We start from the raw sequence: 56,782 nt of genomic DNA, 5'->3' as shown, positions 1-56,782 counted from the left end.
CGGTCGTCGCATACTGGTTACGGTTGGGGCCGGTGATGCCCTGATAGTGGTTGGAGCCACCCCAGGTGTTGTAGGAGGTCCAGGAGCCCGTCGCGGCGACCTGCAGCACGCGTCCCGGCTTCCGGCCGGCAACTGGCCTGACGATGAAGAGATGATGGCAATGGATCGGCACGCCGTCCCTGCCCTCAGCTTTCAGCGTGATGCGATAAGCGCCGGACGGCCAGTTTTCCTCAACCTTGAACTCGAAGCTCGTTTCCCAGCCGCAGCCGAGGACCGAGCATTGGTCCGGCGTTTCCTGCCAGTGCGCGGAAAGCCCGTCGCGCTTGAAGACCGTCGCCTCCGTTGCTCCATCACGCACGACTTCGAGCGCGAAGCGAGAAGCCGTCGAGCTGACCTGCAGCCGCACGGTGGCACCAGGGGGATAGGCATAGGCGTCCGTATAGCACCAGATCTCGCCACGCTCGCCGTCCATGCCGGGATATTCGTAGTAGTGGCCAAGCACCGCCTCGCGGCGCTCATCCGGCGTCAGGCCGAAATCGGGGTACTGATTGCTTCTTTCCATCGGGCCCCCCATCACGCTGCCAGGTACTTCTTGAGGAAGGCTCGCGTGCGCTCCTGTGTCGGCTGGCGGAAGATCTCGCTCGGCGCTCCCTGCTCGACAACCACGCCGCCATCCATGAAGAGCACCCGATCGGCAACCTCGCCCGCAAAGCGCATCTCGTGGGTGACGATGAGCATCGTCATGTGCTCGGCGGCAAGCTGTTTCATCACCGCGTTCACCTCATCGACCAGCTCCGGGTCGAGCGCCGAGGTCGCCTCATCGAAGAGCATCACCTTCGGCTGCATCGCCAGTGCGCGCGCGATCGCGACGCGTTGCTTCTGACCGCCGGAGAGCCGTGACGGAAAGGCATCGACCTTTTCCTTGAGCCCCACCTTCGACAGCAGCTCGATCGCGATCTCGCGGGCCGCAGCCTTGCCCATGCCCTTCAAAATGATCGGGCCCATGGTGATATTCTCAAGTACCGTTAGATGCGGAAACAGATTGAAGTGCTGGAAAACCATGCCCATTTGCTGGCGCACGGCATTAATATGCCGCTCGAAGGCATGCCCCTTGAGGCTCTGGTTTACCTGGATACCATCAAGCCAGACCTCGCCGCCATTCAGCGTCTCCAAATGGTTGATCGACCGCAGCAGCGTGCTCTTGCCCGAGCCACTCGGGCCGATGATCGCGACGATCTGGCCACGGGCAACGGAGAGGTCAATGCCTCTCAGGACTTCCAGCGCGCCGTAGTTCTTGCGGGCGCCCTTGACTTCGACCATGGGCTTTTGAGCGGTCATCGGGAGACCTCCACGTTCTTTTCGACCTGGCGCAGACCCGCTTCAAGGACGAGATTGAGGATGTAATAGAGAGCAGCGACCGTGATGTAGAACTCAAACGGCCGGAAGGTCTCGCTGATTGCGAGTTGGGCTGCGTGCACCAGCTCGGCGATGCCGATGATCGAGACCAACGAAGACTCCTTCAGGAGCACGATCAGATTGTTGCCCATAGCCGGAACGGTGTTGCGGATCGCCTGCGGCACGATGAAGTGACGCAGCGTCTGGAAGCGGCCAAAGCCGAGGCTGCGGGCACCTTCCGTCTGCCCGGGATCGACGGCAACGATCCCGGCGCGCAGGATGTCGGCATTGTAGACGGCAAAGTGCAGGCCGAGGCCGATGATGCCGGCGATCAGCGCCGGAATCTTGAAGCCCAGTTGCCCGAGCCCGTAGTAGATCAGGAACAGTTGCAGAAGCAGCGGCGTACCCATGAACAGCCACATGAAGCCGCGCACCGGCAGGGCAACCGTTTTTGGCGCATAGAGCACGACCAGGGCGAATACGATGCCGAAGACGAAGCTGATGGCGGCGGCGGAGATGGTCAGGACAACCGTCCACCACACGCCCATCCAGAGGATATCGGCGTAGGGCGGAACGACGCTGAAATCGAGTCCTTGCATGAACGCCTCCCCTCAGGCGATCGCATAGCGTCGGTCGAGCAGATCGACGATCCACGCGACGACATAGACGATGAGCATGTAGAGCACGGCGGCGACGCCGAAGATCTCAAACGGCTTGTAGGTCGAGCCGATGTAGCGCTGGGCCGTGTAGGTGAGTTCGACCACCGAGATCGTCGAGACCAGCGCCGAGCCCTTGACGAGCGCCACGGCATTGACGCCGAGCGGCCGGATCATCAGGCGTGCGGCCTGCGGCAGCACCACCTTGCGCATGGTCTGAAACCGGCTGAAGCCGATCGAGCGGGCGGCCTCCGTCTGGCCGCGATCAACAGATGAAATCGCGCCGCGAATGGTTTCGGCCATATAGGCACCGATGTTCAGCCCAAGGCCTATGACGCCGGCGGCAAAGGGTTCCAGATTGATGCCGATCTGCGGGCCACCAAAGTAGAGCACAAACAGCTGGATCAGGCAGGGCGTGCCGCGAAACAGGCTGACATAGACGGTAGCGAAGGTGCGCAACAGGAATGAGCGCGACATCTTCGCGGCGGCGATGAGGAATGCGACGACGAGCCCGAGGGCAAGTGCAAGCGCCGATATTTCGATCGTGATCCACGCCGCCTCCACGAAAAACGGGAAGACGCGCTGCACCAGCGAAACGTCCATGGGAAAACTCCGGAAGTCATACTCGTGACCTCCGGCCGCGACGTATGCAGCGGCCGGAAGGAAGGAGCGCACGGGATCAGCGGATGTCGCTGCCCACCCACTGCATGGCAATCTTCTGGTAGGAGCCGTCCGCCAACATGCCTTCGAGCGCCTTCTGCATTGCCGCCTTCAGTTCCGGATTGTTCTTGCGGATGGCGATGCCGATCGCGACGCTGCCGCCTTCGATATCGGGCGTTTCCAGACGGCGAACCTTCTCGCCGGTCTGCTTGACGGCAACCATGACCGGGATGTTGTCGACGACAATCGCATCGACGCGGCCGCTCTTCAGCTCCATCAGCAGCTCCGGCAGGCCCTTGTAGGTGCGCACGTCCCAGCCGCCCTGTTCGCGCGCCCATTTCTCGTGGGTTTCGCCGAGCGTGACGCCAAGGGTCTTGCCCTTCAGCTCATCGAGCTTCTGGACTTCAGAGCCTTCGCTGACGAAGACGGCGCGGCCAGCGTGGTAGTAAGGTCCGACGAAATCGACGACCTTCTCGCGCTCCGGCGTGATCGTCATCGAGCCCACGATCGTGTCGTATTTGTTGGCGAGCAGGCCGGCGATGATGCCATCCCAGGCGGTGGTCACCAGCGTGCCCTTGACGCCGACACGCTCGGCGATCGCCTGGCCGATCGAGGCGTCGAAGCCGACGACCTGGTTTTCCTCGTTGACGAAATTGAACGGCGGGTACTGGCCCGACATGGCGATCTTCAGCTCGCCGGCCGCCTTGACGTTCTCAAGGTCGTCAGCCCGTGCGGATACGGCAGAAAAAGTCGCAGCAATGGTCAGCGTCGCGGCCAGAAGGCCGGAGAATAGGGTCTTCATGAAATGTTCCTTGTTCCTCTGGATGGGGCGCCTTCTCGTGCGCTTGGGACTGGCAACCGACGCCTTCCGAATTTCATGATTGCTTCTGCGCCAACATTGCGCAAATAGATAATGGAAATAGAAGGCATAGATTTCAGGAATGACACCACCGCGTTTGGAGCGGCTCGTCTGGGAGCTCGACTGGAACCTCTTGCGCACCTTCGTGGTGATAGCGGAGGTAAAGAGCATCACGCGCGCGGCCGAGCGGCTGAACCTCAAGCAACCAAGCGTCAGCAATGCGCTCCGGCGGCTGGAAGACCGTGTCGGCCGACGGCTGGTCGATCGCGATGCCACGCGCTTCGATCTCACCGAAGTGGGACAGTTGCTCTACGAGCAGAGCGTCGAGGTCTTCGGCACAATCTCGCAGCTGCCGCAACTCGTGCGCGGTGTCAGCGACGACGTCACCGGTCATGTGACGATCGCCGTTGCCAGCCACGTGGTCTCGCCGCTCTTCGACCGGGCGCTGATGGAGTTTCACCGCGACTACCCGCGCGCGACCTTGACGATCAATGTCGGGCCGAGCGGCGAAGTCACGCGGCAGGTCCGGGAGAAGCGTGCTTCCTTCGGTCTCTGCCTTGTCAGTGTGCGAGACCCGGCGCTCGACTATCTCACGGTCTTCCGGGAGTTCTTCGGCTTCTTCTGCGGCCCACACCACCGACTGTTCGGCCGGGAGGGGTTGAAGCTTGCCGACCTCAAGGGAGAAACCTCGGTGTCCTTCCACACCGATCATATCGCCGACGCGCTTCGGCCGGTGGCGCTGCTTCGCAGCGAAGCCAAGCTCAACGCCAATGTCGTTGGAGTTTCGTCAAGTCTCGAAGAGGTGCGGCGAATGACGCTCGCCGGTCTTGGCGTCGGCTCGCTGCCGCTGCATGTCGCCCGTCGCGATGTGGCGGACGGGCTTCTGTGGCGCCTGCCGCCCTATGACAATCCGCCGGCCATCGACATTTTCATGCTGACCAACCCGGAGAAAGCGCTCAACCGTGCCGAAAAGGCCCTGATATCATGCTTGCAGACGCTGATTGCCGATACGCCGGCTGAAGAACGCGTCTACGCAGACTGATCGCGAAGCGACGTGCGTTCATCCGATAACAATGCTTCCGCCCGCCCCCGCGCCTCCTGCTCAAGCGCAACGGCTGTGCGCCGCTGAAGATCGAATCGCACGGTCGTCGTCCGGTTGACCGCATGCACGACGCCGTCGAGCGTGCCGGACATGACCTGTTCGAAGGTGACCGACGAACGGCCAAGCTTGATGACGCGCGAGCGGATGGTGATTAACGCGCCCGCCTTGGTCTCGTGCTTGTATTCGACTTCCGCGCGCACGTCTGCCCAGCCCCTGCCCGCATCCTGCTCGCCTTCAGTCCCGGCGATGTGACCCAGAAGCTGAAAACTTGCATCGTCAAACATCGCCGCATAATGGCGCACGTTCATGTGCCCCATCGTGTCGCACATCCAGGGGTGCGTGACGCCGACATAGGTGGTTAGAGCTTTATCGGACATGGGACGCCTCATTCACGGGAAAACCGGTTGCAAGACATAGCCGATGCCCGAACGATCTGTCCATGTCGGGCAAACACGGCCCAGGCTAGCGTCTGACAGACCCCGGGACCACGGTGAAATATAGAGAAAATCCGCAATTATGTAGGAGCCGCCACCAAGCTCGAAATGTGACATAGGGATCGGATCTCTTGAAGCAAAAATGCCCGCACAAGGCGGGGCGAATCCTTCCCTACTGTCTGCAGGCTGCTATCGCAGCACTTCGAGTCCCTTGCGTTCGACAATATCAAGGATCTTGATGGCGGTGCTGCTGGGCTTCTTCGTTCCTTGTTCCCATGCCGCAACCGTGATCTTCTTGACGTTGATGAACTGAGCAAACACGGCCTGGCTGACCTTGTTTGCATTCCGGATTTTCTTGATCTCCTCGGGCGTATAGTCACGAAGAGGAGGGAGGCAAAGAGCATCGAACTCCCTCATCGTGACTTCGTCCACGAAGCCGGCTTCGTGCAGTCGCGCAGCAGACTTATGAACGTTCTTAAGAATTCTGCTCATGGCAGTGAATCTCCCGTATCAGTTTCTTCTCAATCATCTCAGAGAGCTTTTTGTGATCGGCGAGCATGTAGACGTCACATAGTTTTCGAATGACTTCCTTCTCCTTCTTCGTGATATTCTCAGTCTCGTTCTTCGCGAAGCCATGCACGAAAATCAGCCTGTCTCCCTGACGATGGCCAACGATAGTCCGACAGCTTCCACGCTTACCGCGCCCCGGTGCTGCCACTCGCTTCTTAAAAAGAAATCCGCCCAATCTGGCGTCGACCAATCCGGCTTCGACCAATCCGGCTTCGATCTCCTTCGCAGTCTTGCACAACATGGCGTCCGTCACATTGTACTCTGCGGCCCAGTCCTCGAACTCCAAATCCTTCAAAACTCTTACTGGCAATTTATATATTACTCCGTGATACAGACATCAAGTGAGATTCTGGGAAAATCTCGAACCTGGCATGGTCCCGCCGACCGCAAACGCTGGTTGACATTTGTCGCTAAGCATAGGTATTCCTTGAACATTTTCAATCGATGTCGGCGATTGATTGGCAATTTGGCACGAACCACTTGCGATTCACCCGGTGACGGACACCTCTGAATCCGATCGACTCTGCCCTTCCGATCTGCTCTGTCTGCCCCCATGTTCAGATTGATACGAGTAGATCCGCGACAACCTACCGCCTGAACAGCGAATGCTCTCGTATGTCATCTTTAAAGGCTCTGAACATGGAAGATCCCAGCAATATCAATGTGCCTGCCGTATCCGCGATTTCCTCCAGCTCAGATGACCTGGAGGTCCTCCGGAGGGTAGAAATATTGGGGCAACCAGCACTTCCTGCTTTCTCCGGAATGCCGAACCTTCACGCTTAAAAAAGCTCCGCCAGGTCACCGAGGAAGATGCTTTCAAGACTTGCTGCCTGATCCGCTGGCCGGGGACTGGTGGCCGTCCCGTCTGCCTCAACTGCGGACACGAGCGCTGCTATCCGATCCGGCGACAGTGCTTCAAATGCCAGAAGTGCCGTCGCGAATTCTCGGTTACCTCGAAGACGGTCTTCGCCTTCCGGAAGATGCCTTTCCGCGACATCCTGACGGGGCTGTGGCTATCCGTGAACTGCGTGAAGGGCAAGAGCGCCCTGCAACTCCCCCGCGAACTCGGATGCCAGTACAAGACCGCCTGGGTATTTTTGATGAAGATGCGCGAGGCGATCGCCACCAGGCGCGAGGACATCGTTCTCGAAGGCGAGATCCACATCGACGGCAAGTATGCTGGCGGGCACATCAAGCAAAAGCGTCTGAAGGAGGACCGGATCGACCGACGAAAGAAAAAATACCAGAATCTCAAACGGATGACGATCCTTGCCATGAGCGAAAAACACTCTTCGGACGAGAACGCACCCTCGCTCGCGTCATTCGAACGGAGGACAGCAACGAGGCATGGGAGTTCGCCAGGGAACACGTCCGCAACGGTTCGACGATCCATGCCGACGAGAACTTCAGCTACGACGACCTACAGGGCCTGCTCGAACTCAAGCGCGTCAACCACAGTCAGGAGTACCAGACCAAGGGCGGCGTGCACACCAATCACGTCGAGAGCTTCTTCTCGCGCATCCAGCGGTCCTACGTCGGCATCCGCCACCGCTTCTCGGTGAAGTATTTCGACTGGTATGCGGCGGAAATCGCGTGGCGCGAGCACACAGATGTGGAGCATGGTGCATTTCGCGCTGTCGAGGAAGACATCGCGAAATCTGTGCGGTTACTGGGAGAGCAACGAGCCGCCCGATCTCGCCTGGAAGAACGGTGTCAGTCCGGACGGGACTATAACCTCGCTTGTTGCTATGCGAAGCTCAGCAGGTCTGAGGAGGCGATCGACTGCCTTGAGCGGCAGGCGTCCGGATCGCAGACGTATGTGGCGTTAGTCGCGGGCTGGATGAAAAACGACAGCGACCTCGATTCCCTCCGGAACCACCCGCGCTACTTGGCTCTCGCCAACCGGATGGAAGCTCAGCCCGCGCCAGCGAAGGGCTGAGCTTCCAAACTTTCCGTGCATTAGACCGGAAGCGGCCGGAACTGCCAGCCGAAAGGGTCGCTGTTTAACGCTCTTGGCCGTTCAGGTGGACGGCAGCCACGTGAAAGGACAGCCGGCTTTTGCCGGTCTGATCCGCTCCGCTGCCGCTCGTTTGAGCGAAGTCGAGATCTGCTGCGCCAGCTTGTGCGCGCCTGTTGGACGGTGACCACGCGGTTTATGTGACCGCCGAAGGTCTGGCCCCATGCCCAACCGGCCATGCGGCCGGCCGGGCATGCGAGATCACGTGTTGAGCGATCTCACGAATGGCATGACGCGGATCCGCTTGCCGAGCGCCCTGTAGGCGGCATTGGCGACTGCCGGGCCGATGGGCGGAACGCCGGGCTCGCCGATGCCGGAGGGCGGATTGGCGGAGGCGACGATGTGAACTTCGACCTTTGGCATCGCATCGATCCTGAGCGGCGTGTAAAGGTCGAAATTGCTCTGGTCGACCTTGCCGTCCGTCAGCGTGATCTCCTCGCCGAGTATCGCACCCAGCCCAAAGCCGATTCCGCCCTCCACCTGGGCGCGGACCTGGTCCGGATTGATCGCCAGACCGCAATCGACAGCGGCTACGACCCGCTCGACCTGGATCTGGCCATTTCCATCAGTCGAGACCTCGGCGATCTCGGCCACAACGGAGCCGAAGCTCTCGGCGACGGCAACCCCTCGAAAGCGGCCCTCGGGCAAGGGCTTGTGCCATTCCGCCTTTTCCGCCGCCAGCTTGAGGACGGTCGCGTGACGCGACTGCGGCTCAAGCATCGAAAGACGAAATTCTATCGGATCTCGTCCTGCCGCCTCGGCAACCTCGTCCACGAAGGTTTCGGCTGCGAAGGCGGTGTGGGTCGAGCCGACGGAGCGCCACCATAGAACCGGAACGCCGACCTCAGTGGTGGTCAAGCCTACCGTCTGGTTCGGAATGGCATAAGGCAGATTGTTGGCCCCTTCGACCGAGGTCGGGTCGACCCCATTCTTGACCATTCCGTCGAACGCAGTCTTCGCCATGATGGACTGGCCGACGATGTGGTTGCTCCATGCAACGAGCTTTCCGTTCGCGTCGATGCCGGCCTTGAGGCTATGCACATAGGCGGGTCGATAGCGACCCGCGCGCATGTCGTCCTCCCTGGTCCACTGCACCTTTACCGGCGCGCGGAAACCGAGGGCCTTGGCCACATGCACCGCCTCGACGACGACATCACCGTCGAACACGGCCCGCCGGCCAAAGCTGCCGCCGGTCTTCATGACGTTGAGGCGCACCTTTTCCGGGGCAATCCCGGCCACCTGACCGGCGAGCATCTGGTATACGTCCGGGAACTGATGCCCACCCCAGACCTCGAGCGTGCCGTCCTCGTTCATGCGCGCCACGGCATTCAGCGGTTCCATCGCGGCATGCGCGAGATAGGGGAACTCAAAATTTGCCTCGATGACCTTCGTTGCGCCGGCGAAGGCCGTTTCGGCGTCGCCGTCATTGCGCGCGAGCGCGGCCGGCGTCTTCTTCGCAAGCTCCCGGTACGCGGACATCAGCTGAGCCGTGCTGCGCTTTTCAGCCGCCATGTCGTCCCAACTGACGGTGACAGCCTCGCGGCCCTTGATCGCCGCCCACATGTTTTCACCGACGACGGCAATGCCCCGAGGCGTTTCGACGACGTCCACCACCCCCTTGACGGTGCGCGCGGACGAGCCGTCGAAGGACTTTACTTTCGCACCGAACAGCGGCGGATGGATCATCACGGCGGTCAGCATGCCGGGAAGCTTGATGTCGATCGTGTATTGCTCCGTCCCATTTGTCTTACGGGCGCTGTCGAAACGCTTCAGTCCGGCATTGCCGATCAGCTTCCAGTCGCTCGGTTGCTTAAGCGCCACGTCCGTAGGCACCGGCATCGTTGCTGCCTTTGCAGCAAAGACGCCGAAGCCGCCGCTCTTGCCCGACGAATGGGCAATTATGCCCTTGTCCACAGTGATCTCCGCGGCGGCTACACCCCATTCAGAGGCAGCAGCGGCGACCAGCATGGAGCGGGCCGCTGCACCCGCCTTGCGATAGCGCTCCCAGGAGGACACCATCGACGTGGACCCGCCGGTGCCCTGGAAGGCGCCGCCAAAGGCGATGTTGCCATAGGCCTTCACATCGCCGGCGGCCCCCTTCACGTCGATTGTCGACCAGTCGGCATCGAGTTCTTCCGCCACCAGTGTGGCAATGCCGTTATAGGAGCCCTGGCCCATCTCGAACTGTGACGAAAGGACGGTCACTTTTCCATCGCCGTCGATCGTGACGTAGGGGGAAAAGGCATGTGAAGCGCTGGTCGTCGCTGTCTCGCCCGCTACCGCCGGAGACGCGGACAGGAGGCGAAAGCCGACGGCTATACCAGTACCTGCAGCAAGAGCCCCGATGAGGAACTGCCGCCGCGATGCCTGCACTTTCGCGGCGGGGAGAGAAACCAATTGCATGAATTTGGGCAGCATGGCTTTAACCCTCCAGACGCTTAGCGGCTTCGTGAATGCCGGCTCGGATACGGTGATAGGTGGCGCAACGACAGAGATTGCCCGACATGGCCGTGTCGATGTCCTCATCGCTTGGCTTCGGATTGTTCGCCAGGAGGTCTGTCGCCGACATGATCTGCCCCGACTGGCAGTAGCCGCACTGCGGGACGTCGAGATCGGCCCAGACTGCCTGAACCGTTTCCGCGACCTTTCCCTTGAGGCCCTCGATGGTCGTCACTTTTGCGCCCTCGATGTCACCAACCAAGGTCTGACAAGACCGAACCGGCGAACCGTCGACATAGACCGTGCAGGCACCGCACTGCGCCATGCCACAGCCGAACTTCGTCCCTGTTAGTCCAACCAGATCGCGGATCACCCAAAGAAGCGGCATAACCGCCTCGGCCTCGACCGTGTGTTCGACGCCGTTGATCGTTACCATTGCCATGATGCTCTCCTCGCGTTCGGGCGCGTGGTCTCGGGATGCTTATCCGGAAACCCCGCTTCACGCGCCGCGGCCATTCGCCAGACCGCGGCTGCAGCTTAGAAGACCATCCTGCACGCTGGTAGGTTCGATCCTGTCAGATTATTGCCTATTCCTCTCGGCCTGACGAAATTGTGATCATGACAAATGATGCGCCAGTGCTCCAACGGGCGCTCCACTTGTGTTCGGTAGCCCGTCAACCGATGGAGTCGCGTCTTTTCGAGTCGCTGGAGTTCAGGATTGCCTTGATGTCTCTGACCGGCGGATGGCCGAAGGCGCGCCGATATTCCCTGTTGAACTGTGTCTGGCTTTCGTAGCCGACGCGCAGCGCGGCTGTTGCGGCGTCGAGCGATTCCGCAAGCATCAGCTCCCGCGCATGATGCAGTCGCAGGTGCTTTTGGAACTGCAGCGGGCTCATGGCAGTCATGGCGCGGAAATGGTGGTGCAGCGTAGATACCCCCATGTTCGCTATCTCGGCGAGTTCCTCGACGCGAAGCGGCCGGGCATAGTTTTCTTTCAGCCACGCGACGGCCTTTGCCACCCGGTTACTGTTCGTGCCAGCGAGCGCGAAACGCCGCAGCCGCGCGCCTTGCTCGCCGGTGAGCAGCCGATAGAGGATCTCGCTCTGGATTTGACTGGCCAGGAACGGGATGTCCGCTGGCGTGTTCGCGAGCGAAATCAGTCGCAATAGGGCGTCGAACAGTTCCGGTGTGGCAGCGCCAACCGCGACGCCGAGATCGCGTTCGCGTGCATCTGGCGGCTGTATGTCGTAATCGGAGATGATTCGACGCAGCTTTTCGAGATCAAGGCGCATCGTGGCTGCCACATAAGGCTCACTCTCGCTCGCCTCGCAGACCTGGCCGGTCATCGGCAGGCCGATGGCGGTCATGAAGAAGCAGGATTCATCGTAAACGAGCATTTCGTTTCCGACATGGATACGCTTGCTTCCCTGGATGATGAGCGCCACGCTTGGTTCGGAGACGCTGGAAAACGGGCCGGCTGGCTCGATGATGCGATAGAGCGAAAGCCCCGGAACAGGGTGGCCGTAGCGAACGCCGTCCCATGGCAGTCGCGCGAGCATGTCGAGAATCCGCGTACGAAGGGGCGCGGTTTCCTCGCGCAGGTCGCGCTGCTGCATCATTGTCTCGCTCGTTGCCATGCCCTGACCCGTCCTCCGACCCGTCACTCAAAGTGGCTTCTTATCATATTACTTTGATCTCGACAGGATTAGGCAACCACAATGCCGAAGCGCCGGCGAAGCAGCCGCGCCAGAAGGGTATCATCCAGGAGATCAGCGATCGTCCCGCCGAAGGACGCCCGCGCCCTTCGGCGCTTTGCCCACGGCGAACCACAACTCAGCCGATTGCCTGTCTTTCCACGCCGTGGCGCTACTACGCCACCAACCTTGTTGCAGCCGCTGAACTTCTGGCTCTCTTAATCATCCCCGATCCAGGGCCGCGCGTTGTGCGGCCCGCGAGAGAGCGGGTTCGGCTGCGCCCCGACCGCATCCCGAGTTGAAGACGCTGCGCAAGAAGAACGCCTCCGTCGTCTTCGCCACCCAGTCGCTCAGCGACATCGACGGTTCCGCGATCGCGCCGGCGATCATCGAAAGCTGCCAGACGCGTCTCCTCCTTCCCAACGAACGCGCGATCGAACCGCAAATCACGGCGATCTATCACCGCTTCGGCCTCAACGACCGGCAGATCGAAATCCTCCCGCGAGCAACGCCCAAGCGCGACTATTACTGCCAATCGCGGCGCGGCAATCGCCTCTTCGAACTCGGCCTCTCGGACGTCGCGCTCGCGCTCTGCGCCGCATCGTCAAAGACCGACCAGGCTGCCATCGAGAAGATTTTCGCCGAGCACGGCCGGGAGGGTTTCCTCGCCGCGTGGCTGCGCCACCGTGGCGCCGCCTGGGCCGCCGACCTCATACCCGACCTCACCAACCTCATCCCTGAAGCCCTCGAGGTACAATCATGACCAACCGTTTCCGTCCGCATTTTCGGGCGCTTCGCGTCGCCGCGGCCCTGCTCGCCGCATCGCCGGTGATTTCCCTGCTCACGGCGCCGGCACAGGCGCTCGTCGTCTTCGACCCGAAGAACTATGCGCAGAACCTGCTCTCGGCAGCGCGAGCGCTCGTGGACCGGTTGCCGGTCCCCGAAAATAACACAACGGGAGAGAGATGGATCGACGATGAAAAGAGCTGGGTCGGTCGGTTCTCCGCTCCCAAAAACTTACCCCAATACGATTGGGCATCTGTTTTTTCATTTATTTCCAATGATTTACAGCTGCATCCAGCATTATCCACAATCATGAGCCTTCGGCGCTAGGCGCGACGGCGGCACTCTCCTAGACTGCTGCGACTATTTGCAGGAGGAATGAGCGTGAAAGTCTATCTCGCAGGCCCGGAAGTTTTCCTGGCGAACGCCGTCGAAATCCAGATGGAAAAAGCGGCACTTGCCCGCGCCGCCGGGTTCACGCCATTGGTTCCGGGCGACCTCGAGATCCCGCCGGCACGGACCAAGCACGAGCGTGGCCTGGCAATTTATGCCGTCGACGAGGGCATGATGCTGGCGTCAGACATGATCATCGCCAACCTCACGCCGTTTCGCGGCATCAGCGCCGACGTCGGCACGGTGTTTGAGCTCGGCTTCATGTGCGGTCGCGGCAAACACGTCTATGCCTACACCAATACGTCGCGCAGCTACTACGAGCGCATCCTCAACGACCATTATCGTGGCGCGGCTGCCCTGCGCCCCGACGGCCGCATGGCGGGGCCTGACGGGCTCAGCATCGAGGATTTCGACATGGCCGACAATCTCATGCTGGATGGCGGCGTGCTTAAGCGGGAAGGAACGCTTGTCCAGCGTGAGGTCCCGGAGGCCGACCGCCTGACCGATCTTAGAGCATTCAAGGAATGCCTTGCGATCGCCGCCAAACGGCACTTCAGCTGAGGGCGAATGCCCGCCGGGACTGACGTCGCCACCGATGCCGGAACACCCGGCTCACTCCGGCGGGCCGGTTCAGTCGTCGCTGGGGCAAGGCCAGCCAGTCGGTACGCTAAGGCCTGCCGGCAACTTGGTCGAACTGTCACCGCACATCATGTCGACCTGTTCCTGCTCGAGGCCCGTCGCCTCGGACAGATTGACGCCCTCGATCCGCGTTAAAAACATGAAAGCACCATGGAAATCGATGGGACCGGTGAAAGTGGTGCTGGTGAAGTCGGCGCGCGAGAGATTGGCGTGCGAGAATTTGGTCCCGGTCAGTTCCGCCTTGTCGAAATTGGCGCGTCCAAGTTCAGCCTTCTCGAAGCTCGTGCCCGTCAACCGGGCGCCGCTGAAATTGGCGCGCTGCAGTTCGGAATTCACGAAAGAGGCCTTCTCGGCGGCAATCCCGGCGAAGTTGCAGCGATAGGCCTCTATCTTCGCAAAGTTCGCACCGTCCGCCATGGCTCCAGCCAAAGACGAGCGCACCAGCGTCGCCTTTTCCAGATTGGCACCCTTCAGGTTGGTGCCGCGCAGATCCGTCAAGGTGAAGTCCGTGTTGACGAGGTTGGCGCCCTGGAGGTCGCTGCCGCCAAGCATCAGCGCCTTCTTGTTGCAATCCGCCCAGTCGGCCCCAGGCACGGCGGAGTCCTTGCAGCTCGCCGCCTCAGCGCCGTTTGGGGCACTGATGACCAACAGCGAGAGCGCAATCAAGGTGGCGAAGTTTAACCGGTTTTGACCCCTCTCGCCCGTTAGCGCATAGCTCTTGCGGTATCGCGGATGAGGGGCCGTGCCACAAACGTGGCCGAGATCGGTCTGGTGATTTTGCATGGCGCCGCTCCGGGGACCCGAGGGTTTATCGATTGCACTTCAAATTGCCTTTGCGCCCTGCCTAAAGCCTGGCGCGACCGGCCGTGCGCTGCTGGTAAACGTATGACGTTGTTGCCCTTTATGCAAATAACAGAATCGAAATCGCGTGACTTCAACGGGCAACCGCCAGCAGCCAGTCACGCAGTTTCGCCTGCGGGCCTGGCTCTTCAATCTCCGTCGGCGCAAGCAGGTGATAGGTAGTGCCGTCTTCGACAAAGCCCAGTGGAGCTGCCAGGATGCCGCTTTCCAAATCGTCCCGGACAAGCTGCCATGGGCCTATCGCCACACCAATTCCGGCAACAGCCGCCTGAAGGCTGATATAGAAATGCTCGAAGCTTTGCGAATGGCGCGCCTCACACGGACGGCTGGCGCACCTTGCCCAGGTTTCCCATGCGTCCGGACGGGTCCGGGTGTGAAGCAGGACTGCATCCTGCTGCAACTGCGGCAGTTCGCCTGCCTGTCCGCAATCGAAGAACGATGCGACCTTGTCGGCGCGGCATACCGGGCCGGTCCGCTCCCGAAAGAGAGCCACGGAGTGGATGGCTCCAGCTTGCACGAAGTCGTTGCGGCGGATGGCCAGATCGTATCCGCGGCCAAAGGTCACCGGCCCACCTCCCGCGACCAGATGAACCGGGACGTCGGGATGGCGTTGTTGAAAATCCGGAAGCTGCGGAATGAGCCAGCGCATGAGCAGCGTCGGTTCGCAGGAGATAACCAGCGCCGGCGCCTGTGCGGTATTGCGGATGTCCCTGACCGCCGTTTCAACCAGGCCGAAGCCCTCGCGCACGGCACCGGCAAGCTTTCGCCCGACGTCCGTCAGGAAAACCCGACGACTGCGCCGCTCGAACAGCTCGACTTGGAGATCGTCTTCGATCAACCGCACCGCCCGGCTGACAGCACCATGCGTCAGATTGAGGGCATCCGCAGCCCGGCTGAAACTCTCCAGCCGCGCCGCCATTTCGAAACAGCGCAGGGCCGCCAAAGGTGGCGTTCGGATCACACCGTTATGTGAGGTAGACTCACCGATGTCGTCAGAACTCATCGTTATTCGCCGTCCTGAACTTCCGCTATTGAAACAATCAATGCGGAATGGAGCGAGGAAAAGCAATGACAGAACTGTTAGCCGTAATCACAATAACCATCTTTGCCGTCATCAGTCCGGGACCGGACTTTGCGATGGTGACGCGCAATAGTCTCATGCTTTCGCGTCGCGCTGGTCTGCTCACTGCACTCGGCATCGGCGGCGGCGTCCTGATCCATGTCGGCTATACGATCCTCGGCGTCGGCCTGATCGTCCGCCAGTCCATCGTCCTGTTCTCGATCCTGAAAATCGCCGGCGCCGCCTATCTGATCTGGCTTGGCGTCAAGATGCTTCGCACCAGGCCTGCCGGCCCGTTGGCGCAGGCCGCACTGCCAGCGCTTTCCGACCTCGGCGCCTTGCGCACCGGCTTTTTCACCAATGCGCTCAACCCGAAGACGACAGTCTTTATCGTCAGCCTGTTCATGCAGGTGGTACAGCCCGGCACGTCGCTGACCGTTCAGATCGGTTACGGTGCGTTTATCGCTGCAGCGCATGTAGTCTGGTTCGCGCTGGTGGCGTTGTTCTTCTCGGCCGGCATGGTGCGCAGCCGCCTGCTTGAGCTCCGTCACTGGATCGACCGGTGCTTCGGCGCCCTGCTGGTCGGCTTCGGCCTGCTTCTTGCGAGTTCGAGCCTCGGGCGCTCGTGACTGCAGCACCTCCGACTGGCAAATGGCCGCAACCCCGTCCTGTCCCTTGCTTCAGCCCCACGAAGCATGCAATATCCATACAATTTCAAGCGTGGGGTATGATGATGAAGGACAAGCGCCCTGAGGTCTCGTGGCGGCCCGCAATCAAGAAGGCAGATGGTCCGCTCTATCTTGCAATTGCCGATGCCATTGCCGCCGACATCGCCGAGGGACGGCTGTCCGAGGGCATGCGACTCCCCCCGCAGCGCCCGCTTGCCGATGCGCTCGGCATCGACTTCACCACCGTCAGCCGCGCCTACAACGAGGCAAGGTATCGCGGTCTCGTCGAGGGGCGCGTCGGCCAGGGCACCTATGTGAAGGCAAGGCGCGGCAGACCTGCCCGCCCGACAACCATCGGCATCATCGACATGAGCATGAACCTGCCGCCCCTTTTTGACGATGCAGCACTTGCCGCAAGGCTTTGGGACGACATAGCTGCCCTTCAGGCCGACCAGGGACTAGAGCTTTTGATGCGCTATCAGGCGCCCGCCGGGGCTCTGCCCAACCGCACGGCCGGGGCCAACTGGCTAAGGCCGCGTCTCGGAGACGTTCCAGCCGAGCGGGTTCTGCTTTGCCCCGGCGCGCAAGGCGCACTGCTTGCGACGCTGAGCAGCCTGACAAGAGCCGGCGACATCATCTGCGCCGAGGCAATCGCCTATCCGGGGCTTCGGGCACTTGCCGCCCATCTCGGCCTTACCCTTCTGGGCGTCGCGATGGACGATGAAGGCCTTATCCCTCAAGCCTTTGAAGAGCTCTGTTTGAGCAGGACGCCAAAGGCGCTCTATTGCAATCCGACGCTTCACAACCCCACGACGGCAACGCTCTCGCTGGAGCGACGCGAGGCGATCGTCACGATTGCCAGGCGGCATGGGGTGCCGATCATCGAGGACGACGCCTATGGCGCCCTGCCGCAGACGCCAGCGCGCGCACTTGCGACCCTTGCCCCCGACCTCGTCTACTACATCGGCGGCCTGGCAAAATGCCTGTCGCCTGCCCTGCGCATCGCCTACCTGGTGGTTCCCGACAGCCGCAGTTCGGTACGTATCGAGGGGGCCATTCGCGCGACCGTCGGCATGGCGTCGCCGCTCGCGGCAGCGGTCGCCAGCCGGTGGATCGAAGACGGAACGGCGGATGCTGTCGTTGCAGCGATCCGCTCCGAGACCGTGGTGCGGCAGAAGATGCTTTGCGAATACCTTCCGCGCAACGTCGCACAAACGGACCCGGCTGCGTTTCATGCCTGGCTGCGCCTGCCGTCGCCGTGGACGCGCGGGGCGTTCAGCGGACGACTGCAGGCGGCCGGCATCAGCGTCGTCGCCAGCGACGCCTTTGCTCTTGGAGCAGCACCGGAAGCCGTGCGGCTCGGCCTGGGCGTAGCGGCGAGCCAGGCTGAACTGCGCCGGAGCCTTTTGACCATCGCCGACCTTTTGAACCAGTCGCCAGCCGCCTCCAGCCTCGTGGTTTGATCGAACACAGAACAGGCGGCGAAATTGTCGCAGCAATGTATGCATACAATTAATTGACAGTGTATGTTTTTCGGCGCTTTATGTTTGCGGGCCTGAAGGCGGCGCCAGGGAATGGCAGGCCGCACATCCAGGCAAAATCGGTGCGCGCCTTGGATGCGACGCCGGCAACGACGCCTGAAAGGAACGAAAAATGTCTTCGGATAGTGATTGGCCGCCAATCCCACCCATGCAAACCGGCTTGCGGGGGCGCTGCCCGCGCTGCGGCCAAGGGCACCTGTTTGAAGGGTTCCTCAAGATGCGCAAGGAATGCGACGTTTGCGGCCTCGACTACTCCTTCGCCGACCCGGCCGACGGCCCCGCCTTCTTCGTCATCTGTTTTGCCTGCGTGCCGAGCGTGCTTTTGGGTGTCTGGCTGGAGGTGCAATATAGCGCCCCACTCTGGGTGCACCTGCTGGTGACCGGCCCCTTCATGTTGCTGACCTGTATTCCACCTCTTCGCCCTCTCAAGGGCTGGCTGGTCTCAAGCCAGTTTTTCTACAAGGCTGAAGAGGGAAAACTGGCGCGGCGGAGCGTCGAGCCACCGGTTGCGACAACGCGGTAGGTGGCGCGCACGCAGCCACCCGATGATTGAGGCACAGCCAGGCGGCGGCAAGACGCGCCGCCTGCGACATCCGGCTCCACAAGGCGCCGGTCCGGCTCGGCCGAACAGAAGATCAGTCGGCGGGAGCCGCCTCGCATTTGCCAAATAGCACCTTCTCCCTTGCATCTGCCTCCGGCCCAAGCCAGCTCAATGCGCCGGACTGACCGGCGACCCGCCAGCGGTAACTGCCGGCGTCTGCGTGCAGGGACACGTACATTTCTTCGGCGCGATCCTTCAGACGAGACATCTGAACGGCCTTCTCTCCCAGCGTTGCGTACACCAACTCCTCGCCTGAAACCTTTTTCGCATTGATGATGGAAAGCGGGCCTTGCTCGCAGCGGTAGGCTACCACGGTAACCATAGTCGTCGCCTTTTCCGCCGCGGATGGCGACGCGAGCGTAAGCGACATCACGGCCGCCATGAGGAAGGAACGATTTCGTCGCATCCGTACTTTTCCATCGGATCAAAAGCCAATTGCCGGGAAGCAATCGAGGTGCGGCGGCGGGAGATCGACGCGACATTCGAACGATGCGTGAGGGATGCACCGTGAGCCGTTCAATTCAGGGAACGCCGAAAGTCGCCGCGACCAGGAAGCGGCAGGCGATTTTCACCGTCATTTACTTCAAGGCGCGTCAGTCGGACGAGCGTTGCTGTGCCAATGGCAGAACCTGAGCTTCAGGAGACCACCGGCGCTCGAATCAGCAGAGCGCCGGCGCCCGCATTCCGGCCCATTGAAGAAGCCGAAGATGAAAAGGAGCAAGGCTCGTCAGCCTGATGGATAGCTGCCGCAGACTTTATTGCCGAAGCTCGCGGGGCTTGCAGGAAACATGCGACATGAACGGCGGACCGGACCGTAAATGGACGACGACCTCATCCGATATCTCTCGTATCTGCTAGGCGGCTGTCAGCAGTAGTATCAGCGGACCTGTTACCAAACAGCAGAAACTCCTGTATTTGCGTCAGGACTTTCGGCTGACGCATGCCGAAGATCAACGGAAGCTGTCTCGAACGAGCGCGCCCTCCCGGCCACATCGAGCATCAAGTTTCTCCAGAGCCCATCTATCGCCTCGGCTACGTCGATCCAGGCCTGGTCGGTGCCAGCGACTTCCATATCGGTGACGAGGTGCTCTAGCCTCGCGATGCAGTCGTCGATGTGACCGCGAAGTTGAGACAGCTGATCGGAGGTGACTGATGGATGCGCCAGCATTCTGGGCACTTTCACGGCCGCTCGCTTCCACTCGTAAGTCATTTCTACCCCATTCTTCAGCCCGCGACAGCATCCCCGATAGATGCGGAATTAGTCAATGAACAAGCGTAGCGAATTTGCGCGCTCCTCTGATCGAACAGATCGTCGCGGCAAGCGGCTGCTCTAAGCGTCGGCAAACGCCAGTCAGTTGATCTCCTGGCGTATCGGGGTTCTTCCTCAAGCCAGCGACGCGGAAGGATGCCCCTAATCCGCTGTACGGCGTCCTCAAGGTAGTCTTCCACGCCGTGGGCTCAATCTCCTCTTTGATCAGGGTCTCGCGCGATAACCGATTCTCGGTTGACCTCAGAGCGTCGGTGGCGATCTGGCGACCTCCATCGCCACCTACGCAATCACATCAGCAGACTTTCAGTTATTGCAGTTACATACCATGCCCATTATATTGACGATCAAGGAGATATCGCCATGACCAGTCAGATCGTTCATTTCGCCGGATTGTCGGATCGCGACCGCAAGATAGCCTCGCCCTTGCCGAAACTCGTCGCCGGCGACAGGCTGGAACTCCATGTTCGTCATGCAGGCGGCCGGGAACAGACGCTCTCGATTCCGCCCTCGGCCGCCGCGGCAGTTGAGGCCCTTCTGGCGCACCTGCTGCGCGGCGAGCGCGTCGCCGTGCTGGCCGAAGACCAGGAGCTGAGTCCGACCGAGGTATCGGCCATTCTCGGCATCTCTCGTCCACTCGTCGTCCTGCGCATGGACCGGGGCGATCTGCCATTCCGCTATGTCGGCAAACACCGCCGCGCCTTGCTGAAGGACGTGCTCGTGCTGAAATCCAGGCTCGACGCCCGTCAGGCAGCGATGGAAGCGCTTACTGAGGACACAGAGGACCTGATCGAGAACCATGGCCTCTAAACCGCCCGTCGCGGTCTATGATGCCTGCGTCCTCTATCCCTTTCATCTGCGCAACGTCCTGATCCAGTGCGCCTTTGACGGTCTCGTCGAGGCGCGCTGGACCGATGACATCCATGACGAGTGGATGCGCAATCTCGCCGCCAACACGCCTGCCTTACCAAAAGAGCGTCTGATTGCCACGCGTGACAGGATGAAGGCCGTCCTGCCGGAGGCGGACGTGACGAACTATCGCCCGTTGGTCGCAAGGCTCGAACTACCTGACCCGGACGATCGGCATGTTCTCGCAACCGCCATTGCCTCGAAAGCCTCCGTGATCGTCACCTGGAACCTGAAAGATTTCCCAGCACGAACCCTCTTCCCCCACGGCGTGACCAGCCAGGCGCCGGATGATTTCCTGAGCGATCTCCATGCGGCGTTTCCCGACGCGCTCATTTCCAGTGTCAAACGCGCCCGACTCAATCTGCGCAAGACAACGCCATCGGTTGAAGCGTTCGTGGACGCGCTTCAGCAAAGCGGGTTGAAGAAATTTTCAGACGTGCTTCGCCGGAACATCATCGGGTTGAAGTGAGCCGGCGTGATCCATACAGAGATCGACAACCGAATACCCTCGCGCCGACGGCAGCAGCGTTATTCGTCCTCACTTTCGGCCTCGGCTGAAAGCCGCTCCTCTTGAACGGCAGCTCTGCTCAGCAACCCGGTGTCTTCGAGCGCTTCGAACGGCGCCAAATCCTTCCAGCCGTTCGAACAGCCGCGTCGCGGCCCAACGGGACAGGTTGCTGCCAGTCGCCGTCGCCGGCACGGCGTCTGCCGCAAACAGCTTATGGATCACCGGCGCGCCCCTTGGTCCGGACCTTCGGCGAGGCGGCGAGAAGTGCGTCCGCGCGGCGGGCGATCTCGCCGGCCGACTGCAAAGCGGAACCCGCCCCTTCGACCAGGGCGAGGCAGATGGCGCGCGGGAAAGCGGGTTCGCCCGGCCGCACGCGTCCCCTGCCCCCGAGGCTTTTGAAGGCCGGGCCATAGCGCTCGGCCATCAACAGCGGCACGGGGTGGTACCATTTCAGCATCGCGGCGATCAGAACGTCGCCAAGCGCCGAGCGGCTCGGCGTCGGAGCTATCGGCAACAATCGCCGACACCAGCTCCGCCGCGGCAAACGGCGCGGACAGACCGGATTGCAGCGCTGCGTCGGCGTGATCGACGGTCGCCGCCAGCCGGTCATCCCAGTCAAGCCCCGGCAGATCGACCAGCTCGGCCACGCCTTTCGAGGAAAAGCCGGGTTTTCGGGTCACGATCCTTTTGTACGCCGAAAACACCTTTCCTGCAGTACCGGGATCGTCGCCAACTACGGTGAGCAACACGGCGTCTTCGCTCGATCGAGATCATCGACCGTCTTGCTGCCGCTGTCCCCGGCAAGGACGGTGAGCTTGACGCCGACCTTGCCCCATTGCTGGGCGACGAGCTGCAGCGTCTCCTTGTTCTGGGGCTGCGGCAGGGATTCGTATGCCGTCAGTACCAGTTCCTTGCCATCCTTCTGGCGCAGACCATTGGCGCCGACCGACCAACCGGCCTCGTCGAGCAGGGCCTTGGCCTTTTCGGCGTCGAAGGTGAGCTTGGCCGAGACATCCTTGTAGCCAAGCGCCGACGACGCGATGATTGATGTCGCCTGCGGATAGTTGGCCGAAAACAGTGTCGTGACGATTTCCTTGGTGTCGGTGGCGTGCAGAAGCGCCTGGCGCACCTTGATATCGGCGACCAGCGGATTGTCCGGACGGAAAACGACGCAGTTGTTCGCGCCGCGCGTCGACGGTGCGGAGATCAGGTAATCCTGGACCTGTCGGATGAAGTCGGCCTGGCCGGCAAGCAGGGCGCCGATGCGCACGCTGTCTTCACCGGTGATGATGTACTTGATGCCGTCAAGATAGGCGCGGCCCTGGTGATTAAGCTTCGCCGACCCCCAGTTGTAATCATCACGCGCCTTGAAGTTCAGCTCCTTGCCGATCGTCTCGCTTTCGACCACGAACGGCCCAGAACCGATGATCTTGGTGGCATCGCCAAGCTCTTCGAATGGCAGCGAGAGCGTGCCCGGCGCCACCAGGCCCGACCCGATCTACGTGCCCTGAAGGAAGCCCGGCGACGGTTTCTTGAAGTGGAACATGACCGTCAGCGGATCGACGACTTCGCTGCGCTCGTAGTTGTTGATGACTTCCGACGCCGGCTGTTTCAGTGCCTTGTTGCCAAGACCGAAGACGTCGTAGTTCTTGGCGACCGCGGCGGCGTCGAGCGGTGTATCGTCGGAGAAGGTGACACCAGGGCGGATCTTGAACGTATATTCCGTTGCATCGGCGTTCACCGACCAGGACTCGGCGATCCACGGTTCGATCTCGAGCGTCTTCGGATTTTGATAGGTCAGCTTGTCGGTGATCTGATTGAGAATGCCACCGTTCGGATAAAATCCGCCGGCGGGCGGGTAGAGGTTGGTGTGGGCCTGCTGCTCCAGATAGATCAGCGTTCCGCCCTTGACCGGTTCCGTTCCTTCAGCACGGGCGCCGGTCAGGATCAGGCCGGAGGTCGCAAGCGTCGCCAGGGTGATCGCGAGCTGTTTCAGTTTCGTCGTCATGGGAGCCTTCCTTCAAAAATCTGAAGGCTATCGTACGATCACGGGCGCCATTATCTATTAACGCTAGTCAATTAATATGCTATGTGTTTTACCGGATCAGAAAAAAGCATCTCACTCTTTGGCGTGACGGAGTTATCTGTCCCCGGCCCGATTTTTAGGGCGTATTTCAAACCCCTCGGGAGTGCGGTCCGACCAAACGGGACATCCGGTTTCTCTCAATGGCACGATTGGTTCACCACGACATTTGCTGCACCGGACTAAGCATTGACAATTTCGCCATTATTCGTTGAAAAAACACGGCAATTCCTTTGAACCTCCCAAGGATCGAGACCATCATGGAAAGCAATAAAGTCCTCGTTGTCGGCGGCGCCGGCTATATCGGCTCGCACACGTGCCTCGAACTCGCCAACAAGGGTTTCGAGCCCGTCGTCTACGACAACCTGTCGAACGGCCATGAGGAGTTCGTCAAATGGGGCGTGCTCGAAAAAGGCGACATTCGCGACCGCCAGCGGCTCGACGAGGTGCTTGCCCGTCACAAGCCGCGGGCCATCCTGCACTTTGCCGCAATGATCGAGGTCGGTGAATCGGTCAAGGACCCGGTCTCCTTCTACGACAACAACGTGATTGGCACCCTGACCCTGCTTTCGGCCGCGCTCGCCGCCGGTGTCGAAGCCTTCGTTTTCTCGTCGACCTGCGCCACCTACGGCCTGCCGGAAAGCGTGCCGATCGATGAAAAGCACCGGCAGGCGCCCATCAACCCTTATGGCCGTACGAAGTGGGTCTGCGAGCAGGCACTGAAGGACTATGGCCAGTACAAGGGGCTGCGCTCGGTAATCCTGCGCTACTTCAACGCTGCAGGTGCCGACCCGGAGGGCCGTATCGGCGAGTGGCATGAGCCCGAGACGCACGCGATCCCGCTTGCCATCGACGCCGCTCTTGGCCGTCGCCAGAGCTTCAAGATCTTCGGTACGGACTACGACACCCGCGACGGCACCTGCGTGCGCGACTATATCCACGTCCTTGATCTTGCCGACGCCCATGTCCGTGCGGTCGAGTATCTGCTTGCCGGCGGCGACAGCGTCGAACTCAATCTCGGCACGGGAACCGGCACCACCGTCAAGGAACTGCTGACGGCGATTTCCGATGTCTCGGGGCGCGAATTCCAGGTCGACCTCGTCGACCGGCGCGAAGGCGATTCGACGACGCTCGTCGCCAACAACGACAAGGCGCGCGACATTCTCGGCTGGGTACCGAAATACGACCTGACAGACATCACCCGTACGGCCTGGAACTGGCATGCGGGCCGCAACCAGGGCGCCTGATCCGTTGCTGGCTCCGGCGCGGCCAGGGCTGCGCCGGAACCCCATTGTGGTTGCGAAGAGCGAAGTGGCCGTTGCCACCATTTCCCTGGAGCAACACGGCGCGCCGCGGATCAATCCTTCCAGAAGAGCGGCGTCAGGATGACAAGAACCGTCAGGATTTCCAGACGGCCGAGCAGCATCATCACCGACAAGAGATAGAGTGCCGGATCCGAGAGCGTCGAGAAATTGCCGGCCGGGCCAATGATCGGGCCGAGCCCGGCGCCGACGTTGGAAAGCGCCGTCGCAATTGCCGACATAGCCGTGAGGAAATCGTAGCCCATCGCCCCCATCGCGAGGCTGCCGAGGGCCCAGATGAACATGTAGGCCGTGAAAAACATGAAAACGGTGCGCTGGACGTCGATGTCGACGAGCGTCTTGCCGTATCGGACGGTGTGTATCGCGTTGGGGTAAATCAGCTTGAAGAGGCCGGCCCGGATCGAGTTGAACATGATGATGAAGCGGTAGGCCTTCATGCCGCCGGCCGTCGAGCCAGAACAGCCACCGATGAAGGTGGCGGCAAAGGCGAGTGCGACGATGAACTCACCCCAAAGCATATAGTCATCACTGGCAAAGCCTGTGGTCGACAGGATCGACGTGACCGTGAAGAAGCCATGTGCCAGCGCCTCGTTGGCGGCGACGCCGTTGACAACGCGCTGATAGAGGCTTGCGGCAAGCGCCAGAAGGGTCAGATACGACAGGAAGACGATGATCTGCGGGTCCTTCAGCGTGTCGAGCCGGCCGCGCACGATGAAAATAATGAGCACGGAGAACGGCAGGCTGCTCAAGGTCATGAAGCCGGTAGCGACCCACAGGATCGGCAGGCTTTTGTAGTAGCCGAGCGAGGCGTCGTGGGTGGCAAAGCCGCCGGTGGCGATCGTCGACATTGCATGGTTGAACGCGTCAAAGCGGCTCATGCCGAGGTAGGAATAGATCACCGTGCAGGCCACGGTCAGCGCAACATAGATAAGGATGAAGGCTCGCGTGAAGGTAACGATGCGGGCGAAAGGCTTCTCGGTCGTGTCCGACGATTCCATCTTGAAGAAGGACATTCCGCCGACCCTGAGATAGGGCATGACGAAGAGCCCGAGGGCGACGATACCGATACCGCCCAACCAGTGCAGAAGTGATCGCCACAACAGGATACCCGGCGGGGCAAAATCGAGGCCGGTAATAACGGTCGACCCGGTGGTCGTGATGCCCGACACCGATTCGAACAGGGCCCTGGCGAAATCAAGCTTCAGCGACGATAGCCAGAAGGGCATCGCTCCGATCAGCGAAACAACGATCCAAAGCAGGTTGACGACAAGGAAACCCATCTTGCGGTTGAACGGCGGCGGGCCGCCCTGGGTGGCCGCCATCGTTGTCAACGACAACCCGCCCGTCGCAAAGGCGGTGACAGCAAAGATCTTCCAGTTGGGGTGACCGTGAATGAGATCGATCAGGGCGGGCAGGAGCATGGCCAGCGACAGGTAAAAGCCGACCTTGGCGGCTATGTTGATCGCGGACTGGTAGATGGGTGCATGCAACGGTTGCTCGCCTCGGCTTTGCCCAGGACCGGAGCGGCCTTGGGAGTGTGGGACATTCAACCTCAAAAGGCCGCGATTCGCACCGGTGTCGACTTGCAGCCCTCTCGCAATCGAGCGCTCTCGGTTCGACGTCTCTCATTCGGTTGAGCGCCAGGCCTTGGCAGAGCCGCCCGTTCAAGGCAAGTCGCGCGTTGCGGCGCTGCGGCATTTTGCCCGTTCAAATCTAACTCACGCAAAGCTCACAGCTTTTCGCCCTTTCAGTCATCACCTTGACTTAATTTCACGCGTAAAACCTGCTTTATTCATTCCCTATGCAACCTAGAGCAACATCGATGACGCCCGCCCGTTTTACCCAATGCCTTCTCGTTCTCCGTTGGACACCGATCAACCTTGCCAGTGCGCTTCACTGCAACCTGGCATGGATCGAGGCGATGGAGACCGGTGAAGAGAAGGTTCCGGACGAGCTTGCGACCTGGCTTGAGGCCCTGGCGCGCGCGCATGAGGAACTCGGCATTCCCGTCACCTATCGCGGCAAGGGTCTGGAACCGGCAACGAGCCGTGTCGCGCGACGCGGATGAGACCCCGATAACAACCTCGAACCGGACCCAGTCGACGTCGACCTCTGTCTAGGGTGACGCCCCCTCTTGCGGGGCGATCGCCATGGCGCCGGCCGGGCTCAGCGCGCCGCAGCGCCAGACCCGATAGTTCTGCTGCGTGTCCCAATCGTAGTAGTAGGCTGCATCCAGTCGCTTGGCCTTGGCAAAGGTCGCAAAGACAGTCCGCATGGCCGTCATGGCACCCTCGCGCGCACGGTCGTCAACAGGGCAGCTGCGCGCTGTATTGGCGATCCCCCATTCGGTCACCCAGCAGGGTCGGCCGGAATCGGATGGTTCGCAGAAATCAAGGACCTGGGTCACGACGTTCCGGATGGCTTCCGGATCCTTGCGTGCCGGATAGATATGGATGCCATAGGCATCGACGAACGCGTCCATGCCGCGGTCGCGCAAGAGCCCGATCACCTCGGAAGGGTCGAGCCGCTCCATGCCTTGCCGGTCGGCTTCCTTGGGCCCCATATCGGAAAGACCCGCTGAGATGATGGCGGCCTGGCTGCTATTGGCACTCGCCCGCACTACCTCGCGGGTGACTTTCAGTGCTTCGATATAGTTGTCCAGCCCCTTTTCGAACGCGGCCCGGTCGGTAAGTCCACCAACGTCGCGTGCCGTCGGCCGGCCGGGCTTCTGGTAGACGGCGAGATCGCCATTATAGCCGGCAAGGTTGATTTCGTTTCCAGGCTCCACGGCATCCAGCTTGATGCCGAGGGCATCGATGCGTGCGAGCGCGTCCTTCAGCCCCGCGCGGTAGCGGTCGATGTCCAGATCCGACAGCCGGTTGATGTCCCAGATGCGGCCGAAGCCGGTGCGGGGTTGAACGGTGTCGGCGTAGTAGCTTTTGTTTGAAAGCTGGATTTCGAGGAGGATCCGAAGGCCCAGGCGATTGGCGATCTCCAGCGCCTCGATGCTTCTGTCGACCGGTCGCGAAAGCGACAGGCGGACATGCGCAGCACCGCTGTCGGCGATTTCGCGCAGGATTCGCTCCTGTTCCTGCCGCTTCAGCCAGCCGAGATTGAGCCGGTTGACACCGAAGCGGGTATCAGCCGCGTCCTCGGCACGCGTTGCCGGCGCACAGGCCCACGACGCGAAAAAAGCCACAGCGGCAAGGAACAGCGCGCGCGGCGCTGCTCCTTCTATGCGGCGATCAGATACCAACTTGCTTGAGCGCACTTTGGAAGTTCGTCTCGCATGCCGAGTACCGCTCGGTAACAGCCTGGGCATCAATCTTGGACAGGAAGCTGGCAAGATGTGCCCGCTTGTCGGTTTCGCGGTTCCACACACCCGCTTCGATATAGGGGAAGCCGATGAACTCGAGCATCTCGCGCATGCGATCGTCGACGGCGATCATCAGCGACGGTGTGCCGGCCTGCATGCCGATGACGCAGCCGTGGAAGCGACGCCCGATGCACAGATCACGCGACGACGTCCATGTTCTCCACTGGTTGGTGTCGAAGAACACCAGAAGCTCGTTCTGCCTCTGCCACTTTTCCTGGTGCTTGTATTCGGTCTTGCCGGTGATGCGGCCGCTGGAGCGATCATAGACCGGAGCGTTGTCATCGACAGGAAGCGTGAGGTTATAGGCGACAACCTCGTCCTGAATGACATAGCTTGCGACGCTATCGGGCTTCAGCAGCGCGTGGGCGTCGACGATCGTATCGGCGACGCTACCGAGATAACCACCGAGCGCAAGCTTCTGGGCCGACGCCAGTTCAGCGTCAGCCAGTGCTGTCAGTGACCGCCGCATCTCGTTCGGCGCGAAGAACAACGAAGGGCAGCCGGTCGGCTTGACGAACTTCATGCCTTCTGCACGCAGGAACTCGGCGGTGAAATAGCCGCGGGTCAGGAAGAAGCTTTCCTTCTTCTTCAAGACCTCGAGGAACCGCAACGTACCGGCCGGCAGGTTCTCCTTGAGCCCCTCGCGCTTCTGGATGCCGATACCCATCACCAGAACGGGCATCTTCAGTTTCTCGAAAACATCCGCTTCGAGATCGGCGGAGTAACCCGGCCGCAGAAGGTTCGCCGAGGCAAAGACGCACATGTCGAATTCCTTGTTCAGGGCATCGTACACGTCGTTGGCGCCGCGGCTGTTGACCAGATGCCAGAAGGGCACATAGGTGACGTCATGTCCGCGCAGGGCGTAGGCCGCCCCCTCACCGATCAGATAGTTGCCGGTGTTGGCGATCTTTTTGACCTGGTCGACCAGTTCCTTCTTGCTTCGGATGTCGTCGAAGTAAGGCTTGTGGTGGACCCTCGCCCCGGAAACGCTCGAGACGGTACGCTGAAGATAAGAAGGAATTCCGGTAAGCAAGATACGCATGACACACCTAATCGTAGGGGCTGGGCCACAAAAGTTCGCTCCTGCACGGTTCCCTTAATCGTAGCGGATCAAGGGACAAAACATGCAGCAATTCAAAGTCCTGCAGCGCCGCGCGCCTGATAAGACGCGCGGCGCTTTAGGGGTTATTGTCCGATGCCGATTTCGCGCAGCACCGTGCGGAAGTTGCGTTCGCGATCGGAATAGCGGTCGACCAGTTCCGACGCGTTGAGGCCCGCCAGGTGCGAGGCGACGAATTCGGCACGGTTTTCCGACTTTTCGAGATCCTGGACCTCGACGGACGGCAGGCCGGTAAAGCCCAGCATTTCGCGCATGCGGTCGTCGACAGCGACCATCAGGCTCGGGACACCGGCCTGCATCGCAATGATCGAGCCGTGGAAGCGGCGACCGAAGTTGAAATCCATGTGCGAGGCCCAGGCGCGCCACTGGTTGGTATCGAAGAAGGTGCGCACGTCGAACGGCACCTTCTGGCGCTCAGCCCCCGGGAAAGCGAGATCGCCGAGCATCTTGCCCGAGCAGGAATCAAAGACCCGGCCATCGGCATCCGGCTCGACCTTCATGTCGAAGTGCAGGAACTCGTCCTGGATGACATATTGCGGCTTCGCACCCTCTGGGTTCAGCGCGATGGCATCGACGATGCAATCGTGATTGGCGCCGAGATAGCCCGAGAAGATCGTCTTTGCCTGGCCGATCTTCACGCTTGGCAGCTTCTTCATCGAGGCGCGCATGTTGTTTGGTGCGAAGTAGACCGAGGGGCAACCGGTCGGTCGAACGTACTTGAAACCCTGGTCCTTCAGGTAGCCAGCCGTCTCATAGCCGCGGGTCAGGAAATAGTGTTCGCGGTCTTTGAGCACATCGAGCAGCCGCTTGGTTCCCTCCGGCAGGCCGGTTTCCAGATCCTTGCGGTTCTGATGGCCGATGCCGAGCATGACGATCGGCATCTTGAGCTTGCTCAAAACGTCGGCTTCGGCATCCGCGGAAAGCCCCTTGCGCAAGAGGTTCGCGCAGGTGAAAACGCAGATGTCGAAGTTGTTGTTGAACTCTTCGAAACCGGTACCGTTCTTGTGGGCGTTGTAGAGATGCCAGAACGGAATCTGCTTGGCATGCGGCGCAATCGCGCGCAGGGCGCCCTCACCGATCAGGTAATTGCCGGTGTTGCTGATGTTGCGAAGCTCCTGAAGAAACTCCTCTTTGGACTCGGGTTGCTTCTGCCGCTCCGAATAGGAGACCGACAGGCCATTCGCACCGTTGGAGAGGCGCGTGTAATGACCAGGAATACCCGTCAGGAGGATTCTTGGACGCATGCGTATGTCCCTTCTTTTGAAAAGTCGCCCGGATCGCTCAGCCTGCTGCTGCGACGCCGGCACTGGTAGTCTCACGCACACGGAAAACCTTTGCGCGCGAAAGCGATGAATTGTTCACGGAGCGGTCGCACCAACCGAGGAACTCCGAGAAGGAGTTGGTCCAGGAGCGCCGCGCCGCCGATCTGAGGCAACCCTCCATGATCGGCGCGAGCAGGTTTCGGTCCCGCGCGACCTCTGCGATCGCGGTGACCATGTCGCGCACGACCTGGGGGTCGGAGCTCGCATCGATGAGAATGCCGTCCTCGCGATCGACGATGAGTTCGTCCACAGCCCCGACCGCCGTCGCGATCGGAACACAGCCGAGCTGTTGTGCTTCGGCGATCATAAGCGGGGCACCTTCCCAGCGGGAAGGCATGGCGAGCACATCGGCCCAGCCGAGCGCCTTGATCAGATCACGGCTGGAGAAGACAGGCGGGCGCACGTCGACACCGAGTTCCTTCAGCCGGTCCGTCCAGGAGAAGTTCGCGTCGGCGAGGATTTCACCGCCGATGGCGCGCGCGTCGAAAGGCACGCGGGCGGCACGAAGCTCCGCAATGGTCGCAGCCAGCCGGTCGATGCCCTTCTGCTGGTCGAGGCGGCCCATGTAAAGCAGCCGCAGCCGGTCGTCCTTGCGCTCGATCCGCCGCACCTGCAGCACATCGGCCAGCACCTTCGGCGGCACGGAGAAGCTGGCGCCGTTTGGAACCGCGAAGATCTTTTCGAGCGGGACTCCGAACGAGTGCAGGTAGAATTTCAGCTGTTCCGAGCAGGTCAGGAACGCATCGTAGCAATGCTCATGGGCAATCGCAGCAAAGGGCTGGCCGGCCGGCCGCTTGAACGGCGTGTTGTCGACGACGTGCAGATAGCAGGCCGTACGCGTGCCTTCCGAGCGCAGCCGCGCGATCAGCGGATGCATCGCCATCACGTGGTTGTTGATGACAAGGTCAAAACCGGAGAGTTGACCCTTCAGCGCACCCCAATCGACCTCGTGGTGCTCGGCGATGAAGTCCTGCCCGAGGAACGAGCCGGAGCCGCCCCAGGCCGGTATGTCCTGGTCCCAGAAATGCACGTAGTCGAAGCTCGCGTCGAATTCGTCGATCACGTCCATGCGGCTTGTGCCGAGCACGAAGAGGTGCGTCTCGTAGCCGGCGGCGCGCAGTTCGCGGGACGCGGCGTAGATCACCTTTTCGGCCCCGCCGAAAGAGGCGTTCGGCACCAGGAGTGCCGCGGTCTTCTTGCCGGCCTCGCTGTGGCCGAGCGGCAGAACCGGGGAACCGCCGATTTCGGTGCGCAGCGCCTTGTGCAGATCGGAATAGGGCATCAGCCGCGGCGGACGCCAGGTCCAGCGCTTGCCGGCGGTGCGGCGCAGCGGGCTTGTGGCGATCGCGTTGACGCAGTTGATCATCACCTGCTGTGGCGTGATCAGCGTGCGGCGCGGCAGCGCCCGCGGGAACGGGAAGCGCACGTTGAGAACCGCCGACGTCGGCCAGACCTGCTGGCTGCCGATCGAGGCGAACCAGTCGAGCGCATTGTTGCGGATCACGTCGCGCAGAAGCGCGGTCGAGATGAAGATGAGGTCGGGCTGACCGAGATGCTGTGCGCCGGCATCAAGGAAGGTCGGCTCGATCTTGCGCTGCGTGGCGTCGTTGCCGAGGTGAACGAAGACGACATTGGCCTTCTCGCTCAGGCGTTCCAGGTGGCAAAGCACGTTGGGCAGCATGCGCGAGCGCAGAAGAAGATCGATGGTCGCACCGCTTCCAGCCATCACGAATGGCGGAAAATGCACATTGTCCGGCTCACCGGTATTGGCCCAAAAGGCCGGGATGATGTCGTCGAGGCGCAGCCGCTTCGGCTGCTTGGTCGGATCGGTGAAGAAGGAAATGGCCGCATCTTCCGTGCGCGCAAAAAGGTAACGCGGGCATTCCTCATGTTCGAAATCAACGAGCATGGGCCGCTGGAACAGGGCTCTGTGGCGTTTCCTGAGAAAGCTGACCGAGGTTGCGCGGTCGCGGTTGGCTTCCTTGAAGCGGCTTTCCGCCCGCAGGCGATACTCAAACGTGGTCTCGTGGCAGGGGGTGCCGACGAAACCGTGCTCGACGCAAGAAAGCCAGAACTCCCAATCCTCGAAACCGTTCTGCCGATCGTCGTTGAAGCGTACACCCGCCTTAAACACCTCGATGGAAATCATCGATCCGGTGTCGCAGATATTGTCGGTGATGCAGTGGACGAGCCGGGAATAGTGGTTGCCGTAATGCGCCCGCCAGCTCACCGAGAAGGTATCGATGTTGGTGTAGACCCAGCCCGCGCCACTGTCGCGCAGCTGACGGTAAAGGGTGTCGACCGTGCCCTTCAAAACGCGATTGTCGGCGTCGAGGAAGTAGACCGCCTTCGCCTCGGGAAGGTTTTCGAGCACATAGTCGATGGCGCGGTTGCGCGCCCCGCCAGGCCCGGCATTCTGCCCGAAGACCACGTGCACGTCGGGATGGGCAGCAGAAAACAACAGCAACTGGTCGAAGGTTTCGTGCCGAGGGTCGCCGTCGACAGAGACGACGACAGCGATCCGGCTGTCCGTCAGCTGGGAAGCAAGCGCCGACTCGATCGCCTCCAGCGCAAGGGCCGCATGGCCGTAGAGCGGCATTGCAATCGCAATCAGGTCGCGCGGATCGTTGCTGCTAGACATGAGACGCACCGCCAGACTGCTTCACCATGCGGAAGCCTGAAACCTTGAGCCAGGAGAAATCGACGGAATCCGTCACAGCCCGGCTAAGGATCATCAGGTCCATCGGGTGGCGCACCGGCTCGTCCAGTTGGAAATTGATATTGATCGGCTGCTGGTTGGTGACTTCGCGCCAGCCGCTGAAGAAGGCCGAAGGCCTGACTGACCCTTTACGCGCCAGTTCGGCCACTTCCGAGCGAGCATTCGAATTGGCAGGCGCCAGGAGGAAGCTGACTGCAGCCGGCGCACCCTTGGGATGGTCGACGATCGCGGTTGCCGAGAAGGAGATGGTTCCAGCCTCCACCGCCCGACCAATCGCACCGGCAGAGACGCCGCTTGCAACCGGATGACATACAACCGCGTGTTCGTGCTCGAGGAAGCGTACTGTCTGGAAGTCCGGCACCAGCGGTGTCACCGAAACATCGACGATCTGACTCAGAAGGTCGACGGACAGGCGATAATCCTCGATGAAATGACCATCGAGCAGGGCCGTCGGTGCGATCATGTTGGGCATGCGGGTCGGCTTGACACCTGGCAGTCCGGTATAGACGCGGAACGCCAGCGGCCGAAGATCGAGGTCGGCGTGCCGTGCTTCGGAGCGGGCCGTGTAGTGTTCGCTTGCAATCGGATAGCCGAGTGACAGGCCGATGGTCTCCGAGCCCGTGGTCGAGACACGCAGCCGCAGCGTCTTTGCGCCACCACCACAGGTCCGCGGCAAGGCGAAGAAGTTCCAGCTCGGGACGAGCTGCGAGAACGGCACGCTCCACTCGGCAACGCCCTCACCACTTTCGACATAGCTCAGCACGACGACGAGCTCACCACCGTCCCGCGGGACGGAATTGAAATGAAGCGCAATGCCCGCCACACCGTGGCTCGAGACCGGCAGATACTGCTCGACGAAGGCATTGGCGATCAGGTGGCCGATACCCTCGTCCTTCGGATCGACATAAGGGTCGTGCGCGAAGACCTCGGTCACCGGCTCCCAGTTGCGCGCCTGGAAAGCATCCTCCAGCGCCCGATAGTTTTCGAGCAGCGTTTCACGCTCGCGGCGCAGCAGCGCCAGTTCCGAGGTGATCGCACTGCTGAAGCGGGCGAGACGCCCGACACCACCATCGACCAACATCTGGATAAGAGAAGCGCTTTCGCCCGCCGTGTGCGCGCTCAGCCGCTTGACGGGCACCTCGGGGACCGTGCCGAGCGCGCGCAGCGACGTCAGGCCGGCCTCGAGATGCGCCTCGCCCTCACCGGAAAAAGCAACGCCAAGCAGTGGGAACACGTTTTCCAGGGTTGATTGCGGGCGATCGCCCGCCGGAAGGAAGTGAACCAAGTGCTCGATGCCACTGCCTTCGACACTTGCCCTGTCGTGATCGGATGCCACCACCAGCTTTCGCTTTGCCTGCGAATACCTCACGCCAGACGACATCAACTCTTGCACGCGCCACCCTCGATACGAACAGTTTCTCTTTACGGTTGAGTTCGCCAATCCCAAATAGATCGGCGAAATCAAGCTCATAAGAAAAGCATATCAAGGTTATTTGCAGTGCACAATAAGGTATATTTGTGATTTTCGTGAAATAATACTTCGGATTTTGAAGTATTATGCAGACGAGGCGCGCAGCACCGGCACGCGAGCCACATTCTCCGTCGCCTTGTCCAGCAACATCACCTGTCTTGCGACGCAATCACCCAGCCGGAACCTTTGTTCGACCGTCCGACGGGCGGCAGAGCGTATGTCGGTATACTTTTCCGGCTGACGCAAGGCATCGCAGACGGCGCCGGCCAAAGCATCGGTGTCGAAGAACGGCACAAGAAGTCCGTTGCGTCCGGAACTGACGATCTCCTGCATGGGTGCGGTGTCCGAGCCGATGACAAGCGCACCGCAGGCCATGGCCTCAAGCACCGACCAGGAGAGCACGAAAGGATAGGTCAGATAGATGTGCGCCGCCGAAATCTGGAACAATTGCCTGAGCACGCCATGCGGCACGGCGCCGGGGAAAATGAACCTGTCCGCCGGCACATCGAGAGACTGAAGCAAGTGGTCCTTCCAGGAACCACCGCCCCGCGGTGGCGCGCCATAACTGACGCCGTCTCCACCGACGAAGACGAAGAGCGCATCCGGATGGCTGCGCGCCACTTTGGCGGCCGCTTCCAATGCCTGTGGAAAGCCTCGATAGGGCTCGAGGTCGCGCGCAACGAAGGTGACGATCGGCGGATCGCCCGCCTTCAGCACCCGGCCATCCGGCAACTTTAGCGAGGCGGCCGCATCGGGACGAAAGACGCGCGTATCCACGCCCTCATGGCAAACGGCGATACGCGCGCGATGTTCGGCAGGGTAGAGGCTACGTTGCCACTGGGTCGGGCTGATCCCGCCGTCCAGCGCCTCCAGAGACAGGAGCTGAGCCGTGTTGCGCAGCCGCAGCCGCTTGCGGATCTCCGAATCAGCCTGATCGCCGGGGGCAAAGCCGACATCGGCACCCTCTGCGCGATAGAAGAACTCGCAGTAGCCGAGTGCGGGAACTTCAGGCAGCACGTCCTTGACGAACATCATGCTGCCCCAACCGATATGCCCGACAATGACGTCGGGCACCTGGCCCTGGCGGGCCATGGCTTCAAAAGTCTCGGCGACCCGATGGCCGATCCGGACGTGATGGTCCGGAGTGGCGAGATACTTCGCCATCGGCGCATTGGCCTGCGGTCCGGGTTCCGCCCTGTGCCGGATGACCCGGACGGACGGAATCCTCTGATCTACGGTTTCCGTCACCAGAGTGACTTCATTTCCCGTCTGCGCCAAATGGGCTGCGAGAGCGGCGAACTGGCAGAAGCCGCGCCGGTGTACGAATGCTACGTGCATATTCCAAGCCTATTGCCGATGAAAGGACAGCCTTCGCGTGCGGGCAGTTCAAATGCCGTAACGCGTCGCATTTCCCCAAACCAGCTCGAGCCGGTGCAGCGTTTGAAATGCGGTTTCAAGATTGCGCCGGTCCTGTTCGCCGTGGCTCAACACCCGCTCATAGGCACCGGCTGCCTTTCTCAACGAATCACAAAGCACCCTTCCCTTTTCCGAAAGCCGGATGCGAGCAGAACGCTTGTCCCGTTGCGACGCAGCACGGTCGATGTATTCGCCGTCAGCCAGCTGCTTCAGATAGTAGGAAACGTTCGATCCCACGTAATGGCCGCGGTCCAGAAGCTCTGCCACCGACAGTTCGGCATCGCCGATTGCCAGCAACACCATGGCCTGAGCCGGGCCGATATCGTCCACACCCAGCTTCGTCAGTTCGGCACGCAAAAGGCCTGTGAAGCGCCTGCTGGCACGCTCCATCATCCGTGCCAATTCGAAATAGGTAACCACGGAGGCATCGCTCTCCGGGCCAATGTTTTCGCTCTCAGGGGCACTTCCCGCTGCGTCATCCCCGGGCCGGATGGCAACAGCGCCGCCAAAATCAGCAAACGGATAGAGAATCTTTTGATTCATCCCTCTCTCCAACTAAGCATTACTACCGATATTCAAAAATTGCTTCAAATTTTGAAGCAATTTTTCGCCCCCTTTACTCCCCCCGAATACGATCATCTTGAGCATTTCACCATTATTGTGTCACAGTTATCACGGCAACACTGTGATTTAAGTGATAACAAACAAAACGGCATCCTCAAGACCGCGACGAATTTATCCAGAAAATCACGAAGCGTGACAGCAAACGAGGCAATATGATTAGCAAGAACCAAATTGGGCCAAAGACGGCGCATAATGGAGCAATCGACCCGCGACTGCTTATTTTGAAAGCACGCCGCGTGTTCGTTTTGGCACTTATTTATGCAGCCTTGCTGAGTGCCTGTATCGGCATCTTGCAGCTCTCCACACCCCTCTACATGATGCAGGTCCATGACCGCGTCCTGAACAGCCAGAGCATGGACACGCTGGTCATGCTGACGATTCTGGTGATCGGCGCGCTCATTATCTACGGCGTTCTCGAATATATTCGTGCGCTGACGTTCCAGGTGATGGGCAGTGCGGTCGTGCGCTGGCTCAACCTTCCGGTGCTGACCGCTGCCGTACAGGCAGCCGCCGATCAGGGGCTAACCCGAGCCACTCAATCGCTGAGAGACCTGGTGGAACTGCGCAGCTTTCTGACGACCTCGGCCGTCAGCGCGCCGCTCGATGCGGCCTGGTCGCCGATCTTCCTCGGCGTTCTTTTCGCCCTGCACCCGCTCTTCGGCCTCATCGGCGCCATATCGATAGCCCTGCTTGTGTGCTGCGGCGTGCTGACCGACCTTTTGACCCGCCGGCTGATGAAGGAGGCCAATCAAGCCAACATCGAAGCGGTCTCGAAGATTGGTGCCAGCCTTCGTCACGCAGAGGCCATCGAGGCGATGGGCATGCTGCCGGCGCTCGCGCGCCGCTGGCGGGCCGCCCAGCTGCATGCGCTGGACGCACTGGAAACGAGCGGTAGCCGCAGCAAGGCGATGGCGTCCATCACCCGCTCGCTGCGCTTCATGATCCAGGCAGCATCACTGGCGACCGGTGCGGTTCTCGTGATGAGGCAGGAGATCTCACCAGGCGCGATGATGGCAACCAGTATCCTCGTCGGCCGCCTCGTCGCACCGTTTGATTCGATGATTGAAAACTGGCGTCAATGGGTAAACGCGATTGCGAGCTGGCGACGAATTGAATCGGCCCTCAATCAGGATCTGGCCGTGCGCCAGACGATGCCGCAGCCCCGTACGCAGGGCGACCTTGTCGTCGACAAGCTGGTTTACGCCGCCCCGGGTCTCGATGTTCCGATCATCAAGGGCATCTCCTTCTCGCTTCAGCCGGGAGAGGTTCTCGGCGTTGTCGGCCCGTCGGCTGCTGGCAAATCGACCCTTGCTCGCCTCCTCGTCGGCATCCTGAAGCCTACCACCGGCGGTGTCTTTCTCGACGGCAACAGCGTCTATCTCTGGGAACGCTCCTCCTTCGGACAAATGACCGGTTACCTGCCGCAGTCGGTTTCGCTGCTTGAAGGCACGATCCGCGACAACATCTCGCGCATGGAGGAAGGCGAACCCCAAAAGGTGCTGGAAGCCGCACGGCTTGCCGACGTGCACGACATGATCGGGCGCCTTCCGCTTGGCTATGACACGCCGGTCGGCGACGGTCATCTCACGCTCTCGGGCGGCCAAAGACAGCGCATCGCGCTTGCCCGCTGCCTTTACGACCGACCTCGCCTGATCGTGCTCGACGAACCGAACGCCAATCTTGACGCCATCGGCGAGCGAGCACTGATCCGCGCGATCGAACGGGCGCGCAACGATGGTGCCATCGTCATCATGATCGCCCACCGACCGACCATCATGCAGGCCGCCGACAAGCTGCTTGTCCTTGAAAACGGCCGCATCACCCAGTTCGGGCCGCGCACCGACGTGGTCGCGTCCATGACGCCCGGCGAACCGAGACGGGAAGGCGCTTCCGCATGACAGACAAGACCAAACTTCCGATCACCCGCGAGGCGCGGAACGTGAAGACAACGGCTCAGCAGGAGAACCGCCTGCCGGCGATTGCCGACCGGCCGCATCCGCTGCACGGGCTCGAAGTCGACAGCGAATCGAGTGCGTCTGCACCGCTAAGAGGCGTGGCCCTTGCCGGACTGACGACGATCCTCGTTGCATTCGGCGGCTTCTTCGGCTGGGCGTTTTCGACCGAACTCAGCAGCGCTTCGGTCGCCAGCGGCACCATCGTGGTCGATTCCAAGCGCAAGACCGTGAGCCACTTCGAAGGCGGTATTCTCAACCGGCTGCTCGTCCAGGAAGGCGACCGGGTTGCCGCCGGCCAGCCGCTGGCCAAGCTCGAGGATACCCGTGCCCGCTCCGACCTCCAGGCGCTGCAAAGCCGGCGCCTCGGCCTGATCGCCAAGCTCGCCCGCCTGAGGGCAGAACAGACGGAATCGGAAGAGATCGACTTTCCTGACGATCTTCTCAAGACAGCAGACGCCGCAGCCGATGACGCCGTAAAGGCCGAATCGAACTTCTTCGACAGACGACGCGAAGCAAAGACGGGTCGTCTCGAGGTTCAAACCAAGACCATCGAAGAATTTTCCGAGAAAGCCAAGTCTCTTACAGAACAACTCCGCGCAACGGATCGTCAAATCGAGCTGATTACGGAACAGCGCACATCAATCGCGACGCTGGTCGAGAAAGAATACGCACAGCGCTCCAAGCTGATCGAGATCGACGCCAAGCTCAGCGAGCTGGCGGCCACCCGTGGCGAACTTGCCGGCAACAAGGCCCAGGCCGAAAAGGCGGAAGCCGGCGCGGAACTTGGGTTGACCGGCATCGAGAATGAGTTCCAGTCGGAGATCGCCGGCGAAATCACCACAGCCCGCCTCGAGCTGTCCGACGTCGAGGAACGGCTCGTGGCAGCCAAGGATGTCTTGAACCGGCTGGAGATCCGCTCGCCGCAGGCCGGCGTCGTCACCAATATCCAGCTGCGTACGTCCGGCAGCGCCGTCTCTGCCGGCCAGCCGCTGCTCGATATCGTGCCTGAAGACGAACCGCTTCTGGTGGAGATGCACGTGGGTACCCGTGACATTGACAGCATCGACATCGGTTCGAAGACGCAGATACGCCTGACGGCCTACAACCAGCGAACACACCTTCCGCTTGACGGCGAGATCACCTATGTGGCCGCCGACCAGTCGGTCGACGAGAAGTCGAACGTCTCCTACTACGTGGCACGGGCACGCATCGCGCCCACGTCGCTGAACGCAAACCCCGACATCAGGCTCTATCCGGGCATGCCCGCAGAAGTGCTGATCGTCCACAAGCCGCGCTCGGCCATCGACTACATGGTCTCGCCCATCGCAGACAGTGTGAACCGCGCCTTCCGCGAAGATTAATTAGAACGACCTAAAATCTTGATTTGCCGGTGAAATTCAATTTCGCCGGCAATTTGCTTCTAAATTTGAATTGTTTTTCAAGTAATACGCGCCTTATTTACCCCATATATTTCGGGGTAATCATCAAAATGACACAGGATATACATCTGAGGTAGCAGACAATAGCACAGTACAGCCGAATTTTATTTATTTTTGCTGTTGCCATATGATTTATTGCAGTGCACTGTCCCGGCGTTCACCTACGGCTGCGTGTCGTGGATGGGCGTAAGCAACAACTAAGAGGAGTAGCATATGGCCACGTTGGAAGGCGGCGCGTATGATGACGCCCTTTTTGGCTCCAGGTTCGGCGATCTCATCCATGCCCATGGCGGCGATGACTTCGTGACCGGAGGCAATGGCAACGATACGATCTTCGGCGACGAAGGTGACGACATGCTGTTCGGCGGCAACGGGAGCGATACCCTGTTTGGCGGCTGGGGCAGCGATGTCATCCATGGCGACAACGGGGACGACGTCCTGCTTGGCGGCCATGGCGATGACCTGCTGTACGGCGACAAGGGGAACGATATCCTCATTGGCGGCGACGGCAGCGACCTGCTGATGGGCGGCAAGGGCAGTGACATTCTGCTCGGCGGCGCCGGTAACGACGTCATCAACGGCGGTGCCGGTGACGATGTCATGACCGGTGGTACCGGCAACGATGTCTTCGTCTTCGACGGCGGTGGCGGCAATGACGTCATCCTCGACTTCACGCCCGGTGAAGACCTGCTGCAGATTTCGAAGGACATCAACGGCCTCGATATCTCGTCTCCGGAAGATCTGGCATCGCGCGTCACCCAGGTTGGCGGCAATGTCGTGATCGACTTTGGCCATGGCGACACGCTGACACTCGTCAATGCGGACGCCGACGACATCCAGGCCAATCCGAACCAATACTTCACGATCCATTGAGATTGAACCGGCGCGCCCCACTTCCTCCCGTGGGGCGCCCTACCTTCTTCCTGAGGAGTAGCGCGTGACGGCAGACGACCGTATCAGGAGCCTCGGCCAAGACTTTTCAACTGCAGTGGCGTTCAGGCTCGGCTTCGACGTTGCTGTCATGATCTGGGACGCACCGGCCGACCTGCCGGCGACGACCAAGTACGCCCTTACCGCCTCTCGATCCCTTCTTCCCCTCGTCAGCATGACGCTCGCGCGAGCCGACGGCGGACACCGCGTTTTCTGGGCGTTTCGCCCGGGCAAGGAACGTGAGCTTGCGGAAATCTCCATCGACCACGAGGTCTTTCAGACTGTTGTTCTCGACCCGGCCGGCAAGCTGCCCTTTCTCGACATGGCGACGCAGTTTCCCGATCTCCATCCGGAGGGGCGCCTCAAGTTTCTCAACAACCTGCTGACCGTCTGGAGAAGCGCCTTCAAGCTTTCCAGGGACGAGTTTTTTACCGGCCTCGTCGACGATGCCATTCACGCCTTGAACCTTCGCCATCGCCCGGCGAACGTTGCCTGCCGGCTGGCACGCGGGCGATATCTGGCCGAAACGACGGTCAGCGCCGAATTCGGCGAGGTCAACGCAATCTATGCGCTGAGCGCCGACGCGGTTCTGCCAATGCCGCAACAGTTCGCCGTCACCGGCAAACAGGAGCGTGGACTGCGCCGCTTCCATTTTATCATCGAGACGCCACGCGCGCCGCAGGCGCTCTCACTGCTGATCATGGGCAAGCGCGGGATCGCCATCCGCGAACTGGCGCGCAGCACCTCGCGACCACCGAGCCTGCAGGAATGGTGGCCCGAGAACGGTGCTGCGCCCGGACTGCGCGAATTCATCGTGCGATCCCTCTCCGAGTTGCCGGAAAGCGGCACGGCACTCGCCATCGATCTTCAGCTTCGTTCAGCCTTGCCAGCGCGCCAGGGCAGCAAATCACCGCTGCATCCGAGTGCAGAAATCGACCTGGCCCTTGCCCTGCCGGACGGCCTGCTTGTCGGCGGCTGGACGCGGGACACGACCGGGACCCTTGCGGGCATCGACTTTCTTCAGGAAGACGGTACAGCGCTTCCACTCGACGGTAACTGGTACGAGTTTCCCGGCTGGGCACGCGGGGCCGAAGAAGGCTCCAAGACCGATGTCACGGGTTTCGTCGCCTGGTTGCCGATGCGCGAGCCGCTCGGGGCCCTGCTTCAGCCACGCTTCCAGATGCGCCTTGTCTCCGGTGCGATCAAGCCGCTGGTACCGAAGCCCCAACCGTTCGAGCCGGCGGCGCAGCGCAACCGGATCCTGCGCGCCGTTCCGCCGCAGCATGCGAATGATGCGGCCTTCCGCACGATCCTTGCGCCAGCGCTTCGGGACGTCGAACAGCGACTGGGCAAGTCCATCCGCGTCGAGCAGACGAAGGACTTCGGTCCGATGCTCGAGACGCCGCTCGTCTCGATCGTCGTGCCCCTTTACCGCGTTCTCGACTTCCTACGGTTCCAGCTTTCCGGCCTTGCAACCGACCCCTGGGTCGCCGCCAACGCCGAGATCATCTACGTGCTCGATTCTCCCGAGATCCACGACGAGACCGACCATCTGCTCGGCGGCCTGCACCTGTTGCACGGGCTGTCGATGAAGCTGGTGGTGATGAACCGGAACGGCGGTTATGCGCGTGCGTGCAATGCCGGCGCGCGTCATGCCCGCGGTTCGGTCGTCGTCATGCTCAATTCCGATGTGGTGCCGCGCGAGCCGGGCTGGCTCGAAACCCTGGTGCTGCCCGTCCTTCGCGATAAGTCGCTTGGCGCCATTGGCCCGAAGCTGCTTTTCGAGGATGGGTCGCTGCAGCACGCCGGCCTCTATTTTGCCCGCAACAAACAGGGTGTCTGGTTGAACCACCATTTCTACAAGGGCATGCCCGGCGCCTATCCGCCGGCACAGGCGGGCCGCATCGTTCCGGCCGTTACCGGCGCCTGCCAGGTCATGCGCCGCGAGGTCTGGGACCTGGTCGGGGGGTATGCCGAGGACTTCGTGATCGGTGACTACGAGGACAGCGACCTCTGCCTGAAAATCCGCCAGGCCGGCTTCGAGATCTATTACGAGCCGGCGGCCTGTCTCTACCACCTCGAGCGCCGCTCGATCAGCCGCAGCCAGGATTACACCCGCGGTGTCGCAAGCCAATACAATGCCTGGCAGCACACCGAACGATGGAATGACGACATCAGCACGCTGATGCCGAACTATCTCGGCGCCGACCAGGCGGCAGTGCCGTTGAACCCGAATATTGCCGCCAGGAGCGCCGCATGAACCAACCCGCACTTCGCCACGCAGACAGCCTGCAATCGGACTGGCAGCCAAACGAAGACCGTCTTGAAGGCATGCTTCAAACGCTCCTTGACAATCGTTTCCTGCCTCAGCCGGATAGCAACAACGTCTTCGTCGGAGACGGCAACTACCGGGCGGTCGGCACCGAGTTCCTCGGCCACTTCATCCGTCTGGGCGGCCTGAAGCCGGAAAGCAGCGTCCTTGACATCGGCTGCGGCATCGGGCGTATGGCGGTTCCGCTCACCCAGTATCTCGACGCCGACAAAGGACGTTATGTCGGCATCGATCCGGTCGACGGCGGCATTTCCTGGTGCCGGCAGTTCGTCGCACCGGTCTATCCGAATTTCACGTTTCAGCATGTCGACATCTCGCACGAACTCTATAATCCCTCAGGCAAGATCAACGGCAAGGCACTGAAACTGCCCTATCCGGACCGGCAGTTCGATTTTGCGATCATGACTTCGATCGTCACGCATCTGCCGCCTGACGAGGTGCTCGTCTATCTGAGCGAGATCGGCAGAATGCTGAAACCGGGCGGACGCCTGTTCATGACCGCCTTTGTCGTCGACCGGGTGGCCGCGGCAAACGAGAACGGCAGGCGTGATCCGCGCCTTGCCTTCAACCGCAGCGGCGACGGTCCCTGCTGGTTCGTGCCGACCCTGCCCCCGCTTGCAGCAGTCGGTTTCGACGACGGTTTCCTCGACCGGGCTCTCGAACGGGCAGGTTTCCGGATAGCCTTGAAATCGCTTGGCCACTGGCGCGGACAGGATGCCGGCCATTACCAGGATGTCTTTGTCGCCGAGCGCCGGGGTATGAGCGGATGACAAAACGCATTCTGGTTGCAGCCCACAATCATCCGGCCCTTCACCCTGGCGGAACCGAGATCTTTGCGCACGATCTCTTCCGCGCCTATCAGCGAGCCGGGCACGAGGCGCTTTTTCTTGGCGCCACCAATCAGATCCACCGCGAGATCCGCCCGGGCACGAGTTTCCAGGCGATCGGGTCGGCGGGCGACGAAGTTCTGTTGTGGTCCGGCCATTTCGACCGATTCTTCATGAGCCAGATCGACCTCTACGGCGTCGTGCCTGACCTCACCGAACTGTTGCGCGACTTCCGCCCCGATGTGGTGCATCTGCACCACCTCCTGCTGCTCGGCGCCGAATTCCCGCACATCGTGCGGCGCACCCTGCCCGACTGTCGGATCGTGATGACGTTGCACGACTACTATCCGCTCTGCCACCACGACGGCCTGATGGTCCGCACCAGCGGCAAGGAACTCTGCCACAAGTCGGCTCCGGACCGCTGCCATGCCTGCTTCAAGGACATCCCACTCGACCGTTTCGTGCTGCGCGAGCAGCATCTGAAGGCACTGCTTCGCACGGTCGACCGGTTCATCGCGCCAAGCCAGTTCCTGCGTCAGCGCTTCATCGACTGGGGACTCGACGGCGAGCGCATCAGCGTGATTGCCAACGGGTTGCCGCCGCGTGACGCGCCGGCGCGCAAGGACCGCCAGGAGAACGATCGCCCGGTTTTCGGCTACTTCGGCAACCTCAACCCCTGGAAGGGCACCACGGTGCTTTTGGAAGCGGCGCGGCAATTGATCGACGAGGGCCTGCGCTTCGAGCTTCGCGTCCATGGCGGCGCGCCGTTCCAGAGCGAGGGTTTCAAGGACGAGATCACGCGCCTGTTCAAGAAAACGGCATCTGCCGTCCAGCAGCGCGGCGCTTACCGGCGCGAAGATATTGCCGAACTCGTCTCCATGGTCGACTGCACGATCGTGCCCTCGATCTGGTGGGAAAACGCCCCCCTCGTCATCGGCGAGGCTCAGATTCAGAAAAAGCCGGTCATTGCCAGCAACATCGGTGGCATGGCCGAGATGGTCCAGGATGGGACAAATGGCCTGACGGTTCCGCCCAACGATTCGCGGGCCCTTGCCGCTGCCATGCGCCGCATGGCGGAAAACCCGGATCTGAGGCGGCGCCTTTCGGCCAATGCCCGCAAGCCAGACGATATCGACACCACTGCCCGCCGCTATCTCGCGCTGATCAACGCGATAGAGCCGACACAAACCGCCGCGGCCTAGAGGGAAGACAATGACGACTGCAGCCGATAAACCAACCGTCGCACCGGAACAAGGCAACGCCAAACCCCTGAAGGGCCGCGTCGACGCGATCGACCAGGGCCGCGTCTTCGGCTGGGCTTTCGATCCGGCAACCCCCGAGAAGCGGCTCGCCATCCGCGTGCTGCTCGACGGCAAGATCATCGCCGAAGCGATGGCCGACCGCAATCGGCCGGACCTCAAGCGCAACGGGATCGGCGACGGTAACCACGCCTTCGAGATTTCGCTGCCAGAGTTGGCAAACGCACGCGCTGGCGAACTTGTCGTGCTCGCGTCGACCGGACAGGGCGGCGATCTGCCGCTGCGCGTTCCCAAGCCCGACGAACAGGCGGCCGAAGCCTTGATCGCGGCGCCATTGACGAAGGTCCTCGACAAGCTCGACGTGCTGATGGCCGCTCAGCGCCAGCTGCAGGTCTCGCAGCGCTCGGCCCTGCGGCCAAGACTTGGAGAAGGCGAGGAAGGCGAGAATGTCGAACTCTCGGCAATCCAGGACGACGTCGCCAATCTGCGCACGGAGATCACCCAACGGCTGACCGATCTTGACGTTCATCTCATGCGCCTCGATGGCGTCGTGGCTGGAATGGAGAAGAGCCTGACTGCGCTCAGGCAGCGGTCCAATGGCGATCTGAAGCCGACGCTGCTCTTGCTCTTCGTGCTTGCGGGCTTTGCCGCAGGCGCCATCCTTTCGCTCATCATCCGGACCTGAGGCGGACATATGCCCAATTCGGAGCAGGCAACAGCCGTCGCCCCCGCACCGTTTGCCAGGATCACCCGAGGCGGACGCATCGTCGCATGTCCGATCGATGAGACATTGCTGCTGGTAATCGGGGCTGGCGCCGCCATGGCCGACCAGGTGCCGGTCGAGATCGATGAGGATTCGTCGACCCAAGCAATTGCATCTGTCATCGGGTGGCGACTGGCGACGTCCCAAGGCTCCGGCACGCATGGTTTCGCCGCCCTTCTGCCATTCGACGGCACCGAGCGCATGCCGGCAACGGTGCGCTTCGGCAAAGATGGCGCCGGTAAACGCTACATTGTCGCGCCGCGCGCGGCCTCTGCCCAAGATGTGGCAGGCATGCTGAAGGAATTTGCAGGCCCCCAGGCCGTGCACGTGCTCGGCCGCCTGGTGGATCTCATGATGAAGCCGCCGCTTGGAGAACAAAAGCTCACGGCGATCGCCACCCTGCTGAAAGCCGGAACGACGAGCGACGGATATATCGAGCTTCTGGGCGAGGGCCACGACGACGCCATCGCGCTCAAGGGCTGGGCCCATGACATGCCAGGCGGTGCTTCGCGGGCGATCATCAGGGCGGATGGCTCTTGCCTTGCCGAAACCAGCATTGCGGTTTTCCCAAGGACCGATGCGCCTGACGGCGCCGTCGGCTTTGTCGGCCTTCTGTCGGCGGAGGATCTACCACGGGCCCGCGACATCCAGGGTATTTTCTACCGGGGAAAAGGCGCCTGGCGTTACCTCGCGGTCCATGAGCGCAAGCTCGTGGCCGGCCCGCTGGAGACGCCCGGCCATATCCGCTCGATGCTGCTGCAAAGCCAAAGCTCGCCCCAGGTGCTCCTGCGCCTGCGCGAGGCAGCCAACGGCTTTGACGGCACGGAGACGATTTCGGGCCTGCCAGTACCCGTGCGGCTTGGTGTCGACAGCCTCTTTCAAGGCGATGACGGCGCCTTCCTGATTTCCGGCTGGCTGCTTGACCCGGACGACCATGTGCAAAGCGTTCGCCTGCGCCGCCAGCGCGCGGAAGAGCGGCTCGACGGCTCCTGGATCAGGACAGAACGCCCCGATGTCGAGGAGGCGTTTGCGGACCGGTCGGACTTCAAGAATGCTTTTGAGGGACATCGCCGTTCCCACGGGTTCATCGGCTTTGTCGGCGAGCTGGCCGGCGATCACGCAAGCCCCGTCTATCTCGAGCTTACCCTTCGCGACACGCGTCGCGCCTACATGCCGCTGTTTCCGGCCAGGGTAACCGCCCGTCACGCAGCCCTTCGCCTGCTGAACTCGATCGATCCGACGAGCTGGTCTCTGCCCGACATCATCGACCGCCAGATCGTTCCGTTCCTGAGCGCTGCGCGCACCCGTCCGCCGGCCGTCGAAACCGTGCTCGATATCGGAGCCTTCGACCAGGCACAGGGCCCGGCGATCATCATCGCAACCGGTGAGGCCGACGAGGATTTCGCCGCTTCTTTGGGCCTGCTTGCCCTCGACCCGCATACACGGCGGGCGCCGATTGTCCTTGTACTGCAATCGGAGCGCTTCCGCAGACAGGCAGCGCGTATCCGGCAGATCGCCGAATTCTATCGGCTGCCGTTGCGGCTGGTATCGGTCGAAGGCGCCGGCGACGCCTGCGACCTGGCCCAGGCGGGTGCGCGCACGATCGACAACGAGACCGTTGTCCTCTTGTCTGCCTCGCTGACGCCAGCCAATCCCGGCTGGTACCAGACGCTGATCGCCACTTACGATGCAAACAGGGGAAGCATCATTTCGCCGACCCTTGCCTATGAGGACCATTCGATCCGCTGGGCCGGAAGCCCTTCGCTCGACCGCCCGGATCACCTGCAATCAAGCCGCTACGCCGGTTATCCGATTGGTGCCGTGAACCGCCTCAAGCTGACGCGGGTTGCAACGGCATCGCTCGAATGCTGCATCCTGCCACGAAGCGCCCTGGTCGAGGACACGGGAACAGCACCCGCCTATCTCGGCGCGTCGCTGAAAGGTCTCGACCTGGCGCTGCGACTGAGCGGCAAGGGATACGAATCCTACTGGCTGCCCTCTTTGCAGATGCTCGGATCGGATGAGGCCGGCGCCGCCGGTTCGGCGGCATCGGCGCGCTATGTGGAACGCGCCGACCAAACGATTTTCCGCGCGCGCTGGATGTCCGCGGCAGAGCCGGAAATCGCCACAGCAAGGGAGATTTCCGCATGAGTGAGAAGCTCCGCGTTCTCGTTATTTCGCACGGTCATCCGACCCACTCTCTCGGTGGCGCTGAGATTGCCTCGCATAGCCAGCACAAGGCCTTAAACGGCCTGCCCGGCATCGAATCGGTCTATCTCGCCCGCGTTGGTAACCCCGTGCCACGGCATGGTGCTTCGGCGCTGATGAGCCTGAGGCTCGCCACGGACGAGGTGCTTTATCACGCCGAGGATTACGACCACTTCTTCCTGTCCAACGGTGACACCGACGCCATTCGCCAGGATCTCTTACGTTTCGTCGGCGACATCAGACCCGATATCGTCCATTTCCACCACATCATCGGCTTCGGGCTCGAAGCGCTTTATGCGGTTCGTGACATGCTGCCGAAGGCGCGTATCGTTGTCACTTTCCACGAATATCTGTCGATCTGCCACAACCACGGGCAGATGGTGAAGCGACCGTCGGGCCAGCTTTGCAACGGCGCTTCGCCGATCAGTTGCCACGGCTGTTTCCCGGATATCCCGGTTTCGCGCTTCGTGCGGCGCGAACAGTTCGTGCGCGGCATGCTCAACCTGGCCGACGCCTTCATAGCCCCGAGCGCCTTTCTTGCCAACCGCTATGTCGATTGGGGGATCGAGGCAGAAAAGATCTTCGTCATCGAAAATGGCATCGTGCTTGGCGACAAGGCGCCAGCGCGTGACCTGCCTGCGCCGACGGCCAGACGCAACCGCTTTGCCTATTTCGGCCAGATGACGCCGTTCAAGGGTGTTCACGTGCTGATCGACGCGGTCTCGCGGGTGCCCGACGAGATCTGGGGCGACGATTCCTCGCTGATGATCTTCGGCGGCAACCTTGAACGCCAACCGAAGGACTATCAGGAACAGGTCGCCAAACTGATCGAGGACGCCGGCCGCCGCGTCCGCTTCTACGGCTCCTATCAGAACCAGGACATGCCACGGCTGATGCGCTCGGCCGACTGGGTGGTGATGCCGTCCGTCTGGTGGGAGAACTCGCCCATCGTCATTCAGGAGGCGCTGCACCACGGCCGACCGATCCTCTGCTCCGATATCGGCGGCATGGCCGAGAAGGTGCGGGACCGCCTGGACGGCTATCATTTCCGCGCCGGCAGCGCCCAGGATCTCGCCGACCGTCTGATCGACGTCCTGAGCACGCCGCGGTCTTGGGACAATCTGCGCGCCACGCTCCGGCGGCCGATGAGCCATACCGAGAGCGCGCGCGAACATGTGGCGCTCTACCGCAAGCTGCTCAATGGAGCGCCGGAAGAGACACGCAGCGCCGCCGTAGCCTGAAGGTTCCGCCGGGCGCGGTGTGATGGCGGCGTCCCCGGCTGAAACCCGCCGGCGCCGTTCGACCATGGCGGTGGCTGCTCCTTTTTTCAATGCAACCTGGAGTTCATTGAAACTCGGAAGCCTGAACCGCGCGCATCCGGGCTGCTTGCTGTCCTAATCTGTTGCCTGGATCGCCCTGCCATCATCGGGCCTCCACCATTGATGGAAGTGGTGGACCGGCCCGCGCCCCTGCCCGACTCGCAAGCCATTAGCAGCGACAAGCGCCTCGTGCAGATAGGCCTTGGCAGCGACGACCGCGTCCGAAAGCGTCTGCCCGCGGGCCAGGCCAGCGGCGATTGCCGCCGAAAGCGTGCACCCGGTCCCATGGTCATTCCTGGTCTCGACCCGCGGCCGCGACAAACGAAGGACCTTTTCGCCGTCGAAGAGAATGTCCACGGCCTCCTGGCCCTTGCCGTGCCCACCCTTCATCAAAACTGCGCCTGCGCCGAGCTTCAAAAGAAGCTCCGCCTGACGCGAAACCTCAACCTCATCTTCGGCAACGGAACGTCCCGTCAACAACGCCGCCTCCGGCAGGTTCGGCGTCAACACCAGCGCCGTTGGCAGCAACTGCTCCTTGAGTGCCGCAATCGCATCCGAACGCATCAGTATATCGCCCGAAGTCGCAACCATGACCGGATCGATGACCGCCGCCTGACGGTAGCGTTTCAGGCCACCGGCGATTGCCGCAATTGTCTCCTGCCGCGAGACCATGCCGATCTTCACCGCACGAACGGCGAGGTCTGAAAACACCGCATCGATCTGCGCGGAAACGACAGCTGGGGAAACATCTTCGACGGCGGTAACGCCGCGGGTGTTTTGCGCCGTGATCGCCGTGATCACGCTGGCACCGTAGACGCCGAGTGCCGAAAACGTCTTCAGGTCTGCCTGGACACCCGCACCACCACCGGAATCCGAGCCCGCGATCGTGACGGCGATAGCAGTCATGCCCGGCTCCACTGAAATGTAGAAGCAGCTCTGATGATGGCGAACGCGCGGGCCAGTGACCAACTCAAGCACGTACAAACTGAGGTGGGTCGTCGATGCAGTATGGAGGAATCCGACAGATCGAGCCCCTGGGCCGGTCGCCTCGCCCCCCAGAGTTCTTCGTCGCTACATTCTAAACTGCATACTGGCACCAGTGATCTCCCGAAACCAAAATCACGGAGATCCAGACGAACGGCGGAGGCGCGGGAGTGCCAGAGAGGCCCTTGCCGTTCCTACGCCGGTATGATCCGGATCAGGTTCAAGGGTCTGGCTCACCGCCATCTCAGCACAGTCAATGTGCGCCCCTCGGCAGGAGGGATGCTAGGGCAGCGTAGGGGGGGGTGTCAAACCCGAACCACTGTGACAAATAGCTCAGAAGATGATTTGCTGAGTGGAGTATCCATCCGAGCAGGGCCGCAGGATTTTGGGTGCCGCGCGTGGTAACGTCGGTTCATGGAGATCGATGAGGACAAGATCGACGATGCGGTTTTGGCGCTGCTATGGCTGACGCTGCATAACGAACGCTGTGCCTGGAAGGGCTTCGACTGGGCAACGACGGATCGGCTTCACAAGAAGGGCTTGATCGGCGACCCAGTCAACAAGTCGAAGTCATTGATCCTGACCGATGAAGGCTTGGCGCGTTCGCAAGCATTGTTCCGGGAGCTGTTTACGCGGCCGCCGCAATAGCCGTCCCTTTGTGTGTCTTCCATTGCCACGGCAGCAGTTCGTGCAGGCGGGAGACGGGAAGATCGGCGATGCGGCTAAACACATCGGCGAGCCACGCCTTTGGGTCGACGTCGTTGAGACATGGGATAATCGCGGCGCGATCTCCTCAGGCCATTTTCTCTGTTGATACTGGTAGGGGTGGTTGCCCCCGATAAGATGGGAATACGGGCTCCCGATTGGCACCGGGCCCAAACATCATTCGTTGGAGGCAACCATGAACCAGTATATCGGGCTCGACATTTCCTTGAAAGACACCGCGATCTCAATCCGGCAAGACGGCAAACGCATCTGGCGCGGCAAGTGTCCTTCGGACCCCAGGCTTCTGGCAGATATGATCCGCAAGCATGCGCCGCATGCCAGACGCGTCGTCTTCGAGACGGGGCCGTTGTCGACGTGGTTCTATCACGCCCTGACGGCTGAGGAGATGCCGGCGATCTGCATCGAGGCCCGGCATGCGCAGAAGGTTTTGAACGAGACGCTCAACAAGACCGATGCCAATGATGCGGACGGGTTGGCGCAACTGGCGGAAGCCGGCTTCTACAAGACCGTCCGGGTAAAAGCGTTCGACAGCATGCTGACGCGCACGCTGGTCGGGGCGCGCAATCAGCTCCTGAGCATTTCGATCCAGATCAGCAACCAGATTCGCGGCCTGATGAAGACGTTCGGCCTCATCGTCCCCAAGGGAACAGGCCGCGTGTTCGACGGCCACGTGAAGGCACTGCTGGATGGCAATGACGACCTGGCACGGATCATATTGCCCCTGCTCGATGCCTGGCGCGACATACGCAAACGCGCCGCCGAGCTTGACCGCCAGTTGCTCGCGATGGCGCGGCAGAGCCAGGCTGTGAAACGTCTGATGACGATTCCGGGTATCGGCGCCATCACAGCCGTCTCCTATGTCGCGGCGATTGAAGACCCGGGCCACTTCAGAACATCGCGCTCGGTAGGCGCTTGGCTCGGACTGACGACGCGACGTTATCAGTCAGGCGAGGTCGATTATGACGGCCATATCTCGAGCAGGGGCGACAACCATTTGCGGGCACTGCTTTACGAAGCGGCAACGGTTCTGCTGACGAGAACCAGCGTCAGGACCGAGTGCCGTCTCAAGTTGTGGGGGCTGAAGCTGCGTGAACGGTTGGGGTTCAAGCGCGCCGCGGTGGCGGTCGCCCGCAAGCTCGCGGTCATCATGCACAGCATGCTCAAGACAGAAGAAGTGTTCAACGCATCGGCTGGCGCAACCGCATAAGCGAAGTATCAGCCTCCTTCCCTCAGCGCGTCAACCCGACTTGAGGCGTTGAGCGTCCATGCTGCGGACGTGGGGCGGACCATTCCGTTAATTGCCGTTGCAGCTCGATCGAGACTGCGCTTGAGACATAGGAAGGTCCTACCTGCGAAGACCCATTATGCGGCGGCATTTGCCGACCGCGCAGACAACGCTGCTCCCGGCACTGGATCGCTCCGGAGATATGACCGCCGAGGGCGGCGAACCACGAAGCCGCCCACTCGCTACAGCACGCTTGAGGGCGCGCTCGCGAGCGGCTTCGTTACCGACACGCCCAACCAGCCCGGCACGATCGCTGGCGCCCATCGTTTGATGAACCGGCTTGCCATACCGCAACCCGCAAGGATGCGGTATGGCAAGAATTCTCTTGACGACCAGCCGGCGATTAAACAACGGCAAGTCGTGATGACGGAGAGCATGATGGCGGCACGATCGGCCCCACGCTGGGAGCCGGCGAAGGTCCAGTTTCGGCGCCTATGGAAATGTTTCCATAGGCGCCGTTATGTGAACATGCGGATTATGGATAGTTTGCTGAGACCGTTTCGGGATATTCTCCATTTCCGCCTCAGCAAACTTGGCATAATCAGAGAGCTTCGAGGAAGCGCATCAGTTGGTCGGGCGGCTGGTACCGCCCCAATTTGGCTTCCTGAGGCTGCAGCTTGCTGAGTGCTTGCTCCTTCATGAAAAGATCGGCCTCGATATACATGTGCGTGGTCGCGGTATCTTCATGCCCCAACCAAAGCGCGATGACGGTGATATCGACACCGGACTGAAGCAGATGCATTGCTGTCGAGTGCCTGATCACATGAGGTGATATGGACCGGCCCGCGAGGGAGGGGAGATGTCGAGTTGCTGCATCGACAGCGAGATCAAGCCGTTGCGCGACGTTCGCGCGGGTCATCTTGCCGCCTGCGCGATTGGGAAGCAGAAAGCCATCCAGCGCATTCGCCCCGGCTAATCGCTGCCATCGCCGAACAAGAGCCGCCGTCGGGCGCCATAACGGAACGCATCGTTCCTTACGCCCCTTGCCATGCAGATGCACGGCGGCTTGGCCATCAAGAACGACATCGCAGCAACGGATGCCGATGATCTCGGAGACGCGTGCGCCGGTGTTGTACATGAGACTGAACAGCACTCGGTCGCGCTGCCCGGCCCATGTCGTATCATCAGGAGCGTTTAGGATGGCCTGGACCTCCGACCGTGTCAGGAACCCGATGAGAGGACGATCTGTTCTCTTCATCGGAATGGCGAGTGCCTGCTCTATGGTCCCGAGAGCCTCAAGATCATGATGCCCTGCGTATTTGAGGAATGTTCGCAGTGCGGCAAGCCGCGCATTCCGGCTCCGAACGCTGTTGCCACGAACCTTCTCCAGATGATCAAGGAAATCGAGCAGCAGTTGCGCGTTCAGGTCGGTGAGCGCGACTGCACTTGGCGTCTTCCCGATCGACGTCTCTGTAAAGGCCAGGAGCAACCGGAACGTATCGCGGTAAGCCGCGATGGTCTGTGGACTGACGGCGCGATGCTGCACCAGATGCTCGACAAAGAAACGCTGAACCAGCGCGGCAAAGGAAGGGACTGATCGATTACTCATGGCGGCACTCCGCCATCGCGAATGCTTCGAAGCGACTGCCGGCCACGGCCATCAGGTCGGGAATGCCGGTGAGGTACCAATAGGTATCGGAGACCTTGGCATGGCCGACATAAGTCGCAAGCGCGGCAATGGCGTTGTCAATATCGGCGCCTTCGGCTTGCCAGCGCTGCACTCGTCGGCAAATGAAGGTGTGGCGCAGATCGTGAATGCGAACTTCGTCATAGGCGCCACGAGCAACAATATTAGCGTCGCGGCGCAACTGCTGGAACGTCCAATGGACTTGCCGCTTGGATGGAGCGTGCCCCGAAGCGCCGACGAAGAAAGATGCGTCCGCGTCGGACGGCGCGTAGCGGCCGCGGATTGCGACGTAACGCGAGAGCGCAGCGGCGGTGCTGGCATCAAATGGTACATGCCTTGATTTGGTGAATTTTGTCATACGCACGGTCAGACATCGGCCGACAATATCGACGTCGCCGCATCGAAGCTTACGCGCCTCGGAAATCCGCAATCCGGTCGCTGCGATCAACCCCAACATAGTCTCATAGGTTGCCGGTCGAATTGAGTGCTGCGGACTTAATCGCCGTGCCGCCATCAGCAGCGCGACAATCTCTTGGTCAGTATAAATATGTGGTGTCCGGCGTTGGTGCCTTCTACCGAACATACTGCGCTCGGGAAGCTCATTCGCTGGGTCCAGACGACTCTCGTGCTCGACGAAGGGACGCAATACTTCGAAGCGACGCGCCCAGGAGGCTGGCACTGCGTTCCGAGCCTCCCCTTTAACCCAACTGACAACCAGCGTTGTTGTGATCGGGCCGCAATGGCCCGATACATCGGCAAGGTGGGCGAACGACCGAAGCGCGCTAGCGGCGCTATCGAGTGAGAACCCAAGGCGACGCCGGTCCGCAAGGTATGCGTCGACCCGCGCCTGCATGGTCAACTGGCTCATGCCGCACCCCCCGGCCACGGCATAGCGACCGCTGCGAGCCTCTGAAGGTCGACCTTCGTGTAGATCATGGAGGTGTCGATGTTCCGATGGCGCAGGATATCGGCGATTTGCTTCATAGGAACACCGGCATTCAGCATACGGCTGGCGGCGCTGTGCCGGAGGATATGCACGCCTGTCTTTGGCCACCCGCAACGTTTGTATGCAGCAAAAACCGCCTGCCTTACGCTGTCGTTTTGGATTGGGAGATCGTAAGGCGCAACGTGGCGTACGAATATCGCTCGGTTCACGCTTGGCGGACGCTCGTGTTGCAGATACTTAACGATCGCATCACCCGTTTCGGGCGGCAGGGGAAGAACGTCGAAACGTCTCCCCTTTGACCGGGAAATGCGGATCGTACCCTGCCGCCAATCGGCGTCTTCAAGCTGCAATCGCGCCACCTCACTGGTTCGAAGCCCAAGATCAACCAGACATCGGACCATAGCGTAAGCCCTCCGGCGGGATGGGAAGTCCTTGTCGAATGAAGCGAGCAGGACCTTGATTTGTTTGTCAGAAAGGACATGCGGCAAGCTGGTTAGCCGCCAGCAGGCAACGCGAGGGATTGCTTCAAGTAGATGCTGAACATCATCGCCCATCATCTGCCGAAACCGGAGATAGCAACCGATCGCACCTCCAACAGTGCGAATGGTGCCGGACGACCAGCCATGCGGTTCGCCGAGGATGAAACGTCTCACACGCACCGGCTCAAGTCTGGTGATGGATATCACTCCGTCTGGAAACTGTTCCTGAAAGAAACGGCGAAGAATTCGACTGCGCGCGGTTCGTGTGTTGTCGGCTAATCCGCCGACATCTCGCATACAAGTCACGAAGGCCGTCAATTCCTCGCAATACTCACTGTCGTTGGGTGCTTCGGGAATGGCCCCTTCGGAACGCAGTATGGCAAGTAAATGCGAGATTGCCGCCCTGAGTTCGTGCGGCAGACGACGAGTTGGATAAGGGCAGTCACAGACGGGAAGATGATGGTGGAGAAACCGCGAACATGCGGCTTCATCTATGGACGCCAACGTCAGCCGTTCGGCTGAGATCCAGTGGGCGAAATGGGCAATGCAGCATAAATAGACACGACCGGTGCTTGGTGAATAGCGAGCCTGGCTAAGGTGTTCCAGGTATCGATCGGAAAACTGCGCAAGCGGACTGTTCTCAAGCCACTGACGTGGTCCAGGCTGCAACTTAATCGCATTCATGATCTTACTCTCCTGCGTGATTAGCGCGGAGAGGAGATCAGGATTATGTAAAGTTACGGCCGCAGTTCCAGCCCAAATAAGTTCGATGTAGTCCCGCTTTTGGGGAATTGTCTCAGCAAACTATCCATAATCCGCATGTTCACATAACGGCGCCCAAGAGCCATTGCCCGTTCATTCTGCCCATGTCGGTCAGGAGTTGGAGGTTCATTACCGTTGGCATCCCTATTTTGGCCGCAAGGTCAGTGTGCGGCGGGTAGAGCATCGAGCGACGGGGCAATTTTTTAAGGTGCAAGGTTCGTCGGGTCTCGTAGTTTCGATGGCTACCTGGATGCTTGATCCGGTGGTTTGCGCCGGGATGACGCTGGGCGCGCCACGGGTCGATCTCTTGGCATTGTCCGATCTGAAGAGGCTGGTCACGGTAGCCGCTGCTCCGCCAAACTCCCAACGCGATAATGGAATCGCTTGGGAGAAAGTCGATGAAACAGCACGACGCGCCCGCGCTGACCTCGG

At 61.1% G+C, this 56,782-nt stretch carries 50 protein-coding genes, 5 pseudogenes and 1 riboswitch (1 of these 56 cut by a window edge); of the genes and pseudogenes, 25 read left to right on the top strand and 30 right to left on the bottom strand.

Annotated elements, in window-relative coordinates:
- The 5 genes from MKZ91_RS24870 to MKZ91_RS24850 all read right to left on the bottom strand — a co-directional run.
- Positions 1-562 carry the 5' end (the start) of a N,N-dimethylformamidase beta subunit family domain-containing protein gene (locus tag MKZ91_RS24870; protein WP_336173698.1) on the bottom strand. It extends 1,073 nt beyond the left edge of the window, so the window shows 562 of its 1,635 coding nt (coding positions 1-562); it begins with the start codon at positions 560-562; the stop codon falls past the left edge of the window.
- Positions 563-573: 11 nt separating this feature from the next.
- Positions 574-1,338: an amino acid ABC transporter ATP-binding protein gene (locus tag MKZ91_RS24865; protein WP_336173697.1), complete on the bottom strand. Its 765-nt coding sequence runs from the start codon at positions 1,336-1,338 to the stop codon at positions 574-576.
- Positions 1,335-1,994, bottom strand: a complete 660-nt coding sequence (locus MKZ91_RS24860; protein ID WP_336173696.1) for an amino acid ABC transporter permease — start codon at positions 1,992-1,994, stop codon at positions 1,335-1,337. The genes MKZ91_RS24865 and MKZ91_RS24860 overlap by 4 nt, the downstream gene beginning before the upstream one ends.
- 12 nt (positions 1,995-2,006) lie before the next feature.
- The gene (locus MKZ91_RS24855; protein WP_336173695.1) at positions 2,007-2,654 is read right to left on the bottom strand and encodes an amino acid ABC transporter permease; all 648 of its coding nucleotides are present in this window, start codon (positions 2,652-2,654) and stop codon (positions 2,007-2,009) included.
- A gap of 76 nt (positions 2,655-2,730) precedes the next feature.
- Positions 2,731-3,513: an ABC transporter substrate-binding protein gene (locus MKZ91_RS24850; protein WP_336173694.1), complete on the bottom strand. Its 783-nt coding sequence runs from the start codon at positions 3,511-3,513 to the stop codon at positions 2,731-2,733.
- A 139-nt stretch (positions 3,514-3,652) separates the two neighbouring features.
- Between MKZ91_RS24850 and MKZ91_RS24845 the strand changes: the two genes are divergently transcribed.
- Complete coding sequence (locus MKZ91_RS24845) at positions 3,653-4,612, top strand: LysR family transcriptional regulator (protein WP_336173693.1); 960 nt, start codon at positions 3,653-3,655, stop codon at positions 4,610-4,612.
- Here the strand turns inward: MKZ91_RS24845 and MKZ91_RS24840 are convergent.
- The 3 genes from MKZ91_RS24840 to MKZ91_RS24830 form a co-directional block, all read right to left on the bottom strand.
- Positions 4,600-5,049, bottom strand: coding sequence for an acyl-CoA thioesterase (locus MKZ91_RS24840; RefSeq protein ID WP_336173692.1), 450 nt, complete (start codon positions 5,047-5,049; stop codon positions 4,600-4,602). The genes MKZ91_RS24845 and MKZ91_RS24840 overlap by 13 nt on opposite strands.
- A gap of 246 nt (positions 5,050-5,295) precedes the next feature.
- Positions 5,296-5,598, bottom strand: a complete 303-nt coding sequence (locus MKZ91_RS24835) for a helix-turn-helix domain-containing protein (RefSeq protein WP_336173691.1) — start codon at positions 5,596-5,598, stop codon at positions 5,296-5,298.
- On the bottom strand, positions 5,582-5,971 hold the full coding sequence (locus MKZ91_RS24830; RefSeq protein ID WP_336173690.1) for a type II toxin-antitoxin system RelE/ParE family toxin: 390 nt from the start codon (positions 5,969-5,971) through the stop codon (positions 5,582-5,584). The genes MKZ91_RS24835 and MKZ91_RS24830 overlap by 17 nt, the downstream gene beginning before the upstream one ends.
- 433 nt (positions 5,972-6,404) lie before the next feature.
- Between MKZ91_RS24830 and MKZ91_RS31675 the strand changes: the two are divergent.
- Positions 6,405-7,219, top strand: a pseudogene (locus MKZ91_RS31675) (IS1595 family transposase); the annotation flags it as partial.
- Between the two features lie 15 nt (positions 7,220-7,234).
- Positions 7,235-7,615 carry a TPR end-of-group domain-containing protein gene (locus MKZ91_RS31670; RefSeq protein WP_442892345.1) on the top strand — a complete coding sequence of 127 codons (381 nt, stop codon included), beginning with the start codon at positions 7,235-7,237 and terminating at the stop codon, positions 7,613-7,615.
- A 279-nt stretch (positions 7,616-7,894) separates the two neighbouring features.
- Here MKZ91_RS31670 and MKZ91_RS24820 read toward each other — a convergent pair whose 3' ends face one another.
- From MKZ91_RS24820 to MKZ91_RS24810, 3 genes are all read right to left on the bottom strand, one after another.
- Complete coding sequence (locus MKZ91_RS24820) at positions 7,895-10,111, bottom strand: xanthine dehydrogenase family protein molybdopterin-binding subunit (protein ID WP_336173688.1); 2,217 nt, start codon at positions 10,109-10,111, stop codon at positions 7,895-7,897.
- 4 nt (positions 10,112-10,115) lie between these two features.
- Entirely contained in the window at positions 10,116-10,574 is a 459-nt protein-coding gene (locus MKZ91_RS24815) for a (2Fe-2S)-binding protein (protein ID WP_336173687.1), read from the bottom strand.
- A gap of 232 nt (positions 10,575-10,806) precedes the next feature.
- Entirely contained in the window at positions 10,807-11,769 is a 963-nt protein-coding gene (locus tag MKZ91_RS24810) for an AraC family transcriptional regulator N-terminal domain-containing protein (RefSeq protein WP_442892344.1), read from the bottom strand.
- Between the two features lie 355 nt (positions 11,770-12,124).
- On the opposite strand from MKZ91_RS24810, the pseudogene MKZ91_RS24805 reads away from it, so the two are divergent.
- The 3 genes and pseudogenes from MKZ91_RS24805 to MKZ91_RS24795 form a co-directional block, all read left to right on the top strand.
- Positions 12,125-12,589, top strand: a pseudogene (locus MKZ91_RS24805) (conjugal transfer protein TrbE); the annotation flags it as partial.
- The gene (locus MKZ91_RS24800) at positions 12,586-12,939 is read left to right on the top strand and encodes a hypothetical protein (RefSeq protein ID WP_336173685.1); all 354 of its coding nucleotides are present in this window, start codon (positions 12,586-12,588) and stop codon (positions 12,937-12,939) included. The pseudogene MKZ91_RS24805 and the gene MKZ91_RS24800, both read left to right, overlap by 4 nt.
- A gap of 48 nt (positions 12,940-12,987) precedes the next feature.
- Entirely contained in the window at positions 12,988-13,563 is a 576-nt protein-coding gene (locus MKZ91_RS24795; RefSeq protein WP_336173684.1) for a nucleoside 2-deoxyribosyltransferase, read from the top strand.
- A gap of 69 nt (positions 13,564-13,632) precedes the next feature.
- Here MKZ91_RS24795 and MKZ91_RS24790 read toward each other — a convergent pair whose 3' ends face one another.
- Both MKZ91_RS24790 and MKZ91_RS24785 read right to left on the bottom strand, forming a co-directional pair.
- On the bottom strand, positions 13,633-14,424 hold the full coding sequence (locus MKZ91_RS24790) for a pentapeptide repeat-containing protein (protein WP_336173683.1): 792 nt from the start codon (positions 14,422-14,424) through the stop codon (positions 13,633-13,635).
- 151 nt (positions 14,425-14,575) lie between these two features.
- Positions 14,576-15,505 carry a LysR family transcriptional regulator gene (locus MKZ91_RS24785; protein WP_336173682.1) on the bottom strand — a complete coding sequence of 310 codons (930 nt, stop codon included), beginning with the start codon at positions 15,503-15,505 and terminating at the stop codon, positions 14,576-14,578.
- A 65-nt stretch (positions 15,506-15,570) separates the two neighbouring features.
- Between MKZ91_RS24785 and MKZ91_RS24780 the strand changes: the two genes are divergently transcribed.
- From MKZ91_RS24780 to MKZ91_RS24770, 3 genes are all read left to right on the top strand, one after another.
- Positions 15,571-16,191 carry a LysE family transporter gene (locus MKZ91_RS24780; protein WP_336173681.1) on the top strand — a complete coding sequence of 207 codons (621 nt, stop codon included), beginning with the start codon at positions 15,571-15,573 and terminating at the stop codon, positions 16,189-16,191.
- A gap of 104 nt (positions 16,192-16,295) precedes the next feature.
- Positions 16,296-17,693: an aminotransferase-like domain-containing protein gene (locus MKZ91_RS24775; RefSeq protein WP_336173680.1), complete on the top strand. Its 1,398-nt coding sequence runs from the start codon at positions 16,296-16,298 to the stop codon at positions 17,691-17,693.
- Between the two features lie 190 nt (positions 17,694-17,883).
- Positions 17,884-18,294: a DUF983 domain-containing protein gene (locus tag MKZ91_RS24770; protein ID WP_336173679.1), complete on the top strand. Its 411-nt coding sequence runs from the start codon at positions 17,884-17,886 to the stop codon at positions 18,292-18,294.
- A gap of 112 nt (positions 18,295-18,406) precedes the next feature.
- On the opposite strand, the gene MKZ91_RS24765 is transcribed toward MKZ91_RS24770, so the two are convergent.
- The gene (locus tag MKZ91_RS24765) at positions 18,407-18,742 is read right to left on the bottom strand and encodes a hypothetical protein (protein ID WP_336173678.1); all 336 of its coding nucleotides are present in this window, start codon (positions 18,740-18,742) and stop codon (positions 18,407-18,409) included.
- Between the two features lie 570 nt (positions 18,743-19,312).
- On the opposite strand from MKZ91_RS24765, the gene MKZ91_RS24760 reads away from it, so the two are divergent.
- The 3 genes from MKZ91_RS24760 (at position 19,313) to MKZ91_RS24750 (ending at position 21,017) form a co-directional block, all read left to right on the top strand.
- Positions 19,313-19,465: a hypothetical protein gene (locus MKZ91_RS24760; protein ID WP_336173677.1), complete on the top strand. Its 153-nt coding sequence runs from the start codon at positions 19,313-19,315 to the stop codon at positions 19,463-19,465.
- Positions 19,466-20,002: 537 nt separating this feature from the next.
- Positions 20,003-20,449, top strand: coding sequence for a DNA-binding protein (locus tag MKZ91_RS24755; RefSeq protein ID WP_336173676.1), 447 nt, complete (start codon positions 20,003-20,005; stop codon positions 20,447-20,449).
- A complete protein-coding gene (locus MKZ91_RS24750; RefSeq protein WP_336173675.1) occupies positions 20,439-21,017 on the top strand; it encodes a PIN domain-containing protein in 579 nt (192 codons plus the stop codon). The genes MKZ91_RS24755 and MKZ91_RS24750 overlap by 11 nt, the downstream gene beginning before the upstream one ends.
- A gap of 69 nt (positions 21,018-21,086) precedes the next feature.
- Here the strand turns inward: MKZ91_RS24750 and MKZ91_RS31665 are convergent.
- Positions 21,087-21,480 (bottom strand): annotated as a pseudogene (locus MKZ91_RS31665) (DUF1403 family protein).
- A 79-nt stretch (positions 21,481-21,559) separates the two neighbouring features.
- Positions 21,560-23,064: pseudogene (locus MKZ91_RS24730) on the bottom strand (TIGR04028 family ABC transporter substrate-binding protein); the annotation flags it as partial.
- Between the two features lie 335 nt (positions 23,065-23,399).
- On the opposite strand from MKZ91_RS24730, the gene galE reads away from it, so the two are divergent.
- Entirely contained in the window at positions 23,400-24,386 is a 987-nt protein-coding gene (galE, locus tag MKZ91_RS24725; protein ID WP_336173673.1) for a UDP-glucose 4-epimerase GalE, read from the top strand.
- Between the two features lie 110 nt (positions 24,387-24,496).
- Here galE and MKZ91_RS24720 read toward each other — a convergent pair whose 3' ends face one another.
- Positions 24,497-25,951: a TrkH family potassium uptake protein gene (locus MKZ91_RS24720; RefSeq protein ID WP_336173672.1), complete on the bottom strand. Its 1,455-nt coding sequence runs from the start codon at positions 25,949-25,951 to the stop codon at positions 24,497-24,499.
- A 332-nt stretch (positions 25,952-26,283) separates the two neighbouring features.
- Between MKZ91_RS24720 and MKZ91_RS24715 the strand changes: the two genes are divergently transcribed.
- Positions 26,284-26,529, top strand: a complete 246-nt coding sequence (locus MKZ91_RS24715; protein WP_336173671.1) for a hypothetical protein — start codon at positions 26,284-26,286, stop codon at positions 26,527-26,529.
- Positions 26,530-26,577: 48 nt separating this feature from the next.
- Here the strand turns inward: MKZ91_RS24715 and MKZ91_RS24710 are convergent, their stop codons facing one another.
- The 7 genes from MKZ91_RS24710 to MKZ91_RS24680 all read right to left on the bottom strand — a co-directional run bounded on the left by MKZ91_RS24710 (position 26,578) and on the right by MKZ91_RS24680 (position 36,428).
- Positions 26,578-27,717 carry a glycoside hydrolase gene (locus tag MKZ91_RS24710; RefSeq protein ID WP_442892343.1) on the bottom strand — a complete coding sequence of 380 codons (1,140 nt, stop codon included), beginning with the start codon at positions 27,715-27,717 and terminating at the stop codon, positions 26,578-26,580.
- The gene (locus MKZ91_RS24705; protein ID WP_336173670.1) at positions 27,707-28,879 is read right to left on the bottom strand and encodes a polysaccharide pyruvyl transferase family protein; all 1,173 of its coding nucleotides are present in this window, start codon (positions 28,877-28,879) and stop codon (positions 27,707-27,709) included. The genes MKZ91_RS24710 and MKZ91_RS24705 overlap by 11 nt, the downstream gene beginning before the upstream one ends.
- 143 nt (positions 28,880-29,022) lie before the next feature.
- On the bottom strand, positions 29,023-30,201 hold the full coding sequence (locus MKZ91_RS24700) for a polysaccharide pyruvyl transferase family protein (protein WP_336173669.1): 1,179 nt from the start codon (positions 30,199-30,201) through the stop codon (positions 29,023-29,025).
- Positions 30,202-30,238: 37 nt separating this feature from the next.
- The gene (locus MKZ91_RS24695; protein ID WP_336173668.1) at positions 30,239-32,920 is read right to left on the bottom strand and encodes a glycosyltransferase; all 2,682 of its coding nucleotides are present in this window, start codon (positions 32,918-32,920) and stop codon (positions 30,239-30,241) included.
- On the bottom strand, positions 32,913-34,379 hold the full coding sequence (locus MKZ91_RS24690; RefSeq protein ID WP_336173667.1) for a DUF6212 domain-containing protein: 1,467 nt from the start codon (positions 34,377-34,379) through the stop codon (positions 32,913-32,915). Before MKZ91_RS24690 ends, MKZ91_RS24695 begins: the two co-directional genes overlap by 8 nt.
- A 174-nt stretch (positions 34,380-34,553) precedes the next feature.
- On the bottom strand, positions 34,554-35,807 hold the full coding sequence (locus MKZ91_RS24685; protein ID WP_336173666.1) for a glycosyltransferase family 4 protein: 1,254 nt from the start codon (positions 35,805-35,807) through the stop codon (positions 34,554-34,556).
- A gap of 48 nt (positions 35,808-35,855) precedes the next feature.
- Positions 35,856-36,428 carry a MarR family transcriptional regulator gene (locus tag MKZ91_RS24680; RefSeq protein ID WP_336173746.1) on the bottom strand — a complete coding sequence of 191 codons (573 nt, stop codon included), beginning with the start codon at positions 36,426-36,428 and terminating at the stop codon, positions 35,856-35,858.
- 233 nt (positions 36,429-36,661) lie between these two features.
- Between MKZ91_RS24680 and MKZ91_RS24675 the strand changes: the two genes are divergently transcribed.
- From MKZ91_RS24675 to MKZ91_RS24635, 9 genes are all read left to right on the top strand, one after another.
- Positions 36,662-38,407, top strand: a complete 1,746-nt coding sequence (locus tag MKZ91_RS24675; RefSeq protein ID WP_336173665.1) for a type I secretion system permease/ATPase — start codon at positions 36,662-36,664, stop codon at positions 38,405-38,407.
- Positions 38,404-39,825 carry an HlyD family type I secretion periplasmic adaptor subunit gene (locus MKZ91_RS24670; protein WP_336173664.1) on the top strand — a complete coding sequence of 474 codons (1,422 nt, stop codon included), beginning with the start codon at positions 38,404-38,406 and terminating at the stop codon, positions 39,823-39,825. The genes MKZ91_RS24675 and MKZ91_RS24670 overlap by 4 nt, the downstream gene beginning before the upstream one ends.
- 291 nt (positions 39,826-40,116) lie before the next feature.
- Positions 40,117-40,776, top strand: a complete 660-nt coding sequence (locus tag MKZ91_RS24665) for a calcium-binding protein (RefSeq protein WP_336173663.1) — start codon at positions 40,117-40,119, stop codon at positions 40,774-40,776.
- Positions 40,777-40,840: 64 nt separating this feature from the next.
- The gene (locus tag MKZ91_RS24660; RefSeq protein ID WP_336173662.1) at positions 40,841-43,093 is read left to right on the top strand and encodes a glycosyltransferase family 2 protein; all 2,253 of its coding nucleotides are present in this window, start codon (positions 40,841-40,843) and stop codon (positions 43,091-43,093) included.
- Positions 43,090-43,935: a class I SAM-dependent methyltransferase gene (locus MKZ91_RS24655; protein ID WP_336173661.1), complete on the top strand. Its 846-nt coding sequence runs from the start codon at positions 43,090-43,092 to the stop codon at positions 43,933-43,935. The genes MKZ91_RS24660 and MKZ91_RS24655 overlap by 4 nt, the downstream gene beginning before the upstream one ends.
- Positions 43,932-45,194: a glycosyltransferase family 4 protein gene (locus MKZ91_RS24650; protein WP_336173660.1), complete on the top strand. Its 1,263-nt coding sequence runs from the start codon at positions 43,932-43,934 to the stop codon at positions 45,192-45,194. Before MKZ91_RS24655 ends, MKZ91_RS24650 begins: the two co-directional genes overlap by 4 nt.
- Before the next feature lie 10 nt (positions 45,195-45,204).
- Positions 45,205-45,936, top strand: coding sequence for a hypothetical protein (locus MKZ91_RS24645; protein ID WP_336173659.1), 732 nt, complete (start codon positions 45,205-45,207; stop codon positions 45,934-45,936).
- Between the two features lie 9 nt (positions 45,937-45,945).
- Positions 45,946-48,165, top strand: coding sequence for a hypothetical protein (locus tag MKZ91_RS24640; protein ID WP_336173658.1), 2,220 nt, complete (start codon positions 45,946-45,948; stop codon positions 48,163-48,165).
- A complete protein-coding gene (locus MKZ91_RS24635; protein ID WP_336173657.1) occupies positions 48,162-49,463 on the top strand; it encodes a glycosyltransferase family 4 protein in 1,302 nt (433 codons plus the stop codon). Before MKZ91_RS24640 ends, MKZ91_RS24635 begins: the two co-directional genes overlap by 4 nt.
- A gap of 153 nt (positions 49,464-49,616) precedes the next feature.
- On the opposite strand, the gene thiD is transcribed toward MKZ91_RS24635, so the two are convergent.
- Positions 49,617-50,447, bottom strand: coding sequence for a bifunctional hydroxymethylpyrimidine kinase/phosphomethylpyrimidine kinase (gene thiD / locus MKZ91_RS24630; protein WP_336173656.1), 831 nt, complete (start codon positions 50,445-50,447; stop codon positions 49,617-49,619).
- A 252-nt stretch (positions 50,448-50,699) separates the two neighbouring features.
- Positions 50,700-50,803, bottom strand: a riboswitch (TPP riboswitch).
- 136 nt (positions 50,804-50,939) lie between these two features.
- Here thiD and MKZ91_RS24625 point away from each other — a divergent pair.
- The gene (locus tag MKZ91_RS24625) at positions 50,940-51,173 is read left to right on the top strand and encodes a DUF6429 family protein (RefSeq protein ID WP_065782447.1); all 234 of its coding nucleotides are present in this window, start codon (positions 50,940-50,942) and stop codon (positions 51,171-51,173) included.
- Here MKZ91_RS24625 and MKZ91_RS24620 read toward each other — a convergent pair.
- A pseudogene (locus tag MKZ91_RS24620) lies at positions 51,154-51,315 on the bottom strand (transposase domain-containing protein); the annotation flags it as partial. The gene MKZ91_RS24625 and the pseudogene MKZ91_RS24620 sit on opposite strands and share 20 nt — an antisense overlap.
- Positions 51,316-51,426: 111 nt before the next feature.
- Between MKZ91_RS24620 and MKZ91_RS24615 the strand changes: the two are divergent.
- Positions 51,427-52,458 carry an IS110 family transposase gene (locus tag MKZ91_RS24615; protein WP_336173745.1) on the top strand — a complete coding sequence of 344 codons (1,032 nt, stop codon included), beginning with the start codon at positions 51,427-51,429 and terminating at the stop codon, positions 52,456-52,458.
- A 619-nt stretch (positions 52,459-53,077) separates the two neighbouring features.
- Here MKZ91_RS24615 and MKZ91_RS24610 read toward each other — a convergent pair.
- The 4 genes from MKZ91_RS24610 to MKZ91_RS24595 all read right to left on the bottom strand — a co-directional run.
- Positions 53,078-54,085 (bottom strand): tyrosine-type recombinase/integrase, encoded by a 1,008-nt coding sequence (locus tag MKZ91_RS24610; RefSeq protein ID WP_336173655.1) that lies wholly within the window; start codon positions 54,083-54,085, stop codon positions 53,078-53,080.
- Entirely contained in the window at positions 54,078-55,031 is a 954-nt protein-coding gene (locus tag MKZ91_RS24605) for a tyrosine-type recombinase/integrase (RefSeq protein WP_336173654.1), read from the bottom strand. The genes MKZ91_RS24610 and MKZ91_RS24605 overlap by 8 nt, the downstream gene beginning before the upstream one ends.
- Complete coding sequence (locus tag MKZ91_RS24600; RefSeq protein ID WP_336173653.1) at positions 55,028-56,272, bottom strand: site-specific integrase; 1,245 nt, start codon at positions 56,270-56,272, stop codon at positions 55,028-55,030. The genes MKZ91_RS24605 and MKZ91_RS24600 overlap by 4 nt, the downstream gene beginning before the upstream one ends.
- A 139-nt stretch (positions 56,273-56,411) precedes the next feature.
- A partial coding sequence (locus MKZ91_RS24595) for a hypothetical protein (RefSeq protein ID WP_336173652.1) occupies positions 56,412-56,782 on the bottom strand: 371 nt, incomplete at its 5' end.

This window comes from Ensifer sp. MJa1, assembly GCF_037026475.1.
In the GTDB taxonomy this organism is placed as follows: domain Bacteria; phylum Pseudomonadota; class Alphaproteobacteria; order Rhizobiales; family Rhizobiaceae; genus Ensifer.
Note: the sequence above shows the minus strand (reverse complement) of the source record. Positions and strands in the feature narration are given on the sequence as shown.

Excerpts from the sequence above, each read along its gene's own strand:
- MKZ91_RS24765 (WP_336173678.1), bottom strand. The coding sequence starts at position 18,742 with ATGTCGCTTACGCTCGCGTCGCCATCCGCGGCGGAAAAGGCGACGACT.
- MKZ91_RS24780 (WP_336173681.1), top strand. The coding sequence starts at position 15,571 with ATGACAGAACTGTTAGCCGTAATCACAATAACCATCTTTGCCGTCATC.
- MKZ91_RS24640 (WP_336173658.1), top strand. The coding sequence starts at position 45,946 with ATGCCCAATTCGGAGCAGGCAACAGCCGTCGCCCCCGCACCGTTTGCC.
- MKZ91_RS24790 (WP_336173683.1), bottom strand. The coding sequence starts at position 14,424 with ATGCAAAATCACCAGACCGATCTCGGCCACGTTTGTGGCACGGCCCCT.
- MKZ91_RS24850 (WP_336173694.1), bottom strand. The coding sequence starts at position 3,513 with ATGAAGACCCTATTCTCCGGCCTTCTGGCCGCGACGCTGACCATTGCT.
- MKZ91_RS24705 (WP_336173670.1), bottom strand. The coding sequence starts at position 28,879 with ATGCGTATCTTGCTTACCGGAATTCCTTCTTATCTTCAGCGTACCGTC.
- MKZ91_RS24700 (WP_336173669.1), bottom strand. The coding sequence starts at position 30,201 with ATGCGTCCAAGAATCCTCCTGACGGGTATTCCTGGTCATTACACGCGC.
- MKZ91_RS24650 (WP_336173660.1), top strand. The coding sequence starts at position 43,932 with ATGACAAAACGCATTCTGGTTGCAGCCCACAATCATCCGGCCCTTCAC.
- MKZ91_RS24840 (WP_336173692.1), bottom strand. The coding sequence starts at position 5,049 with ATGTCCGATAAAGCTCTAACCACCTATGTCGGCGTCACGCACCCCTGG.
- MKZ91_RS24795 (WP_336173684.1), top strand. The coding sequence starts at position 12,988 with ATGAGCGTGAAAGTCTATCTCGCAGGCCCGGAAGTTTTCCTGGCGAAC.
- MKZ91_RS24645 (WP_336173659.1), top strand. The coding sequence starts at position 45,205 with ATGACGACTGCAGCCGATAAACCAACCGTCGCACCGGAACAAGGCAAC.
- MKZ91_RS24785 (WP_336173682.1), bottom strand. The coding sequence starts at position 15,505 with ATGAGTTCTGACGACATCGGTGAGTCTACCTCACATAACGGTGTGATC.
- MKZ91_RS24670 (WP_336173664.1), top strand. The coding sequence starts at position 38,404 with ATGACAGACAAGACCAAACTTCCGATCACCCGCGAGGCGCGGAACGTG.
- MKZ91_RS24820 (WP_336173688.1), bottom strand. The coding sequence starts at position 10,111 with ATGCTGCCCAAATTCATGCAATTGGTTTCTCTCCCCGCCGCGAAAGTG.
- MKZ91_RS24690 (WP_336173667.1), bottom strand. The coding sequence starts at position 34,379 with ATGTCGTCTGGCGTGAGGTATTCGCAGGCAAAGCGAAAGCTGGTGGTG.
- thiD (WP_336173656.1), bottom strand. The coding sequence starts at position 50,447 with ATGACTGCTATCGCCGTCACGATCGCGGGCTCGGATTCCGGTGGTGGT.
- MKZ91_RS24675 (WP_336173665.1), top strand. The coding sequence starts at position 36,662 with ATGATTAGCAAGAACCAAATTGGGCCAAAGACGGCGCATAATGGAGCA.
- MKZ91_RS24775 (WP_336173680.1), top strand. The coding sequence starts at position 16,296 with ATGAAGGACAAGCGCCCTGAGGTCTCGTGGCGGCCCGCAATCAAGAAG.
- MKZ91_RS24625 (WP_065782447.1), top strand. The coding sequence starts at position 50,940 with ATGGAGATCGATGAGGACAAGATCGACGATGCGGTTTTGGCGCTGCTA.
- MKZ91_RS24680 (WP_336173746.1), bottom strand. The coding sequence starts at position 36,428 with ATGAATCAAAAGATTCTCTATCCGTTTGCTGATTTTGGCGGCGCTGTT.
- MKZ91_RS24695 (WP_336173668.1), bottom strand. The coding sequence starts at position 32,920 with ATGTCTAGCAGCAACGATCCGCGCGACCTGATTGCGATTGCAATGCCG.
- MKZ91_RS24755 (WP_336173676.1), top strand. The coding sequence starts at position 20,003 with ATGACCAGTCAGATCGTTCATTTCGCCGGATTGTCGGATCGCGACCGC.
- MKZ91_RS24605 (WP_336173654.1), bottom strand. The coding sequence starts at position 55,031 with ATGAGCCAGTTGACCATGCAGGCGCGGGTCGACGCATACCTTGCGGAC.
- MKZ91_RS24665 (WP_336173663.1), top strand. The coding sequence starts at position 40,117 with ATGGCCACGTTGGAAGGCGGCGCGTATGATGACGCCCTTTTTGGCTCC.
- MKZ91_RS24615 (WP_336173745.1), top strand. The coding sequence starts at position 51,427 with ATGAACCAGTATATCGGGCTCGACATTTCCTTGAAAGACACCGCGATC.
- MKZ91_RS24770 (WP_336173679.1), top strand. The coding sequence starts at position 17,884 with ATGTCTTCGGATAGTGATTGGCCGCCAATCCCACCCATGCAAACCGGC.
- MKZ91_RS24685 (WP_336173666.1), bottom strand. The coding sequence starts at position 35,807 with ATGCACGTAGCATTCGTACACCGGCGCGGCTTCTGCCAGTTCGCCGCT.
- MKZ91_RS24815 (WP_336173687.1), bottom strand. The coding sequence starts at position 10,574 with ATGGCAATGGTAACGATCAACGGCGTCGAACACACGGTCGAGGCCGAG.
- MKZ91_RS24865 (WP_336173697.1), bottom strand. The coding sequence starts at position 1,338 with ATGACCGCTCAAAAGCCCATGGTCGAAGTCAAGGGCGCCCGCAAGAAC.
- MKZ91_RS24800 (WP_336173685.1), top strand. The coding sequence starts at position 12,586 with ATGACCAACCGTTTCCGTCCGCATTTTCGGGCGCTTCGCGTCGCCGCG.
- MKZ91_RS24760 (WP_336173677.1), top strand. The coding sequence starts at position 19,313 with ATGCCGAAGATCAACGGAAGCTGTCTCGAACGAGCGCGCCCTCCCGGC.
- MKZ91_RS24600 (WP_336173653.1), bottom strand. The coding sequence starts at position 56,272 with ATGAATGCGATTAAGTTGCAGCCTGGACCACGTCAGTGGCTTGAGAAC.
- MKZ91_RS24610 (WP_336173655.1), bottom strand. The coding sequence starts at position 54,085 with ATGAGTAATCGATCAGTCCCTTCCTTTGCCGCGCTGGTTCAGCGTTTC.
- MKZ91_RS24835 (WP_336173691.1), bottom strand. The coding sequence starts at position 5,598 with ATGAGCAGAATTCTTAAGAACGTTCATAAGTCTGCTGCGCGACTGCAC.
- MKZ91_RS24750 (WP_336173675.1), top strand. The coding sequence starts at position 20,439 with ATGGCCTCTAAACCGCCCGTCGCGGTCTATGATGCCTGCGTCCTCTAT.
- MKZ91_RS24855 (WP_336173695.1), bottom strand. The coding sequence starts at position 2,654 with ATGGACGTTTCGCTGGTGCAGCGCGTCTTCCCGTTTTTCGTGGAGGCG.
- MKZ91_RS24715 (WP_336173671.1), top strand. The coding sequence starts at position 26,284 with ATGACGCCCGCCCGTTTTACCCAATGCCTTCTCGTTCTCCGTTGGACA.
- MKZ91_RS24860 (WP_336173696.1), bottom strand. The coding sequence starts at position 1,994 with ATGCAAGGACTCGATTTCAGCGTCGTTCCGCCCTACGCCGATATCCTC.
- MKZ91_RS24810 (WP_442892344.1), bottom strand. The coding sequence starts at position 11,769 with ATGGCAACGAGCGAGACAATGATGCAGCAGCGCGACCTGCGCGAGGAA.
- MKZ91_RS24845 (WP_336173693.1), top strand. The coding sequence starts at position 3,653 with ATGACACCACCGCGTTTGGAGCGGCTCGTCTGGGAGCTCGACTGGAAC.
- MKZ91_RS24655 (WP_336173661.1), top strand. The coding sequence starts at position 43,090 with ATGAACCAACCCGCACTTCGCCACGCAGACAGCCTGCAATCGGACTGG.
- galE (WP_336173673.1), top strand. The coding sequence starts at position 23,400 with ATGGAAAGCAATAAAGTCCTCGTTGTCGGCGGCGCCGGCTATATCGGC.
- MKZ91_RS24635 (WP_336173657.1), top strand. The coding sequence starts at position 48,162 with ATGAGTGAGAAGCTCCGCGTTCTCGTTATTTCGCACGGTCATCCGACC.